This is a genomic window from Pseudomonas sp. R15(2017) (assembly GCF_002112685.1).
Lineage (GTDB): Bacteria > Pseudomonadota > Gammaproteobacteria > Pseudomonadales > Pseudomonadaceae > Aquipseudomonas > Aquipseudomonas glycinae.
The window spans coordinates 115,344-173,014 of sequence record NZ_NEII01000005.1; the positions used below are offsets into that span (position 1 = coordinate 115,344).

Genomic DNA, 57,671 nt, shown 5'->3' on the forward strand with positions numbered 1-57,671 from the left:
CGTGGTCGGCAAACCGGTGGCCGGGATGCTCGCGGCGCTGACCCATTTCCTCGACAGCATGGGCACCACCAACGCGATCCTGCTCGGTGTGCTGCTGGGCGGCATGATGTGCGTTGACCTCGGCGGGCCGATCAACAAGGCTGCCTATGCGTTCTCGGTGGGGCTGCTCGCCTCGCAGAGTTATGCACCGATGGCCGCGACCATGGCCGCCGGCATGGTGCCGCCGATTGGTCTGGGCATCGCCACGTTCATCGCCCGACGCAAGTTTGCCCAGACCGAGCGCGAAGCCGGTAAAGCGGCGCTGGTGCTCGGGTTGTGCTTCATCTCCGAAGGGGCGATTCCGTTTGCTGCGAAAGATCCGTTGCGGGTGATCCCGGCAAGCATTGCCGGCGGTGCGCTGACCGGTGCGTTGTCGATGTATTTCGGCTGCAAACTGATGGCGCCCCACGGTGGCCTGTTCGTGCTGGCGATTCCGAATGCGATCAACCATGCGCTGTTGTACCTGCTGGCGATTGTCGCGGGCAGCCTGCTGACGGCGGTGGTGTATGCGCTGGTCAAGCGGCCGGAAGCCGTGGAGCTGGCGCTGGAGCCCGCGAAGGCGTGAGGTGTCACACCCCTTTCATCTAGCAGTGCTTAAGTTTTCCTTTTTTCAGGGAGAACACCATGAGCGATTTCAATCCCGGTCGCCGACGCGTGATGCAAGCCGTCGGTGCCGGACTGCTGATGCCGGGGCTGGCGCCGGCCGTGATCGCGTCGGTCAAGGATCGACCGCAACTCACTGACGGCGTGCAATCCGGCGACTTGCAGGGCGACCGGGCGATGATCTGGAGCCGCGCCGACCGCCCGGCGCAGATGGTGGTGGAGTGGGACACCCGCAGCCAGTTCCGCCGTCCGCGACGGGTCGTCTCGGCGCTGGCCGATGCCCGCAGCGATTTCACCGCCCGCGTCGAACTCACCGGGCTGCCCGCCGATCAGGCGATTTTCTACCGTGTGTATTTCAAGGACGCCCGCACCGGCGTTGCCAGCGAGCCGTGGCTCGGCCACTTGCGCAGTGCACCGACGGCGCGGCGCAATCTCCGTTTTGTCTGGAGCGGCGACACCGTCGGCCAGGGCTTCGGCATCAACCCCGATATCGGCGGCATGCGCATCTATGAAGCCATGCGCATGCGCCTGCCGGACTTCTTTATCCACAGCGGCGACACCATCTATGCCGACGGCCCGGTGCCGGCGCAACTGACCACCGAAGGTGGCCGGATCTGGCGCAACCTCACCACCGAAGCCAAGAGCAAGGTCGCCCAGACCCTCGACGATTATCGCGGCAATTATCGCTACAACCTGATGGACGAAAACGTCCGCCGCTTCAACGCCGAAGTGCCGCAGATCTGGCAGTGGGACGACCATGAAGTGGTCAACAACTGGTCGCCGGGCAAGCAGCTCGACGAGCGTTATCAGGAAAAAAATATCCACACCCTGGTCGGCCGTGCGCGTCAGGCCTGGCTCGAATATTCGCCGATGCGTTTGCAGGCCGCCGATGGCGGCGGGCGGATCTACCGCAAGCTGAGTTACGGGCCGATGCTCGATGTGTTCGTGCTCGACATGCGCAGTTATCGCGGCGCCAACGACGACAATCTCGGGGCGGAAAAACCATTCCTCGGTCGTGAGCAATTGAACTGGCTCAAGCGCGGACTGAATGCGTCGAAAGCCCAGTGGAAAGTCATCGCCGCCGACATGCCGATCGGTCTCGGCGTGCCGGATGGCGAGGTCAGCCCCGGTGTTGCGCGCTGGGAAGCGGTGGCCAACGGCGACCCCGGCCCGGCGCAGGGACGTGAGCTGGAAGTCGCCGAGCTGCTGGGCTTCTTGCGCGCGCAACAGGTGCGCAATTTCGTGTTCCTGACGGCGGATGTGCATTACTGCGCGGCGCATCACTATCACCCTGATCGCGCGGCGTTCCAGGATTTCGAACCGTTCTGGGAGTTTGTCGCAGGACCGTTGAACGCCGGCAGTTTCGGACCCAATCCGCTGGACAAGACTTTTGGCCCGCAGGTGGTGTTCCAGAAAGCACCACCGACGCAGAACGCCTCGCCGTTTGCCGGGTTTCAGTTTTTCGGTGAGGTGAATATCGAGGGGCAGAGCGGGGAGATGAGTGTGGTGTTGCGGGATCTGGAGGGGGTTGCGGTGTTCGAGCAGAAACTGCAACCGACTTGAGTTCACCGCAAAAAAACTGTGGGAGCGAGCTTGCTCGCGATAGCGGTGTAACAGACAACCAATGTGTTGAATGTAAAACCGTCATCGCGAGCAAGCTCGCTCCCACATTTGTCATGTGTGGTCAGTAAACGTCGCGGCGATAGCGACCCTGCTCGATCAAGCGTTCGACTTCAGCGGCGCCCAGCACTTCATTGAGCACCTGATCCACCCCCGACGCCATGCCTTGAAGGCTGCCGCAGATGTAGATCACCGCACCGTCCGCCAGCCATTTCTTCAACTCGCCGGCCGATTCGCGCAGGCGATCCTGCACGTAAATCTTTTCGGCCTGATCCCGCGAGAACGCCAGATCCAGTCGTTCCAGATCGCCATTGATCAACCACTCTTCCAGCTCCGCGCGACAGAGGAAATCGTGCTCGCGATTGCGCTCGCCAAACAGCAGCCAGTGGCGCTGTTGATTGTCGGCGATCCGTGCCTTGAGCAAGCTGCGCAGCCCGGCGAGGCCGGTGCCGTTGCCCAGCAGGATCATTGGCACCGGAGCGTTTGGCAGATGGAAACCGCTGTTGCGGCGGACCCGCAGGCTGATGCTGCCGCCGACCGGAGCATGCTCGGTCAGCCAGCCGGAGCCGATGCCGAGGCTGCCATCGGCATGCTGTTCCTGACGCACGATCAGTTCCAGCACGCCGTCGGCGGCAATCGAGGCGATCGAGTATTCGCGCATCGCCAGCGGCACCATCGCATCGACCAGCGCCTGAGCGTGCAGGCCCACCAGATGGGCGCGGTGCTCGGGCAACTGGCGGCTGGCGAGGGCCACTTCCAGCGGCTCTTGCAGGCCGTTGACCTTGACGCTGGTTTCGCCACGGATGCCGAGACCGTCGAGGAAATGCTCGATGGCCCACGGGCAGTTGCGCGGCAGCACTTCCACCAGGTCACCGGCCAGCCAGCTGCGAGAAGTCGGCGCGGTCAGGCCGAGCAGGAAAACCGGGGCGCCGGCGCTGTCCGGGTTCATCAGCTCGCGGCGCACCAGTGTCCAGTTTTCATAGCTCGGCGCCTGCCAGGTGTCGACCGGTGCTTGCCCGGTGAGCAGGCCGAGTTGGGTCTGCCAGTGACGCAGGGCGTAAGGATCGCCGCTGTCGACTTCGACCGGGGCGAACAGGGTCTTGCCGCCGTGTTCGCCCAGCCATTGATGCAGGCGTCGGGCGAAACCGCAGAAGTGTTGATACTGCCGATCGCCAAGGCCGAGTACAGCGTAGTTGAGGCTGTCGAGGGTCGAGGCTTTGTTCAATACCTTGCGCTCGAAACCGCGAGCGCTGTCCGGTGCTTCGCCGTCGCCGAAGGTACTGACCACGAACAGCGCGTTGTTCGATTCGCGCAGATCCTGCTCGCTGACATTCGCCAGCGGCTGCACCTTGACCGGCAACCCTGCCGCCTGCAACTGGCCGGCGGTCTGCCACGCCAGTTGCTCGGCAAAACCGCTCTGGCTGGCGAAACCGATCAGCCACGCTGGCGTATCGCCGGCCGGTTGGTCGAGGCCTTTGCGGGCATCCTTGATCTGCTTTTTCTTGCGTCGGCGATCCAGGTACAACAGCCAGCCGGTGATGAAGAACAGCGGCATCAAGACGGCCGCGACAGTGACGATGATCCGCCCGACCAGACCGAAATAGCTGCCGACGTGCAGCGCGTAAATGCTGGTCAGCAATTGCGCCTTGAAGCTTTTGTCGGCGTAGCGGTCGACGCGTTTGACCACGCCGGTGGCCGGGTCGAGGGTGATCTGGTTCAGCGCGCGGTCATGGGGCGAGCTGTCGAGCAGGTAGAACACGGTCGCCGGTTGGCCGGCCACCGGCGGCATGCGGATGTTGTAGGAAGCGAGGCCCGGGCCTGCGGTGCTGTAGATGCTGAGCCACATCGCGGCGTAATCGGCAGTCGGCGCCGGACCTTCGGGGGCCGGGCCACGACCGCCGCGCACGCGCTCGTTTTGCGGTGCGTCGGAAAGCAACCTGGTCAGGCCTTTGTTGTACCACTCGTAGGACCAGGACAGTCCGGTCAGTGCCAGCAGCAGGTAAACCAGCATGCACCAGGTGCCGAACACCGAGTGCAGATCCCAGTTGAAGCTGCGGCCCTTTTTCTTCCAGTCGAGGGTCAGCCACACGCGCCAGCTGTTCCACTGGCGCGGCCACCGCAGGTACAGGCCGGACAGGCAGAAGAACAGCAGCATCAGGGTGCAGGCGCCGGTGATGTTGCGACCGGTATCGCCCATGGCGAGGAACCGGTGCAGTTGCAGCATCAGGCCGAAGAAGTCCTGGCCGGTGGCCTCGCCCTTGAACTCGGCGGTGTAGGGATCGAAGTAGCGCATCTCGCCCCGGCGCTCGCCTTTGGGCGGGGTGAACCAGACGCGTCCGGCGCTGCCGCTTTCGGTCTCCACCGAAAGCATCGAGACTTTCTTGCCCGAGGCTGCTTCGATGTGCGCCACCAGCTCAGCGGGCGGCAGGACGCCGGCGACCTGTTTCTCGACCTGCAACACGGAGGGGTTGAGGGCTTTGAGAATTTCGTCCTGAAACGAATAGGCAGCGCCGGTGATGCCCATCAGGGCCAGCACCAGCCCGGCAGTGATGCCAAAAAACCAGTGCAACTGGAACAGGGTTTTCTTCAACACGTTGCTTGCCTTGTCCGTTCGGAGGTTGTGTTCACGGCGTGCATTATGCCGTGGCCTATCGAGAAACGTTCTTTATTACGCACAAAAGCCCCGCTCAAATGAATGAACGGGGCTCGGTACTTCCCTCTTCGATCAGAAGTGGAAGTTGGTGCTCAGCAATGCCGTACGGCCCGCCGCCTGGTTGGCGAAGTGAGTCGAGAAGGCCTTGTCGTAGTAGGTTTCGTTGGTCAGGTTCTGCACGTTCAGTTGCAGGTCGACGTTTTTGCTCAGCTTGTACGCCGCCATCGCGTCGTAGCGAACGTAGGAATCGACCATGGTGGTGTTGGCCACGCTGCCGAACACGTCATCCACGTAGAACGCACCGCCACCGATGGTCAGCTTTGGCGTGACCTGGTAAGTGGTCCACAGGCTGGCGCTGTTTTTCGGCGTGTTGGGCAGCTCGTTACCGTTGTTGGCCTTGTTGGCTGGCAGGTCACCACCGTCCACCTGTTCGCTGTCCATGTAGGCGTAACCGGCGAACACTTGCCACTTGTCGGTGATCTTGCCGCTGGCGGACAGCTCGATACCTTGAACACGGGTCTTGCCGGCGTTCTCGTAAGAGGTGGTATCGACCTGGACACGCGCGTTTTCTTTCTCGGTGCGGAAGATGTCGGCGGTCAGCGACAGGCGATCGTTCAGCAGATCCCACTTGGTGCCGATTTCGTAGTTCTTGGTGGTTTCCGGCTCCATGTCGCTCTTGAGCAGGTTGCCGTTGCGATCCGGCGTGCCGCCCAGCGGGTTGCCTTCCTGACCTTCACCCAGGGTGTTGCCTGGCGGAGTGGCCGAGGTGGCGTAGGACGCGTAGATGCTGCCGTTCTCTGCCGGCTTGTAGACGATGCCGAACTGACCGGTGACGAACTCGCTGGTGTCAGAACCTTTGGAGGTGGTGTTGCCGGCGGCGGTGTAGGTCTTGTAGCCGGTTTCGAAGTGGTCGTAACGCAGGCCCATGTTCACCAGCCATTGCTCGGACAACTCCAGGGTGTCGAACGCATACAGCGCGTAGGTATCGGACTGGGTGTCGGTGCCGGCGTAGTTGCGCGAGATCGCGCCGTTCCACGGGTCGTTCGGGTTCGGGTTCGACAGCGAGGTGCAGTTGTAGCCGCTGGCGGCGCCGATCAGGCCCGGGTTGCAGTTGGTGGTCACGGCCGAGGTGCGCGGCGTGGTGTCGGTGTTGACGTTGTACGAGGATTTGCTGCTTTCCTCACGGGTGTATTCGACACCGGTGGAGAAGCTGTTCTTGAAACCGGCGACGTAGAAGTTGCCGAACAGATCGGTCTGGTTGGTGGTGGTCTCGGTGTTGCTCACACGAGTGTTCGCACGACGCCAGACGCTGCCGTTGTTGACGTTGCCCTTGCTGTCGTCCGGCTGGGTCAGGATGTAATCCTGCATGCTGGTGCCATGACGCAGGGTGTTCTTGATCGTCAGCGAGTCGCTCAGGTCATGCTCGATGGCGAAGGTCGCGGTGTCGGTGCGGCCCTTGCGGAAGTCGCGGTCCAGACCGTAGAAATTGCTGTGATCGCCGCCGGCGTACGGCTTGTCCGGGTTGGACTTGGTACGCGCCGCCGAGCCACCGGCCGGAATGGTGTAAGGGATGCCCGAATCCGGCGTGTCGTTGCTTTCGAGATGGTAGTAATCGAGGTTGACGCGGGTGTCGGTGCCCAGGCCGAAGGCCAGGGACGGCGCGATGCCCCAGCGGTCGTAGTCGACCTTGTCGCGACCGGCGACGTTGCTCTCGTGGCTCATCAGGTTCAGGCGGCCGGCAGCGGTGTCGCTGAACTGGTAGTTGCCATCCATGGTGTAGCGCTGGGTCTGGTCGGAGCCCCAGGTGAAGCCACCGTCGAACGAGTTGCCCAGGTGTGCTTTCTTGCTCACCAGGTTGATGCTGCCGCCCGCCGCGCCGCGACCGCCGATGGCGGAGTTCGGGCCCTTGCTGACTTCGATGTTTTCCACGGCGAAGATTTCGCGGCTCTGGGAGCCGGTGTCGCGCACGCCGTCGAGGTAAGTGTCGCCCTGGGCGTCGAAACCACGAATGAACGGCCGGTCGCCCTGCGGGTTGCCGCCTTCACCGGCACCGAAGGTGATGCCCGGCACGGTGCGCAGCGCGTCCTGCATGTTCAGGGCGCCGGTGTCCTTCAGGACTTGTTGGGGGATAACGGTGACCGAGCGCGGGGTATCAACCAGTGGCGCGGTGTACTTGGGCGAGGAGGCTTTCTCGACCTGGTAGGACGTCGAGTCCTGGGCTTCGCCGGTGATGGCGGTGGCGTCCAGGGCGATGGCATTGCCGGTGGCTTTGCTGTCGGTTTTTTCGGCGGCGAACACCATGTGGCCTGCGGAGCCGGCGGTAATTGCCACGCCGATGGCGGAAGCGAGCAGACGCGGTGAACTGACCGGTAATTGTGCGAGTTGACGTGCCATTTTTATTCCCCTCCCCAAGGATTTGAGGCGGCGGAATATAGGGTAAACAGGTATTCGTATCAATTGCGAAACATTACTATTCGCGACAAATTTACATTCTTTACAATTTAACCTTACGGTTTTTACCAGTTCATTCGTCTAGCGGGTTTTACACAGTCAATAAGAATCAATACCATTGGCATCCTTTTGCCATCTGGTGACGTCGCCATGCTCCTGCACATTCCCGCGCTGTTCGAGAAAGACGAAGTGCAGCGTATTCGCCAGGCGCTGGAACAGGCCGACTGGGCTGATGGAAAGATCACCGCCGGCTATCAATCGGCCAAGGCCAAGCACAATCTGCAGTTGCCGGAAGGCCATCCACTGGCCAAAGAGATTGGCGCGGCGATGCTTGAGCGCCTGTGGAAAAATCCGCTGTTCATGTCCGCCGCTTTGCCGCACAAAGTATTTCCGCCGCTACTCAATTGCTACACGGCGGGCGGCAGTTTCGATTTCCACATCGACAACGCAGTGCGCCAGCCCAAGGGCAGCATCGAGCGCGTACGCACCGACCTGTCTGCCACGCTGTTTTTCAGCGAGCCCGAGGACTACGACGGCGGCGAGCTGGAAATCCAGGACACTTTCGGCACCCAACGGGTGAAACTGCCCGCCGGCGACATGGTGCTGTACCCCGGCACCAGCCTGCACAAGGTCAACGCGGTCACTCGCGGTGCGCGCTATGCCTCGTTCTTCTGGACTCAAAGCCTGGTGCGCGAGGACAGCCAGCGCGCCTTGCTGTTCGAAATGGACGGTGCGATCCAGCAGCTCACGCAAGACATGCCCGATCACCCTTCGCTGATCCGCCTCACCGGCACCTATCACAACCTGCTGCGTCGCTGGGTCGAGGTGTAAGTGGCGGACTTTCGGTTACGTCGCGAAGAAGTCCTCGACGGCGAACGCCTCACGGCCATGCTCGAAGAAAGTCCGGCCCGCGCGGCTCAGGCGATTCTGATCGCGGCGGGTGAGGGGGTGCTGGAAGCGCAGGCGCTGCTCGGGCAGATCCTGCTCGATGGTCACGGGATTGCTCAGGATCAGCCGCTGGCCTTGCGCTGGTTTGAAATTGCCGCAGGGCAAGGTCATCTGATGGCGCGCAACATGCTCGGTCGTTGTCATGAACATGGCTGGGGCTGTGCCGCGGATGCCTCGGCTGCGGCAGGGCACTATCGAATCGCCGCTCGAGCCGGCCTGGATTGGGCGATGTACAACTTCGCCAACCTGCTGGCCACCGGGCGAGGAGTGGCGGCAGATCATCTTCAGGCGCTGGACTTGTATCGGCGCGCTGCCGAGGCTGGCCACGCCAAGTCGATGAACCTGTTGGGGCGTTATCTGGAGGAGGGGCAGGTGTGCCGCCAAGACCTGGCAGCGGCTCACGACTGGTATCGGCGTTCAGCCGAGGGCGGGGATTTTCGTGGTCAGTTCAGCCATGCAGCGATTCTGGCCGAAGCTGGGCGAATCACCGATGCCTTGCACTGGCTTGATAAAGCGCTGGTTCACGGCAATATGAATTTCTTGAGGGTTGCCAGCGAGGCGCTGCTCGCTTCCCCGCACGCAAAGATCCGCGCCATGGCGGGAGCTTATCGTCAACGCCTCTGTGCACTCGAGACCGAGTCTCCAGCCCTTCATCGACCATGAAGGGCTGGAGTGATCGATCAGCCGCGCAACCAGCGGCTTTTAAGGGGAATCAGGTAACTGCGCAGGGCCTGGCTGTGTTCGAGCACTCGTTCGCCACGCAGCAGAATGTCTTCATGGAGCGTAGCCGTGAGGGCGTCAAGAAACGCGGAGAAGGCATCCGATAATTTGCGTGTCTCTCTGACGTAGGCTTGTTGGTGTGGCACGACTTTCTGGGTGTCGTTCAACTGGCGAGTCTTGTCGTCGTTGTCGCGCAATTGTTTCTCCAGGGAGGCCAGGCGTTCTTCCCGTTGCACGAGGCGCATCTGGATGATTCGTCGTGCTTCGATCAGATCCTTGTATTTGATCAGCTCGTTGGCCTCGTCCAGAAACTTGTTGGCGACGATCAGCCCGGCTTCGAGTGCTGCAGCTTCAGGCGACTTGGGCCTGTTGCCGATCATTGCCGCCAGTTGCTCGAGCAAGGGTTTGATCCGGTCGATGAATGTCAGCTTTTCAAACTCGGCAATCGCAAGATTCAGCACCGCCTCGTCGGCTTTCAATTCAGCCAGCGGGACTGTCTCGGTTTGGTATTCCCGATCCAGGTTGACTCTGGCGTTCGCCAGCTCTTCGAGCCTGAAACGGTTGTTACTGATGGCAATGCTCTCAACAGTGAAGACGCTGTCGTGCAGCGACGAATGCAGCGTTGTCATTTGTACGGTGCACAGTGTGATCAGTTGCTCGACGATTTGCGAATAGAGCTTGCGTGCATGCTCAGCCTGACTGTTCGACTCACGTTGATTGAGGATGGCCAGTGCCTGCAGGTTTTCGTTCAGATCATCTGTGTCCAGCGCTGTCATTGCCGATGCGATGGTGTTGGCAGCGACAAGATCCAGTTCGCTGATGGCTGCATTCAAACGAACCAGTTCATCGCTCAAGGCTTTGATATACAGATTGGCGGAGCCAATGATTGCCTGAAAACGAATAGCCTCACGGCTTTCTTGAATGCGGCCAAGGTCGGGAACGACATAGGAAATTTTTGTCATGATGATTTCTTCTTGATTGAAATGATCGAGTCAGTCGAATGCTTTGATAAGTTGTTTCGAGTTGGTTTGAACGGTCTTCCAGTTCTTAAGAACAACTTTCAAACTCGAGACGAAACTTCTCAGGGTCAGGAATTCGTTGATCCCCATTAATTTGTTTTGCGAGGCGTTGATGTAGTCCGTAATGGAGATCCACAGTGTTTCAAGTTGCGAGGTGCTTTGGATGGCACCCTCTACATAAATCGACATGCTGTTCAATCCCGCCTGGAACTCCATGAGCGAGCCCGCGAGGATGTTCTTTTGCTTGACCTGCTCGATCAATAAATCTCGTTGATCAATCAGAGGGCGCAAGTGGATTTTCTGCTGAAGTTCGAGGTGCTGGTACCAGGTCGATGAACCGCCTCTGTAACCAACGATAAAGCCAAGGATATGTTCGAAAAAGTTCGGCTCGGTTTCCCTGGTCTTTTCATCAATGCTTTTTTGGGCTTGATCAATGGCGGCATTCAGCTCGGTGAGCTGTCGGTTGATTTGCGCATCACTGGCCAGACGCAGTTTTTCACCAATACCGATGGCAACCTTGTCGCTAAGGTCGCTCTTGAAGTATTTCAGGCGTTCGCTGACGTCCTGGCTGCTGAGTTTTTTCTCTCCGATCGACCTTGCAATGAACGCCAGCGATTCTTGAATCGAGCCGAAACGGTTCTTCTCGGTCTTGCCGATCTCCAATGGCGGGAGACTGGCGATCTCTTCCTCGGACAGCGAGTCGATGGTGCCCAGGTAGTTTATGTAGCCCGGCATGCTCACGATGGCGTCGATAATATCCTGACCGAAACTCTCCAGATCTTCTGAAAACGTCGACAGACTTCCAGCCACGCGTTTCATCGAGTATTCGATGTCGTTCCAGGCGTTGGCGTTATTGATGATCAGGTGATTGAGTTCGACAACGTCAAGCACCTCAAGACCGGCAATGCCGGTGGACTTGGTGTTTAGTTGCGCTTCCACAGCTTCGATACTGCGCGGCAGCGTCCTGGCAGCGGATATGTAGTTTTTGATTTTTCTGATGTCGTCTGTGGTGACGAACGGGTTTGAACTCGGTTGCACTTTTAGTTCCTTTTAAAGTGTTGTTCGAGTTCTTAGCGTAAGCCTGTTTCTTGGCTGGCGGGTATGGGTTTAGTGTGACCTGTTGTTGTTTATTATTTGTTGTTATTTTGAACTTGCTGCATAAAAAAACCGTGCCTGGGCACGGTTTTTTTATGCGCTGTGCGTGTTACACGTAAAACGACTTCAGCGGCGGAAAGCCATTGAATTCTACGGCGCTGTAGCTGGTGGTGTACGCACCGGTCGACAGCCAGTACAGGCGATCACCGATCGCCAGGTTCAGCGGCAGGCCGTACTTGTAGTTTTCGTACATGATGTCGGCGCTGTCGCAGGTCGGACCGGCGATCACGACTTCTTCCATCTCGCCTTTCTTCTCGGTCCAGATCGGGAACTTGATCGCTTCGTCCATGGTTTCGATCAGGCCGGAGAACTTGCCCACATCGGTATAAACCCAACGCTCGACGGCGGTACGGGACTTGCGCGCGACCAGCACCACTTCACTGACCAGGATACCGGCGTTGGCGATCAGCGAACGGCCCGGCTCCAGAATGATTTCAGGCAGGTCATCACCGAAGTCTTCCTTCAGGAAGCGGATGATTTCTTCGGCGTAGGTTTCCAGGCTGTTGGTGCGGGTGATGTAGTTGGCCGGGAAGCCACCGCCCATGTTGATCAGCTTGAGGTGGATGCCGTCTTCTTCCTTCAGGCGTTCGAAGATCACTTTGACCTTGGCGATCGCGGCGTCCCAGACGCTGATGTCGCGCTGTTGCGAACCGACGTGGAACGAGATGCCGTACGGCACCAGGCCCAGGTCGCGGGCGAGGATCAGCAGATCCATGGCCATGTCGGTCTGGCAGCCGAATTTGCGCGACAGTGGCCAGTCGGCCGTGGTCGAGCCTTCAGTCAGGATGCGCACATAGACTTTGGCGCCCGGTGCAGCCTTGGCGATGTTGCGCAGGTCGGCTTCCGAGTCGGTGGCGAACAGACGCACGCCCTTCTCGTAGAAGTAGCGAATGTCCTTGGACTTCTTGATGGTGTTGCCGTAGCTGATCTGGTCCGGGCTGACGCCACGGCTCAGCACTTTGTCCAGCTCATAGATCGAGGCGATGTCGAAGCTCGAGCCTTTCTCCTTGAGCAGGTCGATGATCTCGACGGCCGGGTTGGCCTTGACCGCGTAGTAGACCTTGGCGAATTCGAAACCGGCGCGCAGGTCATCGTAGGCCTGGGCGATCATCGCGGTGTCGATCACCACGAACGGGGTTTCCTGTTTGTCGGCGAACGCCTTCATTTTCTGAAAGGTTTCGCGCGCGAAATAGTCTTCGACCTGGATCGACATACTTGGGACTCCTAGTGGCAAACGTCGTTAATCAATGGGTGCAAATGAACGTCCTCCGTATCCCCACTTTGGTTCGCCTACTTCCCAAGGCATGTCGCCGAAAGCAAAAAGGCCATGGGAAATGTAGTCTTTCTTTCCCTTGGCCTTGCTGTCTCGTCGTCAGTACTTGAGCCGGATGGATCGTTTCCAGCATGGACGTTCGGCGCGAACTTTAGGGCGTGAGGGGCCTGAGATCAACTAAAAATGTCGCGTTTTTGCACGCTTCTGACGTACGTCGCGGATATCACTCTTTGTACCCGACCCAGATGACGGCCAGATGTTCCGCAATAATTTTCAGGTGTTAAAAATACCTGCACGTTCGACGCTGATGTGTGCCAAGTCTCCGATAAGTGCGTTCACTTCAACATCGGCGACGTTGGCGGCGAGAAGGGGAGATGAGGGGGAAGTTGCTGGTTAAGGCTGACATTCGCGGACGGGGTCAGCCTTCTCACGTGTTGATATTTCTTGCCGGCTCTTCGTTGGCAAAAAAATCCGGCTTTCAGGTTCCGGTACTTGAAAAAAAGGGCTGTCGAACAGCCCTTTTGCTTTTGATCAGGCCACGGCCTCGGCTGGCGACACGATATTGGTCTTCATGCCGCGTGATCGACCCGAACTCAGGTAGGCCGCAATCGACTCCTGGGTAACTTCGCCAAGAAATACCCGCTCGGCATCCATCACCGGCAGCCATGAGCGATTGAACTCGTACATGCGCGACAGCAGGATGCGCAAATGCTCGTCGTATGCCGCCGTGGCGTTGAATTCGCGCAGGAACTGCGCACAGGTGCCGGTCTGACGATGCAGGTCTCGACGGCGCACATAACCCAGTGCCTTGTTCTCAGCGTCAGTGACGACGACATAGCGACGGTCATGTTCGTCCATCAACTCCAGCGCATCGGCCACCGGGGTTTCCGGGCTGACTGACGGCGCGTTGTCTGCTGCGTCTTCGGCTTTCACCAGCAGCAGGCGTTTGAGGGTGCTGTCCTGGCCAACGAAGTTGCTGACAAAGTCGTCCGCCGGATGGGCGAGCAGGGTGTCCGGATGGTCGATCTGCAACAGTTTGCCGGCACGGAAGATCGCGATCTTGTCGCCGAGCTTGATCGCTTCGTCAATGTCGTGGCTGACCATGATCACGGTCTTGTTCAGCGCGCGCTGCATCTCGAAGAATTCGTTCTGGATCATCTCGCGGTTGATCGGGTCGACCGCGCCGAACGGTTCGTCCATCAGCAACAGCGGTGCATCCGCCGCCAGCGCACGGATCACGCCGATCCGTTGCTGCTGGCCGCCGGACAGTTCACGCGGGTAACGATGCAGATATTGCTTGGGCTCAAGCTTGATCATGCTCATCAGTTCGCGGGCGCGGTCGTGGCATTTCTGTTTGTCCCAGCCGAGCAGTTTCGGCACCACCACGATGTTCTCTTCGATGGTCATGTTCGGGAACAGACCGATCTGCTGGATCACGTAGCCGATGTTGCGGCGCAGGGTCACTTCGTCGAGGTCGGTGGTGTCTTCGCCGTTGATCAGGATCTTGCCCGAGGTCGGCTTGATCAGGCGGTTGATCATTTTCAGCGTGGTGCTTTTGCCGCAGCCCGATGGCCCGAGGAACACACAGATTTCGCCTTCATTGACGGTCAGGCTTACCGAGTCCACGGCTTTCACATCTTTGCCGTTGCTTTGGAAGGTCTTGCTGAGGTTTTGAAGTTCGATCATTTGAGGAGTCCTTTTGGAGTCAGCGAACGTTGCAGCCACTGCAAAATGAGGTCGGCGAAGATCGCCAGAAGACTGACCAGCAGCGCGCCGACGATGAGCATCGACATGTCGCTGCGGCTGATGGAGGCGAGGATCAGCACGCCGAGGCCGCCGGCGCCGATGGTCGCGGCAATGGTCATCACGCCGATGTTCATCACTACGGCGGTGCGCACCCCGGCGAGGATCACCGGCACGGCGATCGGTAACTCGACCATTCGCAGGCGCTGGCCGAAGGTCATGCCGATGCCGCGTGCGGCTTCGCGGATGCCCGGTTCGACGCCGGTCAGGGCGAGGTAGGTGTTGCGCATGATCGGCAGCAGTGAATAAAGGAACACGGCGGTGATCGCCGGCATCGGGCCGAGGCCCTGGCCGAATTTCGAGTAGAACGGCAGCAGCAGGCCGAACAGCGCAATCGACGGCACGGTCAGCAACACCGTGGCGCTGGCCTGCAAGGGGCCGGCGAGGCTCGGGAAGCGCGTCATCAAAATGCCCAACGGCACGCCGATGAAAATCGCCAGGCTGACGGCGATGCCGACCAGCGTAATGTGCTGCCAGGTCAGGTGCATCACCTGCTGCCAGTCGAGGTGGGAAAAGGCGTTCAGGAATTCCATGACTTTTCCTCCTTTAGTTCAGTGGATGCTGGCGCAGGAAATCGGCAGCGACTTTCGACGGGCTCTCGTGATCGACGTCGACCCGCGCGTTGAGCTGGCGCATGGTTTCGTCGTCGAACAGCTCGGCCAGCGGTTTGAGTTGCTCGGCCAGTTGCGGGTGCGCGTCGAGGTAGGCCTGACGCACCACGGGCGCTGCGGTGTAATCCGGGAAGTAATGTTTGTCGTCTTCCAGCAGCTTCAGCCCGAAAGCATTGAGGCGGCCGTCGGTGGTGTAGACCAGACCGGCAAACACCTGGCCGTTACGCAGCGCGGTGTAGACCAGGCCCGCGTCCATCTGCCGGATGTTCTTGCGGGTCAGGTTCATGTCGTAGAGCTTGACCATGCCGTCCAGACCGTCGGAGCGATTGGCGAACTCGGTGTCCAGCGCCACCAGATGATTGGTTTTGGCTTCAGCCTTCAACACGTCGTTCAACTGGCTGATGGTGTGGATCTGCGGATATTCCTCGGCCACTTTTTTCGGCAGGGCCAGGGCGTAGGTGTTGCTGAATTTCGACGGTGTCAGCCAGACCAGGCCTTTTTTCGCGTCGAGTTCTTTCACCCGGGCGTAGGACTGTGCGCTGTCGAGTTTTTCGGTGACATGGTTGTAGGCCACCAGCGACACGCCGGTGTATTCCCAGAGCATGTCCAGTTGTCCGGTTTCGTGGGCGCTGCGGGCCAGGTTGCTGCCCAGACCGCCGGTGATCTGCGCGTCGTAGCCTTTGCTGCGCAGGTATTGCGCGGTGATTTCCGCGAGCAGGGTCTGCTCGGTGAATACTCGGGCGCCGAGGCGAATCACCGGTTTGTCGGCGGCTTGGGCGATACCTGCGAAGAGCAGCACGCAGCCCAGAATCAAACTAAGTCTTTTCATAAATATTCCTTCGCAAAGCCTTAAGACGGGCGCAAACCGCGTTCCAGCCAGAGACGGCTGGCGAGGGTGACCACGCCATCGAGCAGCAACGCCAGCAGCGCGGTGCACGCGGCGCCGAGCAGCAGTTGCGGCTGATTGTTCAGGGCGATGCCGGGGAAGATCAGGCTGCCGAGGCTGTTGGCGCCGATCAGGAAGGCCAGCGGCGCGGTACCGACGTTGATCGCCAGCGCCACCCGCACACCGCCGACGATGATCGGCACGGCGTTGGGCAACTCGACTTTCCACAGCACCTGGCGCGGAGTCATGCCGATGCCGACGGCGGCTTCTTTCAGCGAGCCCTGGACGTTTTTCAGGCCTTCATAGGTGTTGCGCACAATCGGCAACAGTGAGGCGAGGAACAAAGCGAAGATCGCCGGGCCGCTGCCGATGCCGAGAATCCCCAGGGCAATCGCGAGTACGGCCAGCGGCGGCACGGTGTTGCCGATGTTGAAGATCTGCATGAAGCGTTCGGCGCGGCCAACCATGTGCGGGCGGCTCAGGAAGATGCCGGCGGGAATGCCCACGACCAGGGCGGCCAGCATTGAAGCGAGGACGAGAATCAGATGAGCTTGCAGGTAAAACAACAAATCGTCGCGGTAGTGTTCGATCGTGTTGATGCCGATCCAGTGGATCAGCAGGGCCAGGAGCGCGATCACCACCGCACCTCCCATCAGCCCTTTGCCATAGCGGATAGCCACAGGCGGACTCCTTTTTTTAGTCGGCGACCGCTGCTCCGTGTGGCATGCCATGCCTGGCTGCCGGAGTCAGTGTTCGCGAGAAGCAGCTTTTTTTCAGCCCGGCAAAAGCGGTCTGAAAGCCAGCCATGAGCGCAGCCTCGTCAGGCTAACTTGCTGATTTTTCAGCCCCTGACGAATTGTCGTAACAGGGGATGGACGTCTCCGTGCTTTAAAAGGTTCCCATCCGAGGCAGCATTTGGCCACCCTTAATGTGCTCAACGGTTCGGTTATTGAATCGAGTTGGGCTATAATCGCCGCCCTTTTTTGAATCACCGCCAGGCGATTTCCCATGACCAGACAGGCCGCCGAAGTCGCGAAACGCCGCACTTTCGCCATTATTTCCCACCCCGATGCCGGTAAAACCACCATCACCGAAAAGCTCTTGCTGATGGGCAAGGCGATTGCCGTGGCCGGTACGGTGAAATCCCGTAAATCCGACCGCCACGCGACATCCGACTGGATGGAGATGGAAAAGCAGCGGGGCATCTCGATCACCACGTCGGTCATGCAGTTCCCATATCGCGAACACATGATCAACCTGCTCGACACCCCGGGCCACGAAGACTTCTCCGAAGACACCTACCGCACCCTGACCGCGGTGGACTCGGCCCTGATGGTTCTCGACGGCGGTAAAGGTGTAGAGCCACGTACCATCGCGCTGATGGACGTCTGCCGTCTGCGTGACACGCCGATCGTCAGCTTCATCAACAAACTCGACCGTGACATCCGCGACCCGATCGAACTGCTCGACGAAATCGAAGCCGTCCTGAAGATCAAGGCTGCGCCGATCACCTGGCCGATCGGTTGCTACCGCGACTTCAAAGGCGTGTACCACCTGGCCGACGACTACATCATTGTCTACACCGCCGGTCACGGTCACGAACGCACCGAAACCAAGATCATCGAGAAGCTCGATTCCGACGAAGCCCGCGCGCATCTGGGCGACGAGTACGAGCGTTTCCTCGAGCAGCTGGAACTGGTGCAGGGCGCCTGCCACGAGTTCAATCAGCAGGAATTCCTCGACGGCCAACTGACCCCGGTGTTCTTCGGTACTGCATTGGGCAACTTCGGTGTCGATCACGTACTCGACGCCGTGGTCGACTGGGCCCCGCGTCCGCTGCCACGCGTAGCCAACGAGCGCACCGTGGAGCCGGTGGAAGAGAAGTTCTCGGGCTTCATCTTCAAGATCCAGGCGAACATGGACCCGAAACACCGCGACCGCATCGCCTTCATGCGTATCTGCTCCGGCAAGTACGAAAAAGGCATGAAGATGCGCCACGTGCGTACCGGCAAGGACGTGCGCATCGGCGACGCCCTGACCTTCTTCTCCTCCGAGCGTGAACAGCTGGAAGAAGCGTACGCCGGCGACATCATCGGTCTGCACAACCACGGCACGATCCAGATCGGCGACACCTTCAGCGAAGGCGAAACCCTGGGCTTCACCGGTATCCCGCACTTCGCCCCGGAACTGTTCCGTCGCGTACGCCTGCGCGATCCGCTGAAATCCAAGCAACTGCGCCAGGGCCTGCAACAGCTCGCCGAAGAAGGCGCGACCCAGGTGTTCTTCCCGGAGCGCAGCAACGACATCATCCTCGGCGCCGTCGGTGTGCTGCAGTTCGATGTGGTCGCCAGCCGCCTGAAAGAGGAATACAAGGTCGAGTGCTCCTACGAGCCGATCACCGTGTACTCCGCGCGCTGGATCGAATGCAGCGACAAGAAGAAGCTGGAGGAATTCTCCAACAAGGCCGTGGAAAACCTGGCACTGGACGGCGGCGGTCACCTGACCTACCTTGCGCCAACCCGGGTCAACCTGGCCCTGATGGAAGAGCGCTGGCCGGACGTGAAATTCCGTGCGACGCGCGAGCATCACTAAGCGCTGAGTTGCTCCATCCCAAGCCCCCGATGCGCAAGCCTCGGGGGCTTTTTGTTGGCTGCAGAATCAGTTGCTCATCAAGTATTGGAGAGAAGCTACCTCGCTTAGCCGATCCGGTTATGAGTGTTATTCGAAAGCGGTCTGTCCACGCACGGCATTTCCGGGCATGGGTTAGCGTCCTATCTGGTGAACCCGGCGGATCGGAACTAGATTTCAATCAGCGTCAGGTCAGCATGAATTTCTCACCTGGAACAGGATGGACTCGACCATGAAAAACAGGTTGCTACGGGTTTTGCTGCTGTTGAAAGTGATGGTGATGCTGTCCCTCGGCACCGCGACGGCTTGGGCCGAGTGCGAGGATCACGATACCCAGGCCTCCAGCGGGCAGGTGGGGCACAGCGCGCTGATGCTGGCCAAGTCCGAGTCCGAGCCGGGCGATCAGGGCCAGGGTGGCAGCGCCGACGATGACGACTCGACCACCGATGAACCGGACACCGATGATCCGGACGAAGGCGATAGCCAGACGTAGATTCCGGTCAAAAGAAAACCCCTTCTTTCCCGATTGATGCGCAATCGGGGCAGAAGGGGTTTGGTCAACTCATCAACAACCCGCCCCGGGAAACAGGGCGGGTTTTTTCATGCCGCGCCGTCGAGGAACTGCTCGGCGTAGTGGCACGCAACCTGACGCGTGTCGAGCTGGCGCAGGGCCGGCTCTTCGCTGCTGCAACGCGCGGTTGCGTATGGGCAGCGCTTGTGGAACGCGCAGCCAGGTGGCGGGTTCAGCGGGTTGGGCAGCTCGCCGACGATCTTGATTTTCGGCTTGTCCGGATCCGGGTGGATGGTCGGAGTCGCCGACAACAACGCCTGAGTGTACGGGTGCAGAGGACGGGCATAGATGTCGTGCTTCGGACCGATTTCCACCGGGCGACCGAGGTACATCACCATCACGTCATCGGCCACGTGCTGCACCACCGCCAGGTTGTGCGAGATGAACACGTAACCGGTGTTGAACTCCTGCTGCATGTCCATGAACAGGTTCAGCACCTGCGCCTGGATCGACACGTCCAGCGCCGAGGTCGGCTCGTCCGCCACCAGCACTTTCGGTTGCAGCATCATGGCGCGCGCCAGTGCAATACGCTGACGCTGACCGCCGGAGAACATGTGCGGATAACGCTGGTAGTGCTCGGGACGCAAGCCGACCTGCTTCATCATCGCCTGGACTTTCTCGCGACGCTCGGCGGCCGACAGGTTGGTGTTGATCAGCAGCGGCTCGGCCAGCTGATCACCGATTTTCTGCCGTGGGTTCAGCGATGCGTACGGGCTCTGGAACACCATCTGCACGTCTTTGCGCAGTTGTTTGCGCTGAGCCTTGTCGGCGCCGGCCACTTCCTGCCCGGCGATTTTCAGCGAGCCGGATGACGGCTCTTCGATCAGGGTCAGGGCGCGGGCGAGGGTGGATTTGCCGCAGCCCGATTCACCGACGACGGCGAGGGTCTTGCCGGCTTCCAGCTCGAACGACACGCCGTTCAGGGCGCGCACGGTGGCGTGGCCCTTGAACAGGCCACGGGAGACTTCGTAGTGACGGGTCAGGTCGCGGGCGGTAAGTACGACGGCCATTACGCCACCTCCTGGTTCAACGGATAGAAGCAGCGGGCAAGGCTGTGGCTTTTCGGGTCAAGGGTCGGACGCTGCGCGCGGCAGCTGTCCTGCACGTACGGGCAGCGCGGCGACAGCAGGCAGCCTTGCGGGCGGTCGTAACGGCCGGGAACGATGCCCGGCAGAGTGGCCAGACGCTCGGCACCCTGGCTGTGTTCCGGAATCGCCTTGAGCAGCGCTTCGCTGTACGGGTGCGCCGGGATGTCGAACAGTTGCGGCACCTGACCGACTTCAACGGCTTGACCGGCGTACATCACACACACGCGCTGGGCGGTTTCGGCCACGACGGCGAGGTCGTGGGTGATCAGCACCAGGCCCATGTTCTGCTCTTTCTGTAACGCCAGCAGCAGGTCCATGATCTGCGCCTGGATCGTCACGTCGAGTGCGGTGGTCGGCTCGTCGGCGATCAGCAGTTTCGGTTCGCCGGCAATCGCCATGGCAATTGCTACACGCTGGCTCATGCCGCCGGACAGTTGGTGCGGGTAGGCATCCATACGGCTGGCGGCGCCCGGGATTTCGACTTTTTCCAGCAGTTCGATCGCACGCTTGCGCGCTTGCTTGCCGGACATTTTCAGGTGCAGGCGCAGCACTTCTTCGATCTGGAAACCGACGGTGTAGCTCGGGTTCAGCGCGGTCATCGGGTCCTGGAACACCATCGCCAGGTCTTTGCCGACAATCTGCCGACGCTGGCGGTTGTTCAGCTTGAGCATGTTCTTGCCGTCGAAGCTCAGGGCGTCGGCGGTGACGATCCCCGGGTGCTCGATCAGGCCCATCAGCGCCATCATGGTCACGGACTTGCCGGAACCCGACTCGCCCACGATCGCCAGGACTTCGCCCTTGTCGACTTTCAGGTCGAGGCCGTCGACGACCGGGGTGGCGTTCTTGTCGCCGAAGCGAACGTTGAGATTCTTGATTTCTAACAGTGACATGGGAATCTCCTCAGGCGGCGTTCTTGAGTTTCGGGTCCAGCGCATCGCGCAGGCCGTCGCCCATCAAGTTGATTGCCAGCACGCTGAGCAAAATGGTCAAACCAGGCAGACTCACCACCCACCAGGCGCGTTCGATGTAGTCGCGGGCCGAAGCCAGCATGGTGCCCCACTCAGGGGTTGGCGGCTGGACGCCGAGACCGAGGAAGCCCAGGGCGGCGGCATCGAGGATCGCCGAGGAGAAGCTCAAAGTCGCCTGGACGATCAGCGGCGCCATGCAGTTCGGCAGCACGGTGATGAACATCAGGCGTGGCAGACCTGCACCGGCCAGGCGCGCGGCGGTCACGTAGTCGCGGTTCAGTTCACCCATCACGGCGGCACGGGTCAGACGCACGTAGGACGGCAAGGACACCACGGCAATCGCGATCACGGTGTTGATCAGGCCAGGGCCGAGGATGGCGACGATCGCCACGGCCAGCAGCAGCGACGGCAGGGCCAGCATGATGTCCATCAGACGCATGATGGTCGGGCCGACCACTTTCGGGAAGAAACCGGCGAACAGACCCAGCAGGATCCCCGGGATCAGCGACATCACCACCGACGACAGGCCGATCAGCAGCGACAGGCGCGAACCCTGGATCAGGCGCGACAGCAGGTCGCGACCCAGTTCATCGGTGCCGAGCAGGAACTGCATCTGCCCGCCTTCGAGCCACGCCGGCGGCGTCAGCAGGAAGTCGCGGTATTGCTCGCTCGGGTTATGCGGGGCGACCCACGGCGCGAAGATCGCGCAGAAAATCACCAGCAGCATGAACAGCAGGCCGGCGACGGCGCCCTTGTTCTTGGCGAAGGCCTGCCAGAACTCTTTGTACGGTGACGGGTACAGCAGACTTTGATCCACGGCGGTGGCAGCGGTGGCTACTGAGGAAGTTGGAGTGCTCATGGGTATTGACCTCAGCGCTGATGACGGATGCGTGGGTTGGCAAAGCCGTAGAGGATGTCCACCACGAAGTTGACCAGAATCACCAGGCAGGCGATTAACAGGATGCCGTTTTGCACAACCGGGTAGTCCCGGGCGCCGATGGCTTCGATCAGCCATTTACCGATGCCGGGCCAGGAGAAGATGGTTTCGGTCAGGACCGCACCGGCCAGCAGGGTGCCGACTTGCAGGCCGACCACGGTCAGTACCGGGATCAGCGCGTTGCGCAGGCCGTGCACGAACACCACGCGCGACGGCGACAGGCCTTTGGCCTTGGCGGTGCGGATGTAGTCTTCACGCAGCACTTCGAGCATCGACGAACGGGTCATCCGCGCGATCACCGCCAGCGGAATGGTGCCGAGCACGATGGCCGGCAGGATCAGGTGGTGCAGGGCATCGAGGAAGGCGCCCATGTCATCGGCCAGCAGGGTGTCGATCAGCATGAAACCGGTGCGCGGCTCGATGTCGTAGAGCAGGTCGATCCGCCCGGACACCGGGGTCCAGCCCAGGCTCACCGAGAAGAACATGATGAGGATCAGGCCCCACCAGAAAATCGGCATCGAATAACCCGCGAGGGAGATGCCCATCACCCCGTGGTCGAACAGGGATCCTCGCTTGAGGGCCGCGATCACCCCGGCCAGAAGGCCCAGGATGCCGGCGAACAGCAGGGCGGCCATGGACAGTTCCAGGGTCGCCGGAAAGAGGGAGGTGAACTCGGTCCATACGCTCTCACGGGTGCGCAGGGATTCACCGAGGTCGCCGTGGGCCAGTTTGCCGATGTAGTCCAGGTACTGGGCGTACAACGGTTTGTTCAGACCGAGGCGTTCCATTGCCTGAGCGTGCATTTCGGGGTCGACCCGACGTTCGCCCATCATCACTTCCACGGGGTCGCCGGGAATCATGCGAATCAACGCGAAAGTCAGCAAGGTGATGCCGAAAAACGTGGGGATCAATAACCCCAGTCGGCGGGCAATAAAACTAAACATCGTGTGTGGTACCTCATCAGCCGGTTAGGCGTGCCCGGTTTCCCTGGGGTCAGGGAAACCGGGAGTTTTCTTATCTACTTCACCTGGGTGGTGGCGAAGTTATTGGTTGTCAGAGGGCTGATGTGATAACCCTCTACGTTGTTGCGCATTGCGGTGAACATGCGGGTGTGGGCCATGCTGATCCACGGTTGGTCCTGATTGAACAGCACTTGAGCCTGTTCATACAGCCTGGCGCGTTCGGCCGGATCTACTTTAGCCCGTGCTTCGTCGAGCAGGGCCTGGAATTTCTCGTTGCACCAGCGCGCGTAGTTTTCGCCGTTCTTGGCGGCTTCGCAACTGAGCATAGGCGTCAGGAAGTTATCCGGGTCGCCGTTGTCGCCCGCCCATCCGGCCGAGACCATGTCGTGCTCGCCGGCCTTGGCGCGTTTGAGCATCTCGCCCCATTCCATCACGCGGATGTCGATCTTGATCCCGACTTTCGCCAGGTCGGCCTGCATCATCTGCGCGCCGAGCATCGGGTTCGGGTTGGTCGGGCCGCCGCCGTTGCGGGTGAACAGGGTGAACGTGGTGCCTTCCGGTACACCGGCTTCCTTGAGCAGGGCGCGGGCCTTGTCGAGGTCACGTGGCGGGTTTTTCAGCTCGTGGTTGTAGCCCAGCAGGGTCGGCGGATACGGGTTGACCGCCACGCTGGCGTTGCCTTTGCCGAACAGGGCGTTGACGTAGGCTTCCTTGTCGAAGGCGATGTCGATCGCTTTGCGCACCCGCACGTCGCTGATGTACTTGTGCTGGGTGTTCATGGCGACGTAGGAGACGGTCATCGCATCCAGTTCGTCGACTTTCAGGTTGCTGTCTTTCTTGATGCTCGGGATGTCATCCGGTTTCGGGTACAGCGCGATCTGGCACTCGTTGGCCTTGAGTTTCTGCAAGCGCACGTTGTTGTCGGTGGCGATCGCCAGGATCAGCGCGTCAGCCGGCGGCTTGCCACGGAAATAGTCCGGGTTGGCCTTGAAGCGCACCTGGGCGTCTTTGTTGTAGCGCTGGAAGATGAACGGCCCGGTGCCGACCGGCTTGTTGTTCAGGTCACCGGTCTTGTTGGCCTTGAGCAACTGGTCGGCGTATTCGGCCGGGTAGATCGAGGAGAACGCCATGGCGATGTCGGCCAGGAACGGCGCTTCGCGGCGGGTCAGGGTGAACTTGACGGTGTTGTCGTCGACTTTCTCGACGCTTTTGAGCAGTTCCTTGAAGCCCATGCTTTCAAAGTACGGGAAGCCCACGCTCGACAGCTTGTGCCACGGATGATTCGGGTCCAGCTGACGCTGGAAACTCCAGACCACGTCGTCGGCGTTCATGTCGCGGGTCGGCTTGAAATATTCGGTGGTGTGAAACTTGACGCCTTTGCGCAGGTGGAACGTGTAGGTCAGGCCGTCTTCGCTGATGTCCCACGACTCGGCCAGCGCCGGAATCACTTCGGTGGTGCCGGGCTTGAAGTCCGCCAGACGGTTGAAGATGGTTTCGGCCACCGCGTCGGCAGTGACTGCAGTCGTGTACTGGACCATATCGAAGCCTTCCGGACTGGCTTCGGTGCAGACCACCAAGGGTTTGGCCGAGACGCCGACAGCGACACTCAGCAACGCAGCCGCGATGGCCGCACGTAGGGGAAGCATTTTCATCAAGAACCCTCTGCAATCGGTTGAAGACAAAAAGCCGAACGGCCGACTCGTCACTGAGTCAGCCGTCGGCTGGCGTTTTTACAGGATGTTGAACGGAACGGTGGTCACCAGACGGAACTCGTTGATGCTGCCGTCAGCCTGGTTTTCGCTGGCGCGGTGCGCGGTGTAGGTCGCACGAACGGTAGTGGCTTTCAGAGGACCGCTCTGTACGGCATAAGAGGCGCCGATGCCGTATTCATAGTGGTGCTCGCCGTCCATCGACTGCACACCATCGTAGCCGCCACCCTTGTAGTGAGTGCCGTCGATGCCCCAGCCGCGGGCCTGGTAGATGTTGAACTTCAGGCCTGGCACGCCGTATTCGGCCATGTTCAGACCGTAGGCCACCTGGAAGGATTTCTCGTTCGGGCCGTTGAAGTCCGACAGCAGGGAGTTGGCCAGGTAGATGCCGTTGGTTTCGTGCAGGTAGTCGAAGTACTCGTTACCGTTCACTTCCTGGTAGGAGAAGGTCAGGGTATGCGCCTGGTGGGTCAGACCGAACGACAGGGAGTAGGTGTCGTTGTCGATTTCACCGAGTTTTTTCTTACCTTCGTCCACGGTCTTGTAGTAGTTCAGACCGGTGGTCAGAGCCAGAACCGAGCTGTCACCCAGCACGTGGGTGGCGCCGAAGTAGTACTGGTTCCACAGGTCTTCGGCCTGGGTGCCCCACAGGCTGGTGGTCAGGCTGGCGAACGGCTGATACGAGATGCCGCCGGTGTGAACGTGGTCGGCTTCGGCATCGATCGCGCCGTATTCGGAGCGGAATTTGCTCAGGCTTTCTTCGGTACGCGGCGAAACGCGGTCGAACGAGGCCAGGTCGAAGGACAGGTTGTTCAGCTCTTCGCTGTGGATCGCGATACCTTCGAAGCTCGATGGCAGCGGACGGTTGCCGATCACGTCGACCTGCGGGCTGCTGAAGTTCATGCGGCCGGCGGTCAGGGTGGTGTTGGAGATACGCGCCTTGACGTTGGCCAGGCCGACTTTGCTCCACTGGCCCTGGGCTTCGCCGCCTTCACGGGTCAGGGTACGGTTGTTGCCCGCGCCTGGACGGGTGCCCGGTGCGCCACCGTTGTTGGACGCCAGGTTCTCGCGGTCACGCTCCAGCGCAATGGCGTTGTACGCCGCCACTTCGGTGCTGAAACCGACGGTGCCCTCGGTGAAGCCCGAGTTGTACTTGACGATGGTGCCCTGCACCCAGTTGATACGGCGGTCGGTCGGAGTGGCCACGCCATCCTTGCGATAGGCGAACTTGCCGCCGCGTTTCAGTTGTTCGTTGGCGTACCAGTTACGGGTCGAGCCGCTGATCGACTGACCTTCGAGGAAGCCGGTGGCTTCAGCCTGGGCGCTCTTCTCGTTGACGGTCACCGGAGTGAACGCCTGGCTTTGGGTTTCCGCGTAAGCCGTGGCGGTGATGCTGCTGATGGCCAGGGCCAGTATCGCGGTATTGCTCAGTTTCATGGGTGAAGCTCCTTTACTTTCTTTTTATGCCGGCTTTTTTGGGTTGGCCGGTTATTGGTTTAGAACTCATTCACACATCGCAAACGTTTGCAAAAGGCCTGATTGGCGAATTTCGGCAAAGCGCTTGCGTGAGGGGGTAGACGGCCCCTCAGCATTGCGGCTAATCGGTTTTGTGTTTAATCGATGCTGACACCCGAAAACACGTTGCGACCAAACGGGCTCACTTTGAACCCTTCGACTTTGGCGCTCAGCGGCTGGTTGACCGTCGAGTGGGCGACAGGCGTGATCGGTACTTGCTGCTTGAGCAGTTGCTGGGCCTGTTTGTAGAGCACGGTGCGTTGGTCGCGGTCGGTGACGACCTTGGCCTGCTTGATCAGCTTGTCGTACGCCGGATCGCACCACATGGAGTAGTTGTTGCCGCCGATGGCGTCGCAGCTGTACAGCGTGCCGAGCCAGTTGTCCGGGTCCCCGTTGTCACCGGTCCAGCCGATCAGGCTGATGTCGTGCTCGCCATTCTTGGTGCGCTTGATGTACTCGCCCCATTCGTAGCTGACGATCTTCACTTTCAGACCGATCTTGGCCCAGTCCGCCTGGAGCATCTCGGCCATCAGTTTGGCGTTCGGGTTGTACGGCCGTTGTACCGGCATCGCCCACAGGGTGATCTCGGTGCCTTCCTTGACGCCGGCAGCCTTGAGCAGCTCTTTGGCTTTCTCCGGGTTGTAGGCGGCGTCCTTGATGGTGTCGTCGTAGGACCATTGGGTCGGCGGCATGGCGTTGACGGCCAGTTGGCCGGCGCCTTGATAAACAGCGTTGAGAATCCCCTGTTTATTCACCGCCATGTCCAGTGCCTGGCGCACTTCGAGCTGGTCGAACGGCTTGTGGCGCACGTTATAGGCGATGTAGCCGAGGTTGAAGCCTGGCTTCTCGATCAATTGCAGTTTCGGGTCGTTCTTCAGTGCCGGCACATCGGCCGGACGCGGGTGCAGGGTGATCTGGCATTCGCCGGCCTTGAGCTTCTGCACACGCACCGAAGCGTCGGTATTGATCGCGAAAATCAGATTCTTCAGCTTCACCCGGCTCTGATCCCAGTAATGCGGGTTGCCGGTGTAGCGGATGTTCGAGTCTTTCTGGTAGCTCTTGAACACGAACGGGCCAGTGCCGATCGGCTTCTGGTTGATGTCGCTCGGCTTGCCTTCGGCCAGCAGTTGGTCGGCGTACTCGGCGGACAGGATGGCGGCAAAGCTCATGGCGATGTTCTGGATGAACGCGGCGTCGACGCTGTTGAGCGTGAACTGCACGGTCAGCGGCCCGGTCTTCTCGACCTTGGCAATGTTCTTGTTGAGGCTCATCCCGTTGAAATACGGGAACTCGGTCGGATAAGCCTTACGGAATGGCTGTTGCGGATCGAGCATGCGGTTAAACGTGAACAGCACGTCGTCGGCGTTGAAATCGCGCGTAGGTTTGAAGTACGGCGTTGTGTGAAATTTCACACCTTCACGCAGGTGAAAGGTGTACTTGAGGCCATCCTCGGAGATGTCCCAGCTGGTTGCCAGGCCCGGTACGACATTGGTCGCGCCTTTTTCAAACTCGGCCAGTCGGTTGTACAGCGGTTCGGCGGCGTCGTTATCGGTTGCCGTCGTGTACTGCGCGGTGTCGAAACCGGCCGGACTGCCTTCGGAGCAGAACACCAAACTGTTGCTGGCGGCGAAACTGGCGGACGTGGCGGCCAACAGGCCGGCGCCCAGCAATGCGGAAAAAACCAAGGTATGGCGCATGACGCTCCCTCTTTTTTAGTGTTTTTCAATGCGCCGCGATCCCGTCCAGGGACGTTGTGGCTGCATTGAGCTCAAACCAACAGCAAACCGATAGCCCACGCAGTCACTGGTCAGAACCCGACGGTAGGGGCCGTGGGTCTGGCAGTAAATGCGCTGAGTCCTAAAGACTCGTAGGAAAAGGCAACACGTCCTAACCCAACCTAGTAAGACTGGTTAGAAAAGGCTGTAGGCGAATTCCTGACTTCTCGGCAAAAAAACAGCGGCGACGCTGAAAACGTCGCCGCTGCTTCTTTTATTTGCTGACGCTGACGCCGTAGAAGGAGTTCAAGCCGAACGGGCTGATCTTGAAGTCCTGCACGTTGGCGCGCATGGGTTGATACACCGTCGAGTGAGCGATGGGTGTCATAGGGACTGCATCTTTGAGGACGTGCTGCGCCTCTTTGTAGAGTTCGGTGCGCTTGGCCTGGTCAGTGGTGCGCTTGGCTTCTTTCACGAGGCCGTCGAATTTCTTGTCGCACCATTTGGAGAAGTTGTTGCCACTCAGCGAGTCGCAACCAAACAACACGTTGAGCCAGTTGTCCGGATCACCATTGTCACCGCTCCAGCCGATGATCATCGCCTGGTTCTCGCCGCCTTTGGAGCGCTTGATGTACTCGCCCCACTCGTAGCTCTGAATCTTCACGTTCAGACCGATTTTCTTCCAGTCGGACTGGAGCATTTCGGCCATCAGCTTGGCGTTCGGGTTGTACGGACGCTGAACCGGCATCGCCCACAGGACGATCTCGGTACCTTCCTTGACGCCGGCTTCCTTGAGCAGCTGCTTGGCTTTCTCAGGATCGTACTTGGCGTCCTTGATGGTGGTGTCGTAGGACCACTGGGTCGGTGGCATGGCGTTGACGGCCAGTTGGCCTGCGCCCTGGTAAACCGAGTCGATGATCTGTGGCTTGTTGACGGCCATGTCCAGCGCCTGGCGCACGCGCAGGTCGGCCAGCGGGTTAGGCTCGTTGCTGCCCTTGACCTTGTCCATCACGTTATAGGCGATGTAGCCCAGGTTGAAGCCGGCCTGGTCAGGCATCTTCAGCGCAGGGTCGGCTTTCAGTGCCGCGAGGTCGGCCGGACGCGGGAACAGGGTGACCTGGCACTCGTTCTTTTTCAGCTTCTGGATACGTACCGACGGGTCGGTGGTGATAGCGAAGATCAGGTTGTCGATCTTCACGTCTTCAGGCTTCCAGTAATCCTTGTTGCCGGTGTAACGGATGTTGGAGTCTTTCTGGTAGCTCTTGAACACGAACGGGCCAGTGCCGATCGGCTTCTGGTTGATGTCGGCAGCCTTGCCTTCCTTCAGCAGCTGGGCTGCGTACTCGGCGGACTGGATCGACGCGAAGCTCATGGCCATGTTCTGGATGAACGCGGCGTCGACTTCTTTCAGGGTGAACTTGACGGTGTGGTCGTCGACTTTATCGATCTTGGTGATGTTGGTATCCATCCCCATGTCGGTGAAGTACGGGAATTCGGTCGGGTACGCCTTACGGAACGGGTCATCCTTGTTAATCATGCGATTGAAGGTGAACAGCACGTCGTCGGCGTTGAACTCACGAGTCGGCTTGAAATACGGGGTGGTGTGGAACTTGACGCCTTCACGCAGGTGGAAGGTGTAAGTCAGGCCGTCATCCGAGATGTCCCACTTGGTCGCCAGACCAGGAGTCACGGCGGTGCCGCCACGCTCGAACTGGGTCAGACGGTTGAACATGGTTTCGGCTGAGGCGTCGAAGTCGGTTCCGGTGGTGTACTGGCCTGGATCGAAACCGGCCGGGCTGCCTTCGGAGCAGAACACCAGGTTAGTCGCAGCGGTGGCGAAAGGTGCGGAGGCTAACAAGCCTGCGCCGACTAAAAACGGAATGACCGCGTGTTTAAGCATGTTGGCCTCATGATTTGTTGTCATTTTTTAGTAGTGAGGTACGACCTCGTGAGTCGTGCCTGCGGATACTTATGCAGGGCCCATACCCAATGCAAGATCCAGAGCGCTCGGCGGCGTCAAAGCGTGGCACGAACGTACCTTAATGTCGCATCCGTATAACTTCTGACGCATTTGACCGTTTGCGGCCGGTTTTTACGGTGCAAGCGGGGCCCCAAAACGGTGCGTTGGTCACGTTGTGCGCGCCGGAATGGGGCCGGGTGTTACTTATTTATACCCACGCCATAGAAGGGGGTTAGACCGAACGGGCTGATCTTGAAATCGGTGACTTCCTTGCGCAGCGGCTGGAACACCGTGGAGTTGGCGATCGGCGTGATCGGCACCTGCTGTTTAAGGATGAGTTGCGCCTGTTGATACAGTTTTACCCGTTGCGATTTATCGGTGGACACCTTGGCCTGCTGCACCAGCTTGTCGTAGGCCGGGTCGCACCATTTGGCGTAGTTGCTGCCTTTCACCGCCGCGCAGCTGTAAAGCACCCCCAGCCAGTTGTCCGGGTCGCCGTTGTCACCGGTCCAGCCGTAGATCATCGCGTCGTGCTCGCCGTTCTTGGCGCGCTTGATGTACTCGCCCCATTCATAGCTGACGATGTTGGCCTTGATGCCGATTTTCTCCCAATCCTGCTGGATCATCTGAGCCGACATCCGCGCATTCGGGTTCGAGGCACGCTGCACGGTCATGGCCCAGAGATTGATGGTTGTACCCGGTGCAACCCCGGCTTCCTTGAGTAGCGCTTTGGCTTTTGCAGGGTCGTGCGGCGCGTCCTTTATGTTCGGATCGAACGACCATTGCGCTGGCGGCAAGGCGTTCTGCGCCAGCTGTCCGGCACTCTGGTAAACCGCCTTGATGATCGCCGGTTTGTCGATGGCCATGTCCAGCGCCTGGCGCACTTTGAGCTGATCCAGCGGCGGATGGGTGGTGTTGTAGGCGAGGAAGCCGAGGTTGAAACCGGGTTGCTTCAACACCCGCAGGTTCGGGTCTTTTTCCATCACTTCGATGTCGGCGGGGCGCGGGTAACCGCTGACCTGGCATTCGCCGGTCTTGAGCTTTTGCAGGCGTACGGCGGCGTCCGGGGTGATCGAGAACACCAGGTTGTCGAGCTTCACGTCTTCCGGTTTCCAGTAGTCCTTGTTCGCGGCGTAGCGGATCTGCGCGTCCTTCTGATAGCGCTTGAACACGAACGGGCCGGTGCCGACCGGTTTCTGGTTGAGGTCTGCTGCTTTGCCTTCCTTCAGCAATTGGGCGGCGTATTCGGCCGATTGCACCGAGGCGAAGCTCATGGCGAGGTTTTGCACGAACGCGGCGTCGACATTGTTCAGGTTGAAGCGCACGGTGTTGTCGTCGAGTTTTTCCACGGATTTGATTGTTGTGTTCAGGCCCATGTCGGTGAAGTACGGGGACTCGGCGGGGTAGGCCTTGCGAAAGGCGTTCTCCGGGTCGAGCAGGCGCTGGAAGGTGAACAGGACGTCGTCGGCGTTGAAGGTTCGGGTCGGGGTGAAGTAGTCGGTGGTGTGAAATTTTACGTTTTGGCGCAGGTGGAAGGTGTACTGGAGGCCGTCCGGGCTTACGTCCCATTTGGTCGCCAGACCGGGTTCGATTTCGGTGCCGCCGCGTTTGAATTGGGTGAGGCGGTTGAAGACGGTTTCGGCGGAGGCGTCGAAGTCGGTGCCACTGGTGTATTGGCTGGGGTCGAAGCCTGCGGGGCTGGCTTCGGAGCAATAGACCAGGGTTGTGGCTGCGTTGGCGATTGGGGTTATGGCGGTCAGGGCCAGGGTTATTAGAAGTGGTTTGAGGGTGAATCGATCCATGGAGTCCCCGGGTGCATTGGAGGTAGTTGTGGGGAGGAGGGTAGCCGGGGTTTCGTTGGGCGCGGAAATATCGTTTTTCTAGGTGAGGTGTCTATCTCGGTATATCTGGGGTGATTGTGTGCATATCCGATGCTGCGGTAACGGCTTCTTATGGTTCCGCCCTTACGGCGGGTCACTTTTTACAAACGCCTAAAAAGTAACCAAAAACGCTTGCTCCTACGTTCGGCCCCTCGCTGGGGCTCGGGGGTCCTTCGCTACGGGATTCATCCGGGGGCATCGCCTCCGGTTTGCTTCGCTGCACCTCCTCTCGATGTGTTTGGCTTCGCCAAACGGTCGCTGCGCTCCCACCCCCGGATAAATCCCTCCACTCAGCCTTCCGACGTCGCCCGAAGATCAAAAGCGGTACTCGAGCTAACGCTCATCGTGTTGAGTGGTGGGAAGCGAGAAGCGGGAAGCCGAAATCAGAAAGCGGAAAGCTGAATGCAACTGCGGACTGCTTGATCGTTCCCACGCTCCGCGTGGGAATGCAGCCCGGGACGCTCCGCGTTCCATTTTCGGATGTTTAAGGATGTGTGGGATTCACCGAACCTTCCCACAATTTTTTCAGGTTGTCCGTCGGAACCACGATCCCTAGTCTTTGGTTTTCGCAGAAAACTCTGTGATTGGGTGTGAGAACCCAGGCAAGCGAGTGTTATTAAAACGTCAGTCCGACCATAATTGCCGCCAGCTTTTGCTGCCTGTAATTGATTTATGGCGGCTGTGTGCGGGCAGGCTTTGGTCTGGCCGGAATCTCCTTGCCCGGTTTCTCACCCCGCACATAGCTGCCACCTCTTCGCCGCGTGAGAACGGCATTGGGTGGCTTCAAGTCAGCAAGGAGTTAATCAATGAACAAGGTTGTCCCCGACCCACCCCTCGAATCACCCACACCCCTCGAAGAAGCCATGCGCGCCGAAGACCTCGCCCGCAACCGCGAAGCCATCAAACGCGCCCTCGACTATTACCTGTGCCCCAATCCTTCCAAACCGCGCCCGAGCACGATGTATATGGTCACACCCAACGTCGACACCGAAAGCCTGCTGGCCAATGCCTGCGAGTCCCTGGCGTCGGCCAGTACCATCGCCAGCAATTTCGCCAATGAGCTCAGCGGACCACAACGCAGTACGGCGCTCGGTATCCAGCAGATCATCATGCTGGCCGAGCTTGCAGTGAACCGCGCGCTGGACCGGGTTGATCCGCGAGCTTGAGACCGCGTCATCGTTCATCGCGGGCAAGCCCGCTCCCAAAGGGTCGTGCGCGATTTCAATAAATCCGCAGAACTGGTGGGAGCTGGCTTGCCAGCGATGACGGCAGAGCTGACAACTCAAATCCCGAGCATAAAAAAACCGGCGATCATCACTGATCGCCGGTTTTCATTCAGCCGTTACTCAATCACGGCATCAACACTTCAATCGAGCCATCGGCCGTGAGGCTGACCTGGCTGGTGCCTGCTTCAACTTCAGGCGTGACGGGCGCCGAATCCATGCCGGCAGCTTTCATCATCATCGGGGCGCGCATGTACGGTTGCGGGAAGCCGTTGCTGTTGAGGTTCAGGTTGACGATTTTGTAACCCTTGCCGCCCAGGGCGTCGGTGGCCAGTTGGGCGCGGGCCTTGAAGGCGGTGACGGCTTCTTTGAGCAGTTGGTCTTCGCTGGCCTTGCGGGTCGGGTCGGCGATGGCGAAGTCCATGCCGCCCATTTTCAGGTCGGTCAGCAGTTCGCCGGTGAGTTTGGACAGGGCGGCGAAGTCGGCGCTTTCCAGGCGCAGTTCGGCGCGTTCGCGCCAGCCGGTGATTTTCTGGCCCTTGGTGTCGTAGATCGGGTAGCTGTTGCGGCTGCCCTGGCGCAGGGTGATGTCTTTGACCTGCTTGGCCTGGGCCAGTGCCTTGTTCATGGTGGTGCTGACGTCGGCGGCGAGTTTGCCCGGGTCAGTGTTCTGTTCTTCGGTGTAGAGGGTCACGATCATCAGGTCGCGGGCCACTTCCTGGCTGACTTCGGCGCGCAGGGAAATCTGGTTGTAGTGCAGCTCATCGGCGGCCAGGGCCGGAAGGCTGGCGACGCTGCCGACGGTCAGGGCGAGAAGGGCGGCGCTGCGGCGAAATGTGTGCATGAAAGCTCCTTGATGAGGGCGCAGGTGATGGTTCGGGGGCCTGCGTGAAACCATCAGACTCTAGCGTTTATGATCCGGTTCGCCCAGTTACAACTTCTATACAGATGACAAGGCCAGCGATGAGATTCAGCCGCAAGCTTTTGCTCGTAGCTTGAAGCTCGCAACTTGCAACTGCTTTTTGGTGTGGTCGTTTGCCGCACTTTCGCCTCTCAAGCCCGCGCCTTGGTTATACTCCGTGCGATCCGCCTGGAGCGCTCATCAGGAGAGCTCATGCTCGCCCCCGTACAACTGACTTCCGCCACTCGCCAGAACCTCTGGCGGCTGACTTTCATCCGCACCCTGGTGCTCGCCGCACAGGCCGGTTCCGTGGGCCTGGCCTACTGGCTGGAACTGTTGCCGTTGCCGTGGGTGCAACTGGTGATGACCCTCGGCTGTTCGATTCTGCTGTGTGTGTTCACCGCCGTACGCCTGCGCACTTCGTGGCCGGTGACCGAGCTCGAATACGCGCTGCAACTGGCCTGCGATCTGGTTATCCACAGTGCCTTGCTGTATTTCTCCGGTGGTTCGACCAACCCGTTCGTTTCGTATTATCTGGTGCCGCTCACCATCGCTGCGGTGACGCTGCCATGGCGTTATTCGGTGGTGCTGTCCGGTATTGCGCTGGCCTTGTACACATTGATGCTGACGCATTTCTATCCGCTGGAAACCCTGCCGGTCGCCCGGGAGAACCTGCAGATCTACGGCATGTGGCTGAGTTTTGCCCTCGCGGCAGCAGTGATCACCTTCTTCGCCGCGCGGATGGCCGAAGAGCTGCGCCGTCAGGAAGAATTGCGCGCGATCCGCCGTGAAGAAGGCCTGCGCGATCAGCAATTGCTGGCCGTCGCGACTCAGGCCGCCGGTGCGGCCCATGAACTGGGCACACCGCTGGCGACCATGAGCGTGTTGCTCAACGAAATGCAGCAGGATCACCCCGACCCGATGCTTCAGGAAGACCTGAAGGTGCTGAAGGATCAGGTAAAACTCTGCAAGGAGACCCTGCAACAACTGGTGCGTGCCGCCGAAGCCAATCGCCGGATGGCGGTGGAGATGCAGGATGTCACCGAGTGGCTCGACGAAGCGCTCAATCGCTGGCACCTGATGCGCCCCGAGGCCAGTTATCGCTTCCAGCGTCTGGGCCAGGGCCCGTTGCCGCGGGTGGCGCCGCCGCCGGATCTGACCCAGGCCTTGTTGAATCTGTTGAACAACGCCGCCGATGCCTGCCCGGAAAACCTTCAGGTGACCCTGGACTGGACCGCCGAAGACCTGACCATCAGCATCCGCGATCATGGCGCCGGTGTGCCCCTGGCCATCGCCGAGCAGATCGGCAAACCGTTTTTTACCACCAAGGGCAAAGGTTTCGGCCTGGGCCTGTTTTTGAGCAAGGCCAGCGTGACACGCGCCGGCGGCTCAGTGAAACTCTATAGTCATGAGGAAGGCGGCACGCTCACCGAGCTGCGCCTGCCCCACGGCGCCCGAGGAGAGCAACATGAGTGACGAAATCCAAGTCGAAGGCGAAGAACTGCCGCATTTGCTGCTGGTCGATGACGACGCGACCTTCACCCGGGTGATGGCCCGTGCCATGGCTCGCCGTGGTTTCCGCGTCAGCACCGCCGGTTCCGCCGAAGAAGGTCTGACCATTGCCCAGGCCGATCTGCCGGACTATGCCGCGCTGGACCTGAAAATGGACGGCGATTCCGGTCTGGTCCTGCTGCCGAAACTGCTGGAACTGGACCCGGAAATGCGCGTGGTGATCCTCACCGGTTACTCGAGCATCGCCACGGCGGTTGAAGCGATCAAGCGCGGCGCCTGCAACTATCTGTGCAAACCGGCGGATGCCGACGATGTGCTGGCAGCGCTGCTGTCCGAACACGCCGACCTCGACAGCCTGGTACCGGAAAACCCGATGTCGGTTGACCGTCTGCAATGGGAGCACATCCAGCGTGTGCTGACCGAGCACGAAGGCAATATCTCCGCCACTGCCCGCGCCTTGGGCATGCACCGCCGCACCCTGCAGCGCAAACTGCAGAAGCGCCCGGTTCGTCGCTGAACCTGCGCTGAACGACCATCGCCAGCCCTCGCGATAAAGCGCACCGATCATCTATGATCGGTGCGTGTCTGTTCTTTTCTTTATCGAGCCTTTTTCATGAATCAGAACGCTGAATATTCCGCGGTCAACGATACTGTGCGCGGGCAGTTTTTTCGCAAGGTGTGGGCCATGACCACGCCTTACTGGCGCAGCGAAGAGAAGGGCAAGGCCTGGACGTTGCTGATCGCCGTGATCGCGCTGACGTTGTTCAGCGTGGCGATCTCGGTGTGGATCAACAGTTGGTACAAGGATTTCTACAACGCCCTGCAGAAGAAGGACGAGGCGGCGTTCTGGCAGTTGATCCTGTATTTCTGCGGCATTGCGGCGGTAGCGATCCTCGGCGCGGTGTATCGCCTGTACCTGACGCAGATGCTGACCATCCGCTGGCGGGCATGGCTCACCGAGAACCATTTCAAGCGCTGGCTCGGGCACAAGAACTATTACCAGCTGGAGCAGGGCGGTTACACCGACAACCCTGACCAGCGGATTTCCGAAGACCTCAACACCTTCACCAGCAACACCTTGAGTCTGGCCCTGGGCCTGATCCGCACGGTGGTCAGCCTGGTGTCGTTCTCGATCATTCTGTGGGGCGTGTCCGGCAGCATCGAGGTGTTCGGCGTCGAGATTCCCGGCTACATGTTCTGGTGTGCGCTGCTGTACGCGGCGGTCGGCAGCTGGCTGACGCACCTGATCGGTCGACGCCTGATCGGCCTGAACAACCAGCAGCAACGTTTCGAAGCCGACCTGCGTTTCTCCATGGTGCGGGTACGTGAGAACGCCGAGAGCATTGCGTTGTACAACGGCGAACCGAACGAGAATCGTCGTCTGAGCAACCGCTTCGGTCTGGTCTGGCACAACTTCTGGGACATCATGCGGGTGTCCAAGCGCCTGACGTTCTTCACCTCGGGTTACGGCCAGATCGCAATCATCTTTCCCTTCATCGTCGCGGCCCCGCGTTACCTGACCGGCAAGATTGAGCTGGGTGAGCTGATGCAGATCAACTCGGCGTTCGGCAACGTGCAAGAGAACTTCAGCTGGTTCATCAACGCCTATGCGGACCTCGCCGCGTGGCGCGCCACCTGTGATCGTCTGCTGAGCTTCCGTCAGGCCATGACCGACAACGAAGAACGTGCACCGGCCATCGACGTGCAGAATCAGGGCGATGAGCTGAAGGTTCATAACCTCGGCCTCGATCTGGCCGACGGTCGTCACCTGCTGACCAATGCCGACATGACCGTGGAGGCGGGCGAGCGGGTGATGCTCAGTGGCCGCTCCGGCAGCGGTAAATCCACGCTGCTGCGGGCGATGGGCCATTTGTGGCCGGCCGGGCACGGCAGCATTCGCTTGCCGGCCTCGCGTTATCTGTTCCTGCCACAGAAACCGTATCTGCCGATCGGCACCCTGCGCGACGCCTTGAGTTATCCACAACCGGGCGACACCTACGCGCCCGAGCGTTATGCACAAGTGCTGGAAACCTGCCGCTTGCCACATCTGGTGGCTCGACTGGACGAAGCCAACCACTGGCAGCGCATGCTTTCGCCGGGCGAACAGCAACGTCTGGCCTTCGCCCGTGCGCTGCTCTACGCACCGCAATGGCTGTACATGGACGAAGCGACGTCGGCGATGGATGAGGAAGACGAAGCCACGTTGTATCAGGCGTTGATCGACCAGTTACCGGGCCTGAGCATCGTCAGCGTCGGCCATCGCAGCAGCCTCAAGCGCTTCCATCCACGGCATGTGCGGATAGACAGTGGTCACCTGGTTGAGCAGAACGTGACCGCCTGATATGTCCACACAAACCCTGTGGGGGGCTGGCTTGCCGCCTCCCACAGGATTTGTGTGGAAACGGAAAGTGATCGTACAACCCGCTTGAGCTATGATGCCCACAAGCCGAACTTTCGAGACAAGATGCAGACCATGGAAAACCCGATCGACACCCCGCGACTCCCTCGCAAGCGCCGCAGCCTGGCTCAGGAACTGGTGACGGTGCTGACCGAGCAGATCCGCGACGGTCTGCTCAAGCGCGGCGACAAGTTGCCAACCGAGTCGGCGATCATGGACGCCCACGGCGTCAGCCGCACCGTGGTGCGCGAGGCGATTTCCCGGCTGCAGGCGGCGGGGCAGGTGGAAACCCGTCATGGCATCGGCACCTTCGTGCTCGACACCCCGAGCCCGAGCGGTTTCCGGATCGACCCGGCCACCGTGGTCACCCTGCGTGACGTGCTGGCCATTCTCGAACTGCGTATCAGCCTCGAAGTCGAATCCGCCGGCCTTGCCGCGCAGCGCCGCAGCACCGAGCAACTTGCTGCGATGCGCGCGGCCCTTGATGCGCTGAATGACAGCGTGGCCCACGCCAGCGATGCCGTGGCGTCGGACTTCCAGTTCCACCTGCAAATCGCGCTGTCCACCGGCAACCGCTATTTCACCGACATCATGACCCACCTGGGCACCAGCATCATTCCGCGCACGCGGCTTAACTCGGCGCGCCTGGCCCATGACGATCAGCAGCACTACATGAGTCGCCTGAGTCGCGAGCACGAAGAAATCTACGACGCCATCGCCCGTCAGGATTCCGATGCCGCCCGTGCGGCCATGCGCCTGCACCTGACCAACAGCCGCGAACGGCTGCGTCAGGCGCATGAAGAGGCGCAGGCGCAGGGGTGAGAAATCAGGCTTCGATGTAGAGTTTCAGCGGCTCCGAACAAGGCTCCAGACTGGACTCATCGGCAAACTTGTAACGCAGTTCGACGACGCTGTTCAGGTACTTTTCCAGCTCGAATCTCGGGATGCTCAACTCGATTCCGGTCAGGCCGACCATGTCATCCAGTGCGTCATCCCAGACGCCGGTCGGTTCCGACAGACCCTGCCATTCAGGCTCTTGCGGATCATCGCCGAGGATCGGGTACACATCCCAGTTCGGCGGTGTGTTCTGGCCATCGGGTACACGAACGATCAGGTCGTCATCCAGCGTCGACAGCCGCAGGATGATCGAGTCGCTGGCGTGATCGGGAAATTGCGGAAGGTGTGCAGCGGCAAACGTCATGCTTCGTTCTCCTTGAAAGATCTGCCGCGATCCTTCGCGGCAGTCGTTGCACTTTACCCGGCGAATTCGTGAGGCGCGCCGGGGCAATCTTGTCCGGGCATTTCAGCTTCCGGGCAGAATCGAACGATCGACCCTGACCGCGAGTTTGCCGGGGCCGGGTCGGACGTCGAACGTCGCCTGGCCCTGAGCGTCCACCGTCGCCCGGGCGATGGCCACGCCGCCGCGCAGCAATTGCAGCGGCGCGCCTTTCAACGATTGGCCCGAGGCCAGTTCCAGTTTCAATTTAATCGTCATCGAATCGCTCCTTAATTCGTGTTGCCGCTTGGGTGATAGTCCTTGAGCAGCAGGTAACTGCTCCAGCCCCACCAGTCGTCGACGGTGGCAGTGTCGTTGAGATTGTTGACATCCTTGCGCCGCAGGACTTTGTTGCCTTGAAGGCGGAATAGTGGTGAGAAGTTGTTGGCCGGATCCAGCACGGCCGTCAGATCCGGCACCCGTTGCAGCGCGTTGAAGGTGGTCGGTACATTGCCGGTTGAATACGCGGCATACACCTCGTCCGCCGAATCCTGTACCGCCCGATTCACCTGATTGCGGTTGTCGGCGTCCGTGGCGTCGAAGTAGCGCTTGTCACCGAATGCCCGCCATTGCTCGCCATGTCCGTTGCGTACCTTGAGGCCGAACTTGCTGTCTTCGTCGTGCATGAAGCGAGTGATCAGCGAGCCCAGGTCACTCGGCGTCACCGCGGCGGCCATGGCCTTGCGTGGCACCCGCAAATGTCCGGAGGAAAACAGGTCGGTGAGGTAGTGGTCAGCGAACGCGTTCATCGCGTAGGCCCGCTCCAGTTGCAGTTCGTCCTGAGTGGCGTGGGCGGCAGCGGCGGTTTGCAGGGCAACGGTGTGCCCGGCGATGTAGGCTTGGCGAGCCCATTCGCCGAAATGGTCGGCGTTGTTCGCCGCCAGTTTCAGATAGCGACCAAGAGGGAACAGCGCCGAGACAAAACTGCCGCCGCCGGTGATTTTGTTCCACTCCTCCGACAACGTATCTCCTAAAGCGTCATAAGCCTCATGGGGTTGCCTGCCGTCCTTGATCGCCTGTTTAACCGCGTCGATCTCCTTTTGCATGATCGCAAGAATTTGCGTCGCCTCGGCCTTTGACGCCGGCAGCGCGGCCAGGGTGTCGAAGGCTGCCGTGAAGCGCTGAAGGCGATCTGCCGCAGAAGCGCCTTCGTTGATCGGCCGATCGACGACGCCATAGAAATCACCGCCCAGTGCCAGTACCTGGCCGTAGGTCAGCGCCAATCCGTTCGGCAGATGCAGTGGCACGTTTTGCGCCAGTACCGGCGCGGTATTTTCAACGAAACGCAGCAAGGTGTTATCGCCGATAGCCGTGTGTTCCGCACCTTCGAAGCGCAACTGCGGTTTGCCCTTCAAGGCGTGAGCGGGCAGGGTGGCGACGGGGGCGACATCGCTGTGCGAGTCGGCGATATGCAACAGCATATGCGGATTTTCTGCACTGAAAGCGATGCCGCCGGGGGTGAAAAGATCATCGAAACGGGCGATGACCGGTGTGGTTTTTTCAACGCATGTGGTTTGAAGACCGGACATTTCTTTCTCCTTGATATGTCGTCGGCAGGTTTTATTTAACTGTATGCATATACAGTTAAATCGAGCCTAGTCGAGAAATTTCCTACGTCAAAAAGAAATCTTGTCCGACAAAAAATGCCCCCCAGCGATGAAATGCAGTTGACGGTTATATTTTAAGTTGTACGATGACCTACAACTTCGGCGAAGGCTGAACGGTCCACTCACAAAAAAACGTTGCTACCAGGGTGTTCGAATAATGAATCCACAAGAACTGAAGTCCATCCTCTCCGCCGGCCTGCTGTCGTTCCCGGTGACCGATTTCAATGCCCAGGGCGATTTCAACCGCGCTGGCTACATCAAACGCCTGGAATGGCTGGCCCCGTACGGTGCTTCAGCCCTGTTCGCCGCCGGTGGCACCGGTGAATTCTTCTCCCTGGCTGCCAGCGAATATTCGGAAATCATCAAGACTGCCGTCGACACCTGCGCCAGCAGCGTGCCGATCCTCGCCGGTGTCGGTGGTTCGACCCGTCAGGCCATCGAATACGCTCAGGAAGCCGAGCGTCTGGGCGCCAAAGGTCTGTTGCTGCTGCCGCACTACCTGACCGAAGCCAGCCAGGACGGCGTTGCCGCCCACGTTGAGGCGGTGTGCAAGTCGGTCAACATTGGTGTGGTGGTGTACAACCGCAACGTCTGCCGTCTGACCGCGCCGCTGCTGGAGCGTCTGGCCGAGCGCTGCCCGAACCTGATCGGTTACAAGGACGGTCTGGGCGATATCGAACTGATGGTGTCGATCCGTCGTCGCCTCGGCGATCGCTTCAGCTACCTCGGCGGTCTGCCGACCGCCGAAGTCTATGCCGCTGCCTACAAGGCCCTGGGCGTGCCGGTCTACTCGTCGGCGGTGTTCAACTTCATCCCGAAAACCGCGATGGACTTCTACCACGCGATTGCCCGCGAAGATCACGCCACCGTCGGCAAGATCATCGACGACTTCTTCCTGCCGTACCTCGACATCCGCAACCGCAAGGCCGGTTACGCCGTGAGCATCGTCAAGGCTGGCGCCAAGATCGCCGGTTATGACGCAGGCCCGGTGCGGGCGCCGCTGACCGACTTGACCGGCGAAGAGTACGAAATGCTCGCTGCGCTGATCGACAAGCAAGGTGCTCAGTAACACACCTCTATAAACAAGGCCGCTGAGCAATCAGCGGCTTTTTGCGTCAGGAGAATGATTCGTGACCAAGCGCTATGACAACTACATCAACGGTGAATGGGTCGCCGGTAACGATTACTCGGCGAACATCAACCCGTCCGAGCTGAGCGATACCATTGGCGATTACGCCAAGGCTGACCTGGCTCAAGTCAATGCCGCCATCGACGCCGCTCGCGCTGCATTCCCGGCGTGGTCGACTTCGGGCATTCAGGCCCGCCACGATTCGCTGGACAAAGTCGGCACTGAAATCCTCGCGCGCCGCGAAGAACTCGGCACCCTGCTGGCCCGGGAAGAGGGCAAGACCCTGCCGGAAGCCATCGGCGAAGTGACCCGCGCTGGCAACATCTTCAAGTTCTTCGCCGGCGAGTGCCTGCGCCTGTCCGGCGACTACGTGCCGTCGGTGCGTCCGGGCGTCAACGTCGAAGTCACCCGCGAAGCACTGGGTGTGGTCGGCCTGATCACCCCTTGGAACTTCCCGATTGCCATCCCGTCGTGGAAAATCGCCCCGGCCCTGGCCTATGGCAACTGCGTGGTGTTGAAACCGGCGGATCTGGTGCCGGGTTGCGCCTGGGCGCTGGCTGAAATCATCTCCCGCGCAGGTTTCCCGGCCGGCGTGTTCAACCTGGTGATGGGCAGCGGTCGCGTGGTTGGCGAAGCTTTGGTCAACAGCCCGAAAGTCGACGGCATCAGCTTCACCGGCTCCGTCGGCGTGGGTCGGCAGATCGCGGTCAATTGCGTGTCGCGCCAGGCCAAGGTTCAGCTGGAAATGGGCGGCAAGAACCCGCAGATCATTCTCGACGACGCCGACCTCAAGCAAGCGGTCGAGCTGTCGGTGCAGAGCGCGTTCTACTCCACCGGCCAGCGTTGCACGGCATCGAGCCGACTGATCGTCACCGCCGGGATTCACGACAAGTTCGTCGAAGCCATGGCCGAGCGCATGAAGTCGATCAAGGTCGGCCACGCGCTGAAGGCCGGCACCGACATCGGTCCGGTGGTTTCGCAAGCACAGCTTGAGCAGGACATGAAGTACATCGACATCGGTCAGTCCGAAGGTGCGCGTCTGGTCAGCGGCGGTGGTCTGGTGACGTGTGACACCGAGGGCTACTTCCTCGCGCCGACCCTGTTTGCCGACAGCGAAGCCTCGATGCGCATCAGCCGCGAAGAGATTTTCGGCCCGGTGGCCAACATCGTCCGCGTGGCCGATTACGAGGCTGCGCTGGCCATGGCCAACGACACCGAATTCGGTCTGTCGGCGGGTATCGCCACCACGTCGCTGAAGTACGCCAACCACTTCAAGCGTCATTCCCAGGCCGGGATGGTGATGGTCAACCTGCCGACCGCCGGTGTCGATTACCACGTTCCGTTCGGTGGCCGTAAGGGTTCATCCTATGGCTCACGTGAGCAAGGCCGCTATGCGCAAGAGTTCTACACGGTCGTGAAGACCAGCTACATCGGTTCCTGATCTGTGGGAGCTGGCTTGCCAGCGATGGCATCACCTCGGTTTTTCAGTCAGACCGCAGTGATGCCATCGCCGGCAGGTCAGTTCCCACAAAAGAAACACCAAAGAAGATCCACCCGCGCATAAAAATAATCAGTGGGAGTACATCTACATGCAATCGTCCAAGCCGACTCACGTCCGCTATTTGATCCTGCTCATGCTGTTTCTGGTGACCACGATCAACTACGCCGACCGCGCCACCATCGCGATCGCCGGTTCCAGCTTGCAAAAAGACCTCGGCATCGACGCGGTCACCCTCGGCTACATCTTCTCTGCTTTCGGTTGGGCCTACGTGGCCGGGCAAATTCCCGGCGGCTGGCTGCTCGATCGCTTCGGCTCGAAAAAAGTCTATGCCCTGAGCATCTTCACCTGGTCGCTGTTCACCGTACTGCAAGGCTTCGTCGGTGAGTTCGGCATGTCCACGGCCATCGTCGCGCTGTTCATGCTGCGCTTTCTGGTCGGTCTGGCCGAGGCGCCATCGTTCCCCGGTAACGCACGCATCGTCGCGGCCTGGTTCCCGACCGCTGAGCGCGGCACCGCTTCGGCGATCTTCAACTCGGCGCAATACTTTGCCACCGTGTTGTTCGCGCCGCTGATGGGCTGGATCGTGTTCTCCTTTGGCTGGGAGCACGTGTTCATCGTCATGGGCCTGCTCGGTATCGTGTTCTCGCTGGTCTGGCTGAAGGTTATCCACAGCCCGCGCCAACACCCGATGGCCAACGAAGCGGAAGTGAAGTTCATCGCCGACAACGGCGGCATGGTCGACATGGACCAGAAACAAGGCAAAAAGGCTGACGGCCCGAAATGGGATTACATCCGCCAGCTGCTGACCAATCGCATGATGCTCGGCGTTTACCTGGGCCAGTACTGCATCAACGGCATCACCTATTTCTTCCTGACCTGGTTCCCGGTGTACCTGGTGCAGGAACGCGGCATGACCATCCTCAAGGCTGGTTTCATCGCCTCGTTGCCGGCGATCTGCGGCTTTATCGGCGGCGTCCTCGGCGGGGTGATTTCCGATTACCTGCTGCGCAAGGGCCATTCGCTGACCTTTGCCCGCAAGGCGCCGATCATCGCCGGTCTGCTGGTTTCGAGCAGCATCGTGGCCTGCAACTATGTGGACGTTGAATGGATGGTGGTCGGCTTCATGGCCCTGGCCTTCTTCGGCAAAGGCGTGGGTGCACTGGGCTGGGCGGTGGTCTCCGACACCTCGCCAAAACAGATCGCCGGTCTGAGCGGTGGCCTGTTCAACACCTTCGGCAACATCGCCTCGATCACCACTCCGATCGTCATCGGCTACATCATCAGTTCAACCGGTTCGTTCAAATGGGCACTGGTGTTCGTCGGCGCCAACGCACTCGTGGCGGTGTTCAGCTACCTGGTGATCGTCGGCCCGATCAAACGTGTGGTACTTAAAGAGCCGCCAACCAATGGCGGTTCCGAAGCCACCGGCAAATTGTCTCAAGCGCATTCCTGAGGAGCGGCGTCATGCAGTTGATTGAACATTCCGACTCGCCGCGCTACATCCGCCTGCACGAGCGGGACAACGTAGTGGTAGTGGTCAACGACCAGGGCGTGCCGGCCGGCACCGCATTTGCCGATGGCCTGGTGACGGTGGATTTTGTGCCGCAGAGTCACAAGGTCAGCCTCGTGGATATCCCCGAGGGCGGCACAGTGATCCGCTACGGCCAGATCATTGGCTATGCGTTGCAGCCGATTCCCCGTGGCAGTTGGGTCAAGGAAGATCAACTGCGCATGCCAACCGCGCCACCGCTGGACAGCCTGCCGCTGTCCACCGAAGTGCCGGCCACCCAGGCGCCGCTGGAAGGCTTCACGTTCGAGGGTTATCGCAACGCCGACGGCACCGTCGGCACGCGCAACATTCTCGGGATCACCACCACCGTGCAGTGCGTCACCGGGGTGCTGGATCACGCGGTGAAGCGGATCAAGGACGAACTGCTGCCCAAGTACCCGAACGTCGATGACGTGGTGGCGCTGACCCACAGTTACGGTTGTGGCGTGGCTATCACCGCCACCGACGCCTACATTCCGATCCGTACCGTACGCAATCTGGCGCGCAACCCGAACCTCGGTGGCGAGGCGTTGGTGATCAGCCTGGGCTGCGAGAAATTGCAGGCCGGGCAGGTGATGCACGAGGACGATGCCTCGGTGGATCTGAGCGAGCCGTGGCTGTATCGCTTGCAGGATTCCAGTCACGGTTTCACCGAGATGATCGAGCAGATCATGGAGCTGGCCGAAGTCCGTTTGAAGAAGCTCGACCAGCGCCGCCGGGAAACCGTGCCGGCGTCCGAGCTGATCCTCGGCATGCAGTGCGGCGGCAGCGATGCGTTTTCCGGCATCACCGCCAACCCCGCGCTGGGTTACGCCTCGGACTTGCTGCTGCGGGCAGGGGCGACGGTGATGTTTTCCGAAGTCACCGAAGTGCGTGATGCGATTTACCTGCTGACCTCACGGGCCCAGACCAAAACCGTTGCCGAGGAACTGGTGCGCGAGATGGACTGGTACGACCGTTACCTGGCCAAGGGTGAAGCGGATCGCAGCGCCAACACCACGCCGGGCAACAAGAAGGGCGGGTTGTCGAACATCGTCGAGAAGTCATTGGGCTCGATCGTGAAGTCCGGCAACAGTGCGATCAGTGGCGTGCTCGGCCCTGGGGAGCGTTTCAAGCAGAAGGGCTTGATTTTCTGTGCGACGCCAGCCAGTGACTTTGTCTGCGGCACCTTGCAACTGGCGGCGGGGATGAACCTGCATGTGTTCACCACCGGGCGTGGCACGCCTTATGGTCTGGCCATGGCGCCGGTGGTGAAGGTTTCGACCCGTACCGAACTGGCGCAACGCTGGCCGGATCTGATCGACATCGATGCCGGGCGGATTGCCACCGGGCGCGCAACCATCGAGGAGTTGGGCTGGGAGTTGTTCCACTACTACCTGGATGTGGCGAGCGGCAAGCAACAGACGTGGGCGGAGAAGCACAAGCTGCATAACGACATTACGTTGTTCAATCCGGCGCCTATCACCTGAGACCACCCCGTTGATCGTTCCCACGCTCCGCGTGGGAATGCAGCCGGGGACGCTCCGCGTCCCAACAGCGTGACGCGGAGCGTCACAGGAGACGTTACCACGCAGAGCGTGGGAACGATCAGGGTGAAAGTGGCTTATCATTAGCCCCCTAACGACGCTCACCTCCAAGGCTCCCCGGCATGCTGGCAATCTTCCTCGAAACCCTGAACATCACCGCGCCGGTGTTTGCCATGCTTTTTCTCGGTGTGCTGCTCAAACGCATCGACTGGATCAACGACAACTTCATCCACACAGCCTCGTCGCTGGTGTTCAACGTCACCATGCCGGCGCTGCTGTTTCTCGGCATCCTGCACGCCGACCTGCACGCGGCACTGCAACCGGCGCTGCTGATCTATTTCGCTCTCGCGACGCTGGTCAGTTTTGCCGTGGCCTGGGGCTGGGCGATTTTCCGCTGCCCGCGTGAAGACCGGGGTATCTACACCCAAGGCGCGTTTCGCGGCAACAACGGGGTGATCGGCCTGGCGCTGGCGGCGAGCATGTACGGCGACTACGGGATTTCCCTCGGGGCGATTCTCGCAGCGCTGGTGATCCTGTTCTACAACACCCTGTCGACCATTGTGCTGGCGGTCTACAGCCCGGTGATCAAATCCGATCCGTGGAGCATCTGCAAAAGCGTGGTCAGCAATCCGTTGATCATCAGCGTGATCGCGGCGGCGCCGTTCGCTTATTTCAAGATCGGTCTGCCGGGCTGGCTGGAAACCTCCGGCCAGTACCTGGCGCAAACCACGCTGCCGCTGGCATTGATCTGCATTGGCGGCACGCTGTCGCTGGCGGCGCTGCGCAAGAGCGGCAAGATGGCGCTCAGTTCGAGTCTGGTGAAGATGGTCGGCCTGCCGGTGATCGCCACGCTGGGTGCATGGCTGTGGGGTTTTCGCGGGGCAGAGCTGGGGATTCTGTTTCTGTACTTCGGCAGCCCGACCGCCGCCGCCAGTTTCGTCATGGCCCGTGCGGCACAGGGCAACCATGAACTGGCAGCGGCGATCATCGTGCTGACCACGTTGATGGCGGCGATCACCACCAATATCGGGATCTTCTTCCTGCAGTGGGGCGGGTGGATCTGAGGCCGGCGGTTACTCGGGCTTCTGGTAACTGTCGATCACTTCCTGCGCCGCGCGGAACGCATCGATCGCCGCCGGTACGCCGGCGTACACCGCGCAATGCAGCAGCGCTTCACGGATCTCATCAACCGTGCAGCCATTGTTCAGCGCACCGCGCACGTGGCCCTTCAACTCTTGCGGACACTTCAACGCAGTCAGCGCGGCGAGGGTGATCAGGCTGCGGGTTTTCAGCGGCAGACCTTCTCGATTCCACACGCCGCCCCAGGCGTGTTCGTTGACGAAATCCTGCAAGGGTTGAGTGAATTCGGTGGCATTGCCCAGCGCGCGGTCGACAAACGCGTCGCCCATTACCTGACGGCGGACTTCAACCCCGGATTTCTTCGATTCGGTCATGGCACATCCCTCTTGTGGTGTTGGCGGCGCCAGGCGCGTACGGACGTGAAAAACAGAAACGCCAGCAGCGTCGGCAGCACATAAAACAGCATCAATCGCTCGAGTTTGCCGGCCAGTGGCATGCCGGTGGTGAACGACACCACGTGCAGCCCGTATGCCAGATACAAACCCAGCAGCAACAAGCCTTCAGCCCGGGTCACGCGGTAGCCGGAATAGAACACCGGCAGGCACAGCGCCGCGACGCCGAGCATCACCGGCAGGTCGAAATCCAGTGCGTTCGGCGAGACCGACAGCGGCGTCGGCGCGATCAGTGCGGTGAGGCCCAGCACTCCGAGCAGGTTGAACAGGTTGGCGCCGATCACGTTGCCGACTGCAATGTCCCGCTGACCGCGCAGCGCTGCGATCAACGATGTAGCCAGTTCCGGCAGCGAGGTACCGACCGCGACCACGGTCAGGCCGATTACCCGTTCGGAGAACCCCAGGTCGGTGGCCACGACCACGGCGGCGCCCAGCAGCAAGTGCCCGGCGAACACCAGCATGCCCAGACCGCCGACAATCATCAGCAGGCTGGTGAACCACGGTGCCTGCGGATCGTGCGGTTGATCGGAGTGCGGGCGGGTCGAGTGCCGCGACTGGCGCAGCAATAATCCGAGATACAGGGCGAGGGCGCCGAGCAACAGAATGCCGTCGAAGCGCCCGAGCTCTTCATTCCATGCCAGCACGAACACCAGCAGGCTGGCACCGATCATCAGTGGAATGTCGAGGCGCACCAGTTGTCGCGATACACGCAGCGGAATGATCAGTGCCGACAGGCCGAGGGTGACGAGAATGTTGAAAATGCTGCTGCCGATCACGCTGCTGACGGCGATGTCCGGCGTGTGCGCCTGCACGGCTTGCAGGCTGACGACCATTTGCGGAGCGCTGCTGCCGAGGGCGACGATGGTCAGGCCGATAATCAGCGGCCGCAAATGCAGGCGCGCGGCCAGACGCACGGCGGCGCGTACCATCAGTTCGGCGCCGGCGATCAGCAGGAACAGCCCGCTGAGCAATTCGATCACGCTGATCAGGGGTAAGTCGGTCAGTCCGAAAATGGTGGACGCTCCATCAGTCGTCGAGGGCCTGGACCCGAACGCGGGCGGTTCCACTGCGCAGCATACCGAGCTGTTCGGCCGCCGCACGTGAAACATCGATCAGGCGACCACGAGTGTGCGGGCCGCGGTCGTTGATGCGGACCACGACGGATTCATCGTTTTTCAGGTTGGTGACCTTCACCCGGGTGCCGAACGGCAACTGGCGGTGGGCGGCGGTCAGGGAATTCTGGTTGAACGCTTCGCCGCTGGCGGTGCGTTTACCGTGGTGCTTGGCACCGTAATAGGAGGCGACACCGGTCTGGTCGTAACCGTGCGGGTCGATGACATCGGTGCTGGCGCAACCGGCCAGCAAGGAGAGCAGGGCGCAGGCGCCGAGCAGACGTTTCATTCATAAGCTCCCAAGTGATCGTTCCCACGCTCCGGCGTGGGAATGCACCCCGTGACGCTCTGCGTCACACCGCAATGGACGCGGAGCGTCCGAGGCGGCATTCCCACGCAGAGCGTGGGAACGATCCTCAGGCGCGGGGCCATCGTCAGCCTTCGAGCTTGCTTTTCAGCAGTTCGTTCACTTGCTGCGGGTTGGCCTTGCCTTTGGAGGCTTTCATGGCCTGGCCGACGAAGAAGCCGAACATCTTGCCGCGCTTGGCTTCGTCTGCCGCACGGTATTGCTCGACCTGCTCGGCGTTGGCCGCAAGCATTTCGTCCAGCACCGCCGAAATCGCACCGCTGTCGGTAACCTGCTTCAGGCCGCGCTTCTCGATGATCTCGTCTGCGCTGCCTTCGCCGTTGGCCATCGCTTCGAACACCACCTTGGCGATCTTGCCGGAGATGGTGTTGTCCTTGATGCGCAGCAGCATGCCGCCCAGTTGCTCGGCCGAAACCGGTGAATCCTCGATGTCCAGGTTCTGCTTGTTGAGCAGGCTGCCCAACTCGACCATCACCCAGTTCGCCGCCAGTTTGGCGTCGCCGCCGATGGCTGCCACTTTCTCGAAGTAGTCCGCCTGCTCACGGCTGGTGGCCAGCACATTGGCGTCGTAGGCCGACAGACCGAACGCACTCTGGAAGCGCTCGCGTTTTTGCGGTGGCAGCTCCGGCAGGGTGGCGCGCACGTCGTTGAGGAACGAGTCCTCGATGACCACCGGCAGCAGGTCCGGATCGGGGAAGTAACGGTAGTCGTTGGCTTCCTCTTTGCTGCGCATCGGACGGGTCTCGTCCTTGTTCGGATCGTACAGACGGGTCTGCTGAATCACTTTGCCGCCGTCTTCGATCAGGTCGATCTGACGCTGGATCTCGGAGTTGATCGCCTTCTCGATGAAGCGGAACGAGTTGACGTTCTTGATCTCGCAGCGGGTGCCGAACTCGACCTGACCTTTCGGACGTACCGACACGTTGCAGTCACAACGCAGCGAGCCTTCGGCCATGTTGCCATCGCAGATGCCCAGGTAACGTACCAGCGCGTGGATCGCCTTGACGTAGGCCACGGCTTCCTTGGCGCTGCGCATGTCAGGCTCGGAAACGATTTCCAGCAGCGGTGTGCCGGCACGGTTCAGGTCGATGCCGGTGGCACCGCTGAATTCTTCGTGCAGGCTCTTGCCGGCGTCTTCTTCCAGGTGCGCGCGAGTAATGCCGACGCGTTTGACCGTGCCGTCTTCCAGGGCGATGTCCAGGTGGCCCTTGCCGACGATCGGCAATTCCATCTGGCTGATCTGGTAGCCCTTCGGCAGGTCCGGGTAGAAATAGTTTTTACGGGCGAACACGTTGTGCTGACCGATCTCGGCGTCAATCGCCAGACCGAACATCACAGCCATGCGCACCGCTTCCTGGTTGAGCACCGGCAGCACGCCGGGCATGCCCAGGTCGATCAGGCTGGCCTGGGTGTTCGGCTCGGAACCGAACTGGGTGGAACTACCGGAAAAGATTTTCGACCGGGTGGTGAGCTGGGTGTGAATCTCCAGCCCGATCACGACTTCCCATTGCATGTGTGTCTCCTCAGAAGCCGGTTGGGGTGCGAGTGTGCCAGTCAGTGTTCAACTGATACTGGTGCGCAACGTTGAGCAAGCGGCCTTCCTGGAAATACGGAGCGAGCAGTTGCACGCCGACCGGCAGGCCGTCGACGAAACCGGCCGGCATCGACAGGCCCGGCAGGCCTGCGAGGTTGGCGGTGATGGTGTAGACGTCTTCCAGGTAGGCAGCGACCGGGTCGCTGTTCTTGGCACCGAGTTTCCAGGCCGGGTTTGGCGTGGTCGGGCCGAGGATGATGTCGACTTCATTAAAGGCAGTCATGAAGTCGTTCTTCACCAAGCGACGGATCTTCTGCGCTTTCAGGTAGTAGGCGTCGTAGTAACCGGCGGACAGTGCGTAGGCACCGACCATGATCCGGCGCTGCACTTCAGGCCCGAAGCCTTCGCCACGGGAGCGCTTGTACAGGTCTTCCAGGTTCTTCGGGTCTGCGCAGCGGTGGCCGAAGCGCACACCGTCGAAACGCGACAGGTTGGAGGAGGCTTCTGCCGGGGCGATCACGTAGTACGCAGGGATCGCGTGCTGCATGTTCGGCAGGCTGATTTCCTTGATCACGGCACCGAGCTTCTGCAGCTCCTTGATGCTGTTCTGGATCAGCTCGGCGATGCGCGGGTCGAGACCGGCACCGAAGTATTCCTTCGGCACACCGATGCGCAGGCCTTGCAGCGAGCCGTTCAGGCCGGCGGCGTAGTCCGGCACTGGCTCATCGATGCTGGTGGAGTCGTTCGGATCGAAGCCGGCCATACCTTGCAACAAAATTGCGCAGTCTTCGGCCGTGCGTGCCAGAGGGCCGCCCTGATCGAGGCTGGAGGCGTAAGCGATCATGCCCCAGCGCGACACGCGACCGTAGGTCGGCTTCAGGCCGGTGAGGTTGGTGAACGCGGCCGGCTGACGGATCGAGCCGCCAGTGTCGGTGGCCGTCGCGGCAGGCAGCAGACGAGCGGCAACTGCCGCCGCCGAACCACCGGACGAACCGCCGGGCACGTGTTCCAGGTTCCACGGGTTTTTCACCGCGCCGTACCAGCTCGACTCGTTGGCCGAACCCATGGCGAATTCGTCCATGTTGGTCTTGCCCAGAATCACGGTGCCGGCGGCGGCCAGCTTCGACACCACGGTGGCGTCGTATGGAGCCTTGAAGTTGTCGAGCATCTTCGAGCCGCAGCTGGTGCGGATGCCCTGGGTGCAGAACAGATCCTTGTGGGCGATCGGCGCACCGAGCAGGGCGCCACTCTCACCATTGGCCCGGCGCACGTCGGCGGCTTTCGCCTGCTCGAGGGCCAGCTCTTCGGTGAGGCTGATGAAACTGTTGAGCTGCGGATCGAGCTGGGTGATACGCGCCAGCAGGACTTTGGTCAGCTCTTCGGAAGAAAACTTTTTATCGGCGAGACCGCGGGCGATCTCGGCCAGAGTCAATTGATGCATTGCAGGCTCTTTCCCTTTAGTCGATGACTTTCGGAACCAGGTACAGGCCGTTTTCGACCGCTGGTGCGATGGACTGATAAGCCTCGCGGTTATTGCTTTCGGTCACGACGTCGGCGCGCAGGCGCTGACTGGCTTCCAGCGGGTGGGCCAGCGGCTCGATACCGTCGGTATTGACCGCCTGCATTTCGTCGACCAGCCCGAGAATGCTGTTGAGGGCCGAAGTGATGTGTGGAAGATCGGCGTCATTAAGGCCAAGGCTGGCCAGATGAGCGATTTTTTCCACGTCGGAGCGTTCTAGCGCCATCGGGTTTCTCCAGTGGAAAACAGGACGGACGGCGTCCGTGTGTTAGATTGTCGGAACACTACCGCACTTCTACGGTCATAAGGCCGCGATTGTGGGGCTTGGTGCACAGAAAAGCGGCCAATTTAACATATTGGCGCCTTGCCCAAAATCCCTGTCGTTGTTAGAGTTTGCCGCACTTTTTTACCCACGCGTTGCCTAGGGTCCCTTTCCCATGTTCAAGAAACTGCGTGGCATGTTTTCCAGCGATCTTTCCATTGACCTGGGCACTGCCAACACCCTTATTTACGTGCGCGAGCGCGGTATCGTCCTGAATGAGCCATCGGTTGTGGCCATTCGGACACACGGTAACCAGAAAAGTGTCGTCGCTGTCGGCACCGAGGCCAAGCGCATGCTCGGCCGTACGCCGGGCAACATTGCTGCCATTCGTCCGATGAAGGACGGCGTGATCGCCGACTTCAGCGTCTGCGAAAAGATGCTGCAATACTTTATCAACAAGGTTCACGAAAACAGCTTTCTGCAGCCCAGCCCTCGTGTGCTGATCTGCGTTCCATGCAAGTCCACCCAGGTTGAGCGTCGTGCCATCCGTGAATCGGCCCTTGGCGCCGGTGCCCGTGAAGTGTTCCTGATCGAAGAGCCGATGGCGGCAGCGATCGGTGCCGGCCTGCCGGTTGAAGAAGCTCGCGGTTCGATGGTCGTGGATATCGGTGGTGGTACTACCGAAATCGCGCTGATCTCCCTGAACGGTGTGGTCTATGCCGAATCCGTACGCGTTGGCGGCGACCGCTTCGACGAAGCGATCATCACCTACGTGCGCCGCAACTACGGCAGCCTGATCGGCGAATCCACCGCCGAACGCATCAAGCAGGAAATCGGCACGGCCTATCCGGGCGGCGAAGTTCGCGAAGTCGACGTTCGTGGTCGCAACCTGGCCGAAGGCGTTCCACGTGCATTCACCCTGAACTCCAACGAAGTGCTGGAAGCTCTGCAAGAGTCCCTGGCAACCATCGTTCAGGCGGTGAAAAGCGCTCTGGAGCAATCGCCGCCGGAACTGGCTTCCGACATCGCCGAGCGTGGCCTGGTGCTGACCGGTGGTGGCGCGCTGCTGCGTGACCTGGACAAGCTGCTGGCCCAGGAAACCGGTCTGCCGGTAATCGTTGCCGAAGATCCGCTGACCTGCGTCGCTCGCGGCGGTGGCCGTGCATTGGAAATGATGGACAAGCACACCATGGACCTGCTCTCCAGCGAATAATCGCCGGGTGCAATACGTGGGTGAGCGCACAGGCAGCACTTTGCAGTGCTGCCTGTTGGCGTTTATCTTCTGTCAGTCTTCATCCAGGCCGGTTTGATGCCGTATGAATAAACAGAACATTTGCCTGGGAGGAGCGGCTTATTAAACCGCTTTTCGCCAAGGGCCCCTCATTGGGCGTGCGCCTGTTGGTGCTGGCCGTGCTGTCGGTCGCGCTGATGGTCGTTGATGCGCGCTTCAGCCTGCTTAAACCCGTACGCAGCCAGGCCTCGCTGGTGCTGATGGACGCCTACTGGATTACTGACCTGCCCGGACGGTTGTGGGAAGGTATCGCCAGCCAGTTCGGCAGTCGCACCGAGCTCGTCGCCGAAAATGAAAAACTCAAGTCGGAAAACCTGCTGTTGCAGGGTCGCATGCAGAAGCTTGCCGCCCTCACCGAGCAGAACGTCCGTCTGCGCGAGTTGCTCAATTCCTCCGCGCTGGTCAACGAGAAGGTCGAAGTGGCCGAATTGATCGGCATGGACCCCAACCCTTTCACCCATCGCATCATCATCAATAAAGGTGAGCGTGATGGCGTAGTGCTCGGTCAGCCGGTGCTCGATGCTCGCGGCCTGATGGGGCAGGTGGTCGAACTGATGCCGTACACCTCACGTGTGCTGCTGCTGACCGACTCGACCCACAGCATTCCCGTGCAGGTGAACCGTAACGGCCTGCGGGCGATTGCCAGCGGCACCGGTAACCCCGAGCGTCTGGAACTGCGCCACGTGGCGGACACTGCCGATATCAAGGAAGGTGATCTGCTGGTCAGCTCCGGTCTCGGCCAGCGTTTCCCGGCCGGTTACCCGGTGGCGACGGTCAAGGAAGTCATCCACGATTCCGGCCAGCCTTTTGCAATCGTCCGCGCCGTGCCGACCGCCGCACTCAACCGCAGCCGTTACCTGTTGCTGGTATTCAGTGACAACCGCACTGCCGAAGAGCGCGCCAACGATGCCGCGCAGGCTCAGGAAAACCTCGATGCCTTTGGTGGTGGTCCGGTGATTCCGTCCACGGTGCCGAAAATCGTCACCCCGCCAGCCTCATCCGCAACTCCTGCCACGACGACTCCGTCGGCTGCGCCTGCTGCCGGCACCACGCCGGCCAAACCTGCTGCGAGCAAACCGCCTGCAGCCACACCCGCGGCCAGCAAGCCACCGGCCAATCAGCCCGCTGCTCGACCAGCGGCCAAGCCGCCTGTCACTGCGCCGGCGACCACCGGGAGGCAAGAATAATGGTCGGAGCTACCGCATCGCGTAACGGCTGGATCGTCTGGCTGACGTTTATCGTCGGCATACTGCTCAGCGTGTCGCCATTGCCCATTTTCATGGAAATCCTGCGCCCGCTGTGGCTGGCCTTGCTCCTGACTTTCTGGGCTTTGTACCTGCCGCATACGGTCGGCATGGTCACGGCGTTCTGCCTGGGGCTGGCCGAGGACGTGCTGCAAGGCGATCTGCTCGGTCAGAATGCATTGATCCTGACACTGATCACGTTCCTCGTGCTGTCGTTGCAACAACGCCTGCGAATGTTCCCGATGTGGCAGCAGTGCCTGGTGATTCTGGTGATCTTCGGCCTCGCCCAGCTCGTACAACTCTGGCTCAGCGCCTTGACCGGCAACCGTCAGCCGACCCTCGCACTGGTCCTGCCGGCACTGGTCAGTGCCTTGCTCTGGCCTTGGGTCAGCTTCGCTTTGCGTGGATTGCGTCGGCGCTACAAAATCAACTGATTCGGTCAGGCATTTGCCCGTATCAGTGCCTTGCCTCGCAAATGAAGTTCTTTTTGGGCGAGCGGCTGTTGTTGCCAGACAAGGCGCCGTGACGAGTCATAGCGTGCTATGGCGAGGAACGGCAACGCAGTATGGCAACAACAGACGCCGACCAAAGGGAACAGCATTTGTGAGGCAGGGCACCAACAGGGAGATGTCTTGATGAAAAAGCTTTACCTCGCCTCAGGATCGCCGCGTCGGCGTGAATTGCTCACGCAGATCGGCATCCCGTTTACCGCCATCAGCGCGGATATCGATGAAACCCCTCTCGCCAATGAATCCCCATCGGCCTACGTCGAGCGCCTGGCGCGCGGCAAGGCCGAGGCCGGGCGGCGCGCCGGCGTTTCCGACGTAGCGTATTGCGTACTGGGCGCCGACACCGCCGTGGTGCTGGACGGCAAAATTCTTGGCAAACCGGTGGACGAAGCCGATGCATGCGCCATGCTGATGATGTTGTCCGGCAAGGAGCATGAAGTGCTGACGGCGATTGCCGTGCTCGACGGCGAGCGCATCGAGTCGCGGGTGGTGCGCAGTCTGGTGCGGTTCCGCTCGATCAGCCGCGAAGAAGCCGCCGCCTACTGGGCCAGCGGCGAACCCCGGGACAAGGCGGGTGGCTACGGCATTCAGGGGCTCGGCGCGGTGTTCGTCGCCGGCCTCAATGGCAGCTACTCGGCGGTCGTCGGCTTGCCGGTGTGCGAAAGCGCAGAACTGCTTGGCCATTTCGGCATACCCTGTTGGCAAAACCTGAACGCGCGATGAGCGTCGAACGGACAAGATGCGGCCATTATCGTGAACATGCCTGAACGAGACCCTGCCATGAGTGAAGAGATTCTGATCAACATCACGCCGATGGAATCGCGCGTGGCGGTGGTCGAAAACGGTGTGCTGCAAGAAGTGCACGTCGAGCGTACGCAAAAACGCGGGATCGTCGGCAACATCTATAAAGGCAAGGTGGTGCGGGTTCTGCCGGGCATGCAGGCGGCCTTCGTCGACATCGGCCTGGATCGTGCAGCCTTCATTCATGCCTCGGAAATTTCCCTGCGCGAAGGTCCTGCGGTGGAAAGCATCAGTGCGCTTGTACACGAGGGCCAGAGCCTGGTGGTGCAGGTCACCAAGGATCCGATCGGTTCCAAAGGCGCGCGGCTGACGACGCAGCTGTCGATCCCGTCGCGCTATCTGGTGTACATGCCGCGCACCGCCCACGTCGGCATTTCTCTGAAGATCGAAGACGAAGCCGAGCGCGAGCGCCTCAAGCAGGTGGTCAGCGATTGCGTGGCCAAAGAAGGCATCAAGGAGGCCGGCGGCTTCATTTTGCGTACCGCCGCCGAAGGTGCCGGGGCCGATGAGATCCTGATGGACATCCGCTACCTGCGCCGGCTGTGGGATCAGATCAACGAACAGATCAAGACCATCGGCGCACCGAGCGTGATCTATGAAGACCTTGGCCTGGCGTTGCGCACCCTGCGCGATCTGGTCAGCCCTAAGATCGAAAAGATCCGCATCGACTCCCGGGAAACCTTCCAGAAAACCACGCAGTTCGTCGCCGAACTGATGCCGGAAATCGCCGATCGTCTGGAACATTACCCGGGTGAACGACCGATCTTCGACCTGTACGGTGTCGAAGACGAAATCCAGAGAGCCCTGGAGCGCAAGGTGCCGCTGAAGTCCGGTGGTTATCTGGTGATCGATCCGGCGGAAGCCATGACTACCATCGATGTGAACACCGGGGCGTTCGTCGGTCATCGCAACCTCGAAGAAACCATCTTCAAGACCAACCTCGAAGCCGCGACCGCGATTGCCCGGCAGATGCGCCTGCGCAATCTGGGCGGGATCATCATCATCGACTTCATCGACATGGAAGATGAAGAGCACCAGCGTCAGGTACTGCGTACCCTGGAAAAACAGCTGGAGCGCGATCACGCCAAGACCAACATCATCGGCATCACCGAATTGGGCCTGGTGCAGATGACGCGCAAGCGCACCCGCGAAAGCCTCGAGCAA

49 protein-coding genes (2 of these 49 cut by a window edge) are annotated in these 57,671 nt (G+C 60.4%); 21 read left to right on the top strand and 28 right to left on the bottom strand.

Going from position 1 to position 57,671, the window contains the following annotated elements:
* Positions 1–604: the 3' portion of a PTS fructose-like transporter subunit IIB gene (locus CAF77_RS12260; protein WP_085654597.1), read on the top strand. Its footprint begins 1,130 nt before the window's first position; 604 of the gene's 1,734 nt are visible here — the last part of the coding sequence; its start codon lies off the left edge, out of view; it ends in the stop codon at positions 602–604.
* A gap of 59 nt (positions 605–663) precedes the next feature.
* Positions 664–2,205, top strand: a complete 1,542-nt coding sequence (locus CAF77_RS12265) for an alkaline phosphatase (protein ID WP_085654599.1) — start codon at positions 664–666, stop codon at positions 2,203–2,205.
* Positions 2,206–2,326: 121 nt separating this feature from the next.
* Here CAF77_RS12265 and CAF77_RS12270 read toward each other — a convergent pair whose 3' ends face one another.
* Both CAF77_RS12270 and CAF77_RS12275 read right to left on the bottom strand, forming a co-directional pair.
* On the bottom strand, positions 2,327–4,855 hold the full coding sequence (locus CAF77_RS12270; RefSeq protein WP_085654601.1) for a sulfite reductase flavoprotein subunit alpha: 2,529 nt from the start codon (positions 4,853–4,855) through the stop codon (positions 2,327–2,329).
* Between the two features lie 132 nt (positions 4,856–4,987).
* Positions 4,988–7,309, bottom strand: a complete 2,322-nt coding sequence (locus CAF77_RS12275; RefSeq protein WP_064382571.1) for a TonB-dependent siderophore receptor — start codon at positions 7,307–7,309, stop codon at positions 4,988–4,990.
* Between the two features lie 207 nt (positions 7,310–7,516).
* Between CAF77_RS12275 and CAF77_RS12280 the strand changes: the two genes are divergently transcribed.
* Both CAF77_RS12280 and CAF77_RS12285 read left to right on the top strand, forming a co-directional pair.
* Complete coding sequence (locus tag CAF77_RS12280; protein ID WP_064382570.1) at positions 7,517–8,197, top strand: Fe2+-dependent dioxygenase; 681 nt, start codon at positions 7,517–7,519, stop codon at positions 8,195–8,197.
* Entirely contained in the window at positions 8,198–8,977 is a 780-nt protein-coding gene (locus CAF77_RS12285) for a tetratricopeptide repeat protein (RefSeq protein WP_236195799.1), read from the top strand. It abuts the gene before it with no gap.
* A gap of 17 nt (positions 8,978–8,994) precedes the next feature.
* Here the strand turns inward: CAF77_RS12285 and CAF77_RS12290 are convergent, their stop codons facing one another.
* The 7 genes from CAF77_RS12290 to CAF77_RS12320 form a co-directional block, all read right to left on the bottom strand.
* Positions 8,995–9,996: an alpha-xenorhabdolysin family binary toxin subunit B gene (locus CAF77_RS12290; RefSeq protein ID WP_085654602.1), complete on the bottom strand. Its 1,002-nt coding sequence runs from the start codon at positions 9,994–9,996 to the stop codon at positions 8,995–8,997.
* A gap of 30 nt (positions 9,997–10,026) precedes the next feature.
* Entirely contained in the window at positions 10,027–11,091 is a 1,065-nt protein-coding gene (locus tag CAF77_RS12295) for an alpha-xenorhabdolysin family binary toxin subunit A (protein ID WP_064382568.1), read from the bottom strand.
* 166 nt (positions 11,092–11,257) lie between these two features.
* Positions 11,258–12,421, bottom strand: coding sequence for a type III PLP-dependent enzyme (locus CAF77_RS12300; protein ID WP_039769212.1), 1,164 nt, complete (start codon positions 12,419–12,421; stop codon positions 11,258–11,260).
* Between the two features lie 591 nt (positions 12,422–13,012).
* Positions 13,013–14,167 (bottom strand): betaine/proline/choline family ABC transporter ATP-binding protein, encoded by a 1,155-nt coding sequence (locus CAF77_RS12305; RefSeq protein ID WP_039769215.1) that lies wholly within the window; start codon positions 14,165–14,167, stop codon positions 13,013–13,015.
* Positions 14,164–14,817, bottom strand: coding sequence for an ABC transporter permease (locus CAF77_RS12310; protein WP_064382567.1), 654 nt, complete (start codon positions 14,815–14,817; stop codon positions 14,164–14,166). Before CAF77_RS12310 ends, CAF77_RS12305 begins: the two co-directional genes overlap by 4 nt.
* A 13-nt stretch (positions 14,818–14,830) precedes the next feature.
* Entirely contained in the window at positions 14,831–15,724 is an 894-nt protein-coding gene (locus tag CAF77_RS12315) for a glycine betaine ABC transporter substrate-binding protein (RefSeq protein ID WP_085654604.1), read from the bottom strand.
* Between the two features lie 20 nt (positions 15,725–15,744).
* Entirely contained in the window at positions 15,745–16,434 is a 690-nt protein-coding gene (locus CAF77_RS12320; RefSeq protein ID WP_170928954.1) for an ABC transporter permease, read from the bottom strand.
* Between the two features lie 355 nt (positions 16,435–16,789).
* On the opposite strand from CAF77_RS12320, the gene CAF77_RS12325 reads away from it, so the two are divergent.
* On the top strand, positions 16,790–18,373 hold the full coding sequence (locus CAF77_RS12325) for a peptide chain release factor 3 (protein ID WP_011332431.1): 1,584 nt from the start codon (positions 16,790–16,792) through the stop codon (positions 18,371–18,373).
* A 268-nt stretch (positions 18,374–18,641) separates the two neighbouring features.
* Positions 18,642–18,902 carry a hypothetical protein gene (locus tag CAF77_RS12330; protein WP_064384136.1) on the top strand — a complete coding sequence of 87 codons (261 nt, stop codon included), beginning with the start codon at positions 18,642–18,644 and terminating at the stop codon, positions 18,900–18,902.
* A 107-nt stretch (positions 18,903–19,009) separates the two neighbouring features.
* Here the strand turns inward: CAF77_RS12330 and CAF77_RS12335 are convergent, their stop codons facing one another.
* From CAF77_RS12335 to CAF77_RS12375, 9 genes are all read right to left on the bottom strand, one after another.
* Positions 19,010–19,990 (bottom strand): peptide ABC transporter ATP-binding protein, encoded by a 981-nt coding sequence (locus CAF77_RS12335; protein ID WP_007953682.1) that lies wholly within the window; start codon positions 19,988–19,990, stop codon positions 19,010–19,012.
* Positions 19,990–20,958 carry an ABC transporter ATP-binding protein gene (locus tag CAF77_RS12340; RefSeq protein WP_064382563.1) on the bottom strand — a complete coding sequence of 323 codons (969 nt, stop codon included), beginning with the start codon at positions 20,956–20,958 and terminating at the stop codon, positions 19,990–19,992. Before CAF77_RS12340 ends, CAF77_RS12335 begins: the two co-directional genes overlap by 1 nt.
* A gap of 10 nt (positions 20,959–20,968) precedes the next feature.
* Positions 20,969–21,895 (bottom strand): ABC transporter permease subunit, encoded by a 927-nt coding sequence (locus tag CAF77_RS12345; protein WP_011332434.1) that lies wholly within the window; start codon positions 21,893–21,895, stop codon positions 20,969–20,971.
* A gap of 11 nt (positions 21,896–21,906) precedes the next feature.
* The gene (locus CAF77_RS12350; RefSeq protein WP_007953665.1) at positions 21,907–22,917 is read right to left on the bottom strand and encodes an ABC transporter permease subunit; all 1,011 of its coding nucleotides are present in this window, start codon (positions 22,915–22,917) and stop codon (positions 21,907–21,909) included.
* A 74-nt stretch (positions 22,918–22,991) separates the two neighbouring features.
* Complete coding sequence (locus CAF77_RS12355; protein WP_085654606.1) at positions 22,992–24,587, bottom strand: ABC transporter substrate-binding protein; 1,596 nt, start codon at positions 24,585–24,587, stop codon at positions 22,992–22,994.
* Positions 24,588–24,665: 78 nt separating this feature from the next.
* On the bottom strand, positions 24,666–26,081 hold the full coding sequence (locus CAF77_RS12360) for an OprD family porin (protein WP_085654608.1): 1,416 nt from the start codon (positions 26,079–26,081) through the stop codon (positions 24,666–24,668).
* A gap of 176 nt (positions 26,082–26,257) precedes the next feature.
* Positions 26,258–27,856 (bottom strand): ABC transporter substrate-binding protein, encoded by a 1,599-nt coding sequence (locus CAF77_RS12365; RefSeq protein WP_064382561.1) that lies wholly within the window; start codon positions 27,854–27,856, stop codon positions 26,258–26,260.
* A 292-nt stretch (positions 27,857–28,148) separates the two neighbouring features.
* Positions 28,149–29,774, bottom strand: a complete 1,626-nt coding sequence (locus CAF77_RS12370) for an ABC transporter substrate-binding protein (protein WP_064382560.1) — start codon at positions 29,772–29,774, stop codon at positions 28,149–28,151.
* A 260-nt stretch (positions 29,775–30,034) separates the two neighbouring features.
* Positions 30,035–31,636 carry an ABC transporter substrate-binding protein gene (locus tag CAF77_RS12375; protein ID WP_085654610.1) on the bottom strand — a complete coding sequence of 534 codons (1,602 nt, stop codon included), beginning with the start codon at positions 31,634–31,636 and terminating at the stop codon, positions 30,035–30,037.
* Between the two features lie 884 nt (positions 31,637–32,520).
* Here CAF77_RS12375 and CAF77_RS12380 point away from each other — a divergent pair.
* Complete coding sequence (locus CAF77_RS12380; RefSeq protein ID WP_085654612.1) at positions 32,521–32,880, top strand: DUF6124 family protein; 360 nt, start codon at positions 32,521–32,523, stop codon at positions 32,878–32,880.
* Positions 32,881–33,064: 184 nt separating this feature from the next.
* Here the strand turns inward: CAF77_RS12380 and CAF77_RS12385 are convergent, their stop codons facing one another.
* Positions 33,065–33,781, bottom strand: a complete 717-nt coding sequence (locus CAF77_RS12385) for an SIMPL domain-containing protein (protein WP_064382557.1) — start codon at positions 33,779–33,781, stop codon at positions 33,065–33,067.
* 270 nt (positions 33,782–34,051) lie between these two features.
* Between CAF77_RS12385 and CAF77_RS12390 the strand changes: the two genes are divergently transcribed.
* The 4 genes from CAF77_RS12390 to CAF77_RS12405 all read left to right on the top strand — a co-directional run bounded on the left by CAF77_RS12390 (position 34,052) and on the right by CAF77_RS12405 (position 38,570).
* Complete coding sequence (locus tag CAF77_RS12390; protein WP_064382556.1) at positions 34,052–35,314, top strand: ATP-binding protein; 1,263 nt, start codon at positions 34,052–34,054, stop codon at positions 35,312–35,314.
* Positions 35,307–35,867, top strand: a complete 561-nt coding sequence (locus CAF77_RS12395) for a response regulator transcription factor (protein ID WP_003221630.1) — start codon at positions 35,307–35,309, stop codon at positions 35,865–35,867. Before CAF77_RS12390 ends, CAF77_RS12395 begins: the two co-directional genes overlap by 8 nt.
* 96 nt (positions 35,868–35,963) lie before the next feature.
* Complete coding sequence (locus tag CAF77_RS12400; RefSeq protein ID WP_064382555.1) at positions 35,964–37,691, top strand: ABC transporter ATP-binding protein/permease; 1,728 nt, start codon at positions 35,964–35,966, stop codon at positions 37,689–37,691.
* Between the two features lie 132 nt (positions 37,692–37,823).
* Positions 37,824–38,570 (top strand): FadR/GntR family transcriptional regulator, encoded by a 747-nt coding sequence (locus CAF77_RS12405; RefSeq protein ID WP_085654724.1) that lies wholly within the window; start codon positions 37,824–37,826, stop codon positions 38,568–38,570.
* Positions 38,571–38,574: 4 nt separating this feature from the next.
* On the opposite strand, the gene CAF77_RS12410 is transcribed toward CAF77_RS12405, so the two are convergent.
* The 3 genes from CAF77_RS12410 to CAF77_RS12420 all read right to left on the bottom strand — a co-directional run bounded on the left by CAF77_RS12410 (position 38,575) and on the right by CAF77_RS12420 (position 40,553).
* A complete protein-coding gene (locus CAF77_RS12410) occupies positions 38,575–38,949 on the bottom strand; it encodes a hypothetical protein (protein WP_085654614.1) in 375 nt (124 codons plus the stop codon).
* Between the two features lie 102 nt (positions 38,950–39,051).
* Positions 39,052–39,243 carry a hypothetical protein gene (locus CAF77_RS12415; RefSeq protein ID WP_085654616.1) on the bottom strand — a complete coding sequence of 64 codons (192 nt, stop codon included), beginning with the start codon at positions 39,241–39,243 and terminating at the stop codon, positions 39,052–39,054.
* An 11-nt stretch (positions 39,244–39,254) separates the two neighbouring features.
* Complete coding sequence (locus CAF77_RS12420; protein WP_085654618.1) at positions 39,255–40,553, bottom strand: phospholipase; 1,299 nt, start codon at positions 40,551–40,553, stop codon at positions 39,255–39,257.
* Positions 40,554–40,788: 235 nt separating this feature from the next.
* On the opposite strand from CAF77_RS12420, the gene kdgD reads away from it, so the two are divergent.
* From kdgD to CAF77_RS12445, 5 genes are all read left to right on the top strand, one after another.
* Positions 40,789–41,700, top strand: a complete 912-nt coding sequence (gene kdgD, locus CAF77_RS12425; RefSeq protein WP_011332448.1) for a 5-dehydro-4-deoxyglucarate dehydratase — start codon at positions 40,789–40,791, stop codon at positions 41,698–41,700.
* A gap of 61 nt (positions 41,701–41,761) precedes the next feature.
* A complete protein-coding gene (locus CAF77_RS12430) occupies positions 41,762–43,201 on the top strand; it encodes an aldehyde dehydrogenase family protein (protein WP_011332449.1) in 1,440 nt (479 codons plus the stop codon).
* A gap of 148 nt (positions 43,202–43,349) precedes the next feature.
* The gene (locus CAF77_RS12435; RefSeq protein ID WP_041475503.1) at positions 43,350–44,714 is read left to right on the top strand and encodes an MFS transporter; all 1,365 of its coding nucleotides are present in this window, start codon (positions 43,350–43,352) and stop codon (positions 44,712–44,714) included.
* An 11-nt stretch (positions 44,715–44,725) separates the two neighbouring features.
* Positions 44,726–46,279: a galactarate dehydratase gene (gene garD / locus CAF77_RS12440; protein ID WP_064382551.1), complete on the top strand. Its 1,554-nt coding sequence runs from the start codon at positions 44,726–44,728 to the stop codon at positions 46,277–46,279.
* Between the two features lie 179 nt (positions 46,280–46,458).
* Complete coding sequence (locus tag CAF77_RS12445) at positions 46,459–47,400, top strand: AEC family transporter (protein ID WP_064382550.1); 942 nt, start codon at positions 46,459–46,461, stop codon at positions 47,398–47,400.
* 9 nt (positions 47,401–47,409) lie between these two features.
* On the opposite strand, the gene CAF77_RS12450 is transcribed toward CAF77_RS12445, so the two are convergent.
* The 6 genes from CAF77_RS12450 to gatC all read right to left on the bottom strand — a co-directional run bounded on the left by CAF77_RS12450 (position 47,410) and on the right by gatC (position 52,626).
* Positions 47,410–47,790: a carboxymuconolactone decarboxylase family protein gene (locus CAF77_RS12450; protein ID WP_011332452.1), complete on the bottom strand. Its 381-nt coding sequence runs from the start codon at positions 47,788–47,790 to the stop codon at positions 47,410–47,412.
* The gene (locus CAF77_RS12455) at positions 47,787–48,848 is read right to left on the bottom strand and encodes a calcium/sodium antiporter (RefSeq protein WP_064382549.1); all 1,062 of its coding nucleotides are present in this window, start codon (positions 48,846–48,848) and stop codon (positions 47,787–47,789) included. The genes CAF77_RS12450 and CAF77_RS12455 overlap by 4 nt, the downstream gene beginning before the upstream one ends.
* A gap of 46 nt (positions 48,849–48,894) precedes the next feature.
* Complete coding sequence (locus CAF77_RS12460) at positions 48,895–49,269, bottom strand: septal ring lytic transglycosylase RlpA family protein (protein WP_011332454.1); 375 nt, start codon at positions 49,267–49,269, stop codon at positions 48,895–48,897.
* A gap of 145 nt (positions 49,270–49,414) precedes the next feature.
* Entirely contained in the window at positions 49,415–50,860 is a 1,446-nt protein-coding gene (gene gatB, locus CAF77_RS12465) for an Asp-tRNA(Asn)/Glu-tRNA(Gln) amidotransferase subunit GatB (protein ID WP_064382547.1), read from the bottom strand.
* 10 nt (positions 50,861–50,870) lie between these two features.
* The gene (gene gatA / locus CAF77_RS12470; protein WP_064382546.1) at positions 50,871–52,322 is read right to left on the bottom strand and encodes an Asp-tRNA(Asn)/Glu-tRNA(Gln) amidotransferase subunit GatA; all 1,452 of its coding nucleotides are present in this window, start codon (positions 52,320–52,322) and stop codon (positions 50,871–50,873) included.
* A gap of 16 nt (positions 52,323–52,338) precedes the next feature.
* A complete protein-coding gene (gene gatC / locus CAF77_RS12475; RefSeq protein WP_007953612.1) occupies positions 52,339–52,626 on the bottom strand; it encodes an Asp-tRNA(Asn)/Glu-tRNA(Gln) amidotransferase subunit GatC in 288 nt (95 codons plus the stop codon).
* A 211-nt stretch (positions 52,627–52,837) separates the two neighbouring features.
* Between gatC and mreB the strand changes: the two genes are divergently transcribed.
* The 5 genes from mreB to rng all read left to right on the top strand — a co-directional run.
* Positions 52,838–53,875, top strand: a complete 1,038-nt coding sequence (gene mreB / locus CAF77_RS12480; RefSeq protein WP_002555108.1) for a rod shape-determining protein MreB — start codon at positions 52,838–52,840, stop codon at positions 53,873–53,875.
* Between the two features lie 140 nt (positions 53,876–54,015).
* The gene (mreC, locus tag CAF77_RS12485) at positions 54,016–55,140 is read left to right on the top strand and encodes a rod shape-determining protein MreC (protein ID WP_084777036.1); all 1,125 of its coding nucleotides are present in this window, start codon (positions 54,016–54,018) and stop codon (positions 55,138–55,140) included.
* Positions 55,140–55,631, top strand: coding sequence for a rod shape-determining protein MreD (gene mreD / locus CAF77_RS12490; RefSeq protein WP_064382544.1), 492 nt, complete (start codon positions 55,140–55,142; stop codon positions 55,629–55,631). The genes mreC and mreD overlap by 1 nt, the downstream gene beginning before the upstream one ends.
* Before the next feature lie 201 nt (positions 55,632–55,832).
* Positions 55,833–56,429, top strand: coding sequence for a nucleoside triphosphate pyrophosphatase (locus CAF77_RS12495; RefSeq protein WP_064382543.1), 597 nt, complete (start codon positions 55,833–55,835; stop codon positions 56,427–56,429).
* Positions 56,430–56,486: 57 nt separating this feature from the next.
* Positions 56,487–57,671, top strand: partial view of a ribonuclease G gene (gene rng, locus CAF77_RS12500; RefSeq protein ID WP_064382542.1) — the 5' portion only. 273 nt of this gene lie beyond the right edge of the window; the window shows 1,185 of its 1,458 coding nt (coding positions 1–1,185); it begins with the start codon at positions 56,487–56,489; the stop codon falls past the right edge of the window.

Bases quoted from the DNA above. Each gene is read 5' to 3' on its own strand.
- CAF77_RS12265 (WP_085654599.1), top strand. From the start codon at position 664: ATGAGCGATTTCAATCCCGGTCGCCGACGCGTGATGCAAGCCGTCGGT.
- CAF77_RS12275 (WP_064382571.1), bottom strand. From the start codon at position 7,309: ATGGCACGTCAACTCGCACAATTACCGGTCAGTTCACCGCGTCTGCTC.
- CAF77_RS12280 (WP_064382570.1), top strand. From the start codon at position 7,517: ATGCTCCTGCACATTCCCGCGCTGTTCGAGAAAGACGAAGTGCAGCGT.
- CAF77_RS12290 (WP_085654602.1), bottom strand. From the start codon at position 9,996: ATGACAAAAATTTCCTATGTCGTTCCCGACCTTGGCCGCATTCAAGAA.
- CAF77_RS12300 (WP_039769212.1), bottom strand. From the start codon at position 12,421: ATGTCGATCCAGGTCGAAGACTATTTCGCGCGCGAAACCTTTCAGAAA.
- CAF77_RS12305 (WP_039769215.1), bottom strand. From the start codon at position 14,167: ATGATCGAACTTCAAAACCTCAGCAAGACCTTCCAAAGCAACGGCAAA.
- CAF77_RS12310 (WP_064382567.1), bottom strand. From the start codon at position 14,817: ATGGAATTCCTGAACGCCTTTTCCCACCTCGACTGGCAGCAGGTGATG.
- CAF77_RS12315 (WP_085654604.1), bottom strand. From the start codon at position 15,724: ATGAAAAGACTTAGTTTGATTCTGGGCTGCGTGCTGCTCTTCGCAGGT.
- CAF77_RS12320 (WP_170928954.1), bottom strand. From the start codon at position 16,434: ATGGGAGGTGCGGTGGTGATCGCGCTCCTGGCCCTGCTGATCCACTGG.
- CAF77_RS12325 (WP_011332431.1), top strand. From the start codon at position 16,790: ATGACCAGACAGGCCGCCGAAGTCGCGAAACGCCGCACTTTCGCCATT.
- CAF77_RS12330 (WP_064384136.1), top strand. From the start codon at position 18,642: ATGAAAAACAGGTTGCTACGGGTTTTGCTGCTGTTGAAAGTGATGGTG.
- CAF77_RS12335 (WP_007953682.1), bottom strand. From the start codon at position 19,990: ATGGCCGTCGTACTTACCGCCCGCGACCTGACCCGTCACTACGAAGTC.
- CAF77_RS12340 (WP_064382563.1), bottom strand. From the start codon at position 20,958: ATGTCACTGTTAGAAATCAAGAATCTCAACGTTCGCTTCGGCGACAAG.
- CAF77_RS12345 (WP_011332434.1), bottom strand. From the start codon at position 21,895: ATGAGCACTCCAACTTCCTCAGTAGCCACCGCTGCCACCGCCGTGGAT.
- CAF77_RS12350 (WP_007953665.1), bottom strand. From the start codon at position 22,917: ATGTTTAGTTTTATTGCCCGCCGACTGGGGTTATTGATCCCCACGTTT.
- CAF77_RS12355 (WP_085654606.1), bottom strand. From the start codon at position 24,587: ATGAAAATGCTTCCCCTACGTGCGGCCATCGCGGCTGCGTTGCTGAGT.
- CAF77_RS12360 (WP_085654608.1), bottom strand. From the start codon at position 26,081: ATGAAACTGAGCAATACCGCGATACTGGCCCTGGCCATCAGCAGCATC.
- CAF77_RS12365 (WP_064382561.1), bottom strand. From the start codon at position 27,856: ATGCGCCATACCTTGGTTTTTTCCGCATTGCTGGGCGCCGGCCTGTTG.
- CAF77_RS12370 (WP_064382560.1), bottom strand. From the start codon at position 29,774: ATGCTTAAACACGCGGTCATTCCGTTTTTAGTCGGCGCAGGCTTGTTA.
- CAF77_RS12375 (WP_085654610.1), bottom strand. From the start codon at position 31,636: ATGGATCGATTCACCCTCAAACCACTTCTAATAACCCTGGCCCTGACC.
- CAF77_RS12380 (WP_085654612.1), top strand. From the start codon at position 32,521: ATGAACAAGGTTGTCCCCGACCCACCCCTCGAATCACCCACACCCCTC.
- CAF77_RS12385 (WP_064382557.1), bottom strand. From the start codon at position 33,781: ATGCACACATTTCGCCGCAGCGCCGCCCTTCTCGCCCTGACCGTCGGC.
- CAF77_RS12390 (WP_064382556.1), top strand. From the start codon at position 34,052: ATGCTCGCCCCCGTACAACTGACTTCCGCCACTCGCCAGAACCTCTGG.
- CAF77_RS12395 (WP_003221630.1), top strand. From the start codon at position 35,307: ATGAGTGACGAAATCCAAGTCGAAGGCGAAGAACTGCCGCATTTGCTG.
- CAF77_RS12400 (WP_064382555.1), top strand. From the start codon at position 35,964: ATGAATCAGAACGCTGAATATTCCGCGGTCAACGATACTGTGCGCGGG.
- CAF77_RS12405 (WP_085654724.1), top strand. From the start codon at position 37,824: ATGGAAAACCCGATCGACACCCCGCGACTCCCTCGCAAGCGCCGCAGC.
- CAF77_RS12410 (WP_085654614.1), bottom strand. From the start codon at position 38,949: ATGACGTTTGCCGCTGCACACCTTCCGCAATTTCCCGATCACGCCAGC.
- CAF77_RS12415 (WP_085654616.1), bottom strand. From the start codon at position 39,243: ATGACGATTAAATTGAAACTGGAACTGGCCTCGGGCCAATCGTTGAAA.
- CAF77_RS12420 (WP_085654618.1), bottom strand. From the start codon at position 40,553: ATGTCCGGTCTTCAAACCACATGCGTTGAAAAAACCACACCGGTCATC.
- kdgD (WP_011332448.1), top strand. From the start codon at position 40,789: ATGAATCCACAAGAACTGAAGTCCATCCTCTCCGCCGGCCTGCTGTCG.
- CAF77_RS12435 (WP_041475503.1), top strand. From the start codon at position 43,350: ATGCAATCGTCCAAGCCGACTCACGTCCGCTATTTGATCCTGCTCATG.
- garD (WP_064382551.1), top strand. From the start codon at position 44,726: ATGCAGTTGATTGAACATTCCGACTCGCCGCGCTACATCCGCCTGCAC.
- CAF77_RS12445 (WP_064382550.1), top strand. From the start codon at position 46,459: ATGCTGGCAATCTTCCTCGAAACCCTGAACATCACCGCGCCGGTGTTT.
- CAF77_RS12450 (WP_011332452.1), bottom strand. From the start codon at position 47,790: ATGACCGAATCGAAGAAATCCGGGGTTGAAGTCCGCCGTCAGGTAATG.
- CAF77_RS12460 (WP_011332454.1), bottom strand. From the start codon at position 49,269: ATGAAACGTCTGCTCGGCGCCTGCGCCCTGCTCTCCTTGCTGGCCGGT.
- gatB (WP_064382547.1), bottom strand. From the start codon at position 50,860: ATGCAATGGGAAGTCGTGATCGGGCTGGAGATTCACACCCAGCTCACC.
- gatA (WP_064382546.1), bottom strand. From the start codon at position 52,322: ATGCATCAATTGACTCTGGCCGAGATCGCCCGCGGTCTCGCCGATAAA.
- gatC (WP_007953612.1), bottom strand. From the start codon at position 52,626: ATGGCGCTAGAACGCTCCGACGTGGAAAAAATCGCTCATCTGGCCAGC.
- mreB (WP_002555108.1), top strand. From the start codon at position 52,838: ATGTTCAAGAAACTGCGTGGCATGTTTTCCAGCGATCTTTCCATTGAC.
- mreD (WP_064382544.1), top strand. From the start codon at position 55,140: ATGGTCGGAGCTACCGCATCGCGTAACGGCTGGATCGTCTGGCTGACG.
- CAF77_RS12495 (WP_064382543.1), top strand. From the start codon at position 55,833: ATGAAAAAGCTTTACCTCGCCTCAGGATCGCCGCGTCGGCGTGAATTG.